Genomic DNA, 51,992 nt, shown 5'->3' on the forward strand with positions numbered 1-51,992 from the left:
GGACACACGTCCCGTTATCTGACCGTTACACAAAACCACAACGTCCTGACGGTGTCACGCCAATCCACCAAAAGGTTCCGTTATGTTCCCGTAATGTTCACCCAAGTGGCCTATCTCAGGGATTGTGTGCACAATGGCTCTCGCATATTGACCGCTGACGCGCTCAGCAGGGGGTTTGGACTGCGTGTACACCTATGATGACCAGCTTCTCGACGCCGTTAAGGTGCGCCGGAAACGGCTTGCCCAGGCGCTTTTGCACCGGTCGGAGAGGCTGCGTCGGACGTGGACGGACGGCCTCGGCACGATGCTCGCCAGTATTTTCTTCGCCGTCCTCGCGTGTGCTGTATGCGTAGCCGTGTCATTCGTTATGCATCTCCTCGCGACCGACACGACCTTTAAACGACAGCCCATGCAGGGCACGTCGATTACCACTCCCGCCACACCTCCCACTACGCCGGCTTCCACGCCGAACACTGCTGATGAGGACAAGCAATGACCCAAAGCCCTTACGTTCGCCTCACTATTCGCGGAAGTGAGCGCGCTGCGGACGTGATCGTCCCCGGCTCGCTCACGCCCGCCGATGTGATCCCCGAGTTCATTGAGCTCGTAGGCGAAACCACGAAAGTTTCAAGCCTCGGCCTTTTCACGGTCCTCGGCGCGCGACTTGAACACACGGTTCCCGTTGGTGAGCAAGAGCTTCTTGACGGCCAGGTTGTGCAGGTTCTGCCTCTCGCCGATGCTCCCTTGGAACCGGTCGTCCACGACGTCGTCGATCGCCTCACGTCCATCGATGTCCGGGGTTTATGGAACGACACCAGCCGCCCGTGGGTGCTTGGGATTCTTTCCACTGTCCTTCTCCTTCTTTCCCTGTGGTTCATCCCCGGTGCGTTTTCCCGCCCGTGGTGGCCCGTCGCGGGAATGTACGCGCTCACCATCGTCACCGCGGCGCTGAAGGTCCACACCCTTGCGTGGCCGCTGTACGCGGGCTCGCTCCTGCTCACTTTCCTCGGAGGGATCAACTTCGAATTCGGGAGCAAGGAGAGTGCGATTTGGTGGCTTAGCGCGTTCGCGGCAAACCTTGCAGTGTTTGGAGTTCTCCGCCGACGCTTCCTTGCGCTCGGCACTGCCCTCGCCACCCTTGCCGCAGGCATCGGTATCTTCATCCTGTCGACAACGCTCGGTGCAACGGCCGAGCAGGCTGGTGCGATTGTTGCAGTGATCGCTCTCGCGGCGCTCGGCCTGGTGCCGCGCTTCGCGATGCAGGGGGCAGGTCTCTACAAGGTCCAGGATGCCCTCGCCGAGGACGAGGACGTGAAAGTCAAGCGCGTCGATGTCGCTATTTCAGAGGCGTACGAGGCTCTCTCCATGTCGGTCGTCGTTCTCGCGGTGATCTTGGCTATCTCCCTCGGTCTTGCGTCGGCCCTCGTCGTGGAGAACATCTTCGCGGCAATCACCGTGGCAGCCGTCGCCATTGCCATGGTGTTCCGCACTCGTCACTTCCCGTTCGCGCTCCACCGGGCCGTTCTGTGGGGCGCCGCAATCGTGACTGGTGTGTGTTGCGCCCAGGCGATTGTCGCGTCGAAACCCGACCTTTCAGTTTGGCTCGGCGTGGGCGTCATCGTTGTGGCGATCGCTGTGTACACGGTCCCGCGTTTCGCCTTCCGTAGCTCCGTGAACTCAGCCCTTGGACGTCGCATCTCCGGCGTAATTGAACGCATTTGCACGCTCGTGACCGTGCCTGCGCTCGTCGGTATTTTCGGTGTGTATAGCGAATTGTTGAGGACTTTCCAGTGAACCAAAAAGACCGCGCACTCAAGATCAGTAAACGCAAGGGCGAAGGCGGGGCGCGTCGTGCGCTGCGCCGAGTGACCGGATGGATCGGCAACGACGAGACCCCGACTCGCATCGCACAGGCACAACGCGATGAGCAACTGCCCATCACGACCGGGCGCCGCATCGCTTTTCTCGGTGCCCACGGCGGCGCAGGCGCGACCTCGCTCCTCGTCGCGAGCGCAGGCTACCTCGCGCAGGCGCGCGGCGGTTCGGTGACCGTCGCCGGACTGCGCTCGACGAGCGACCTTGCGTGGTTCCTCGGTGAGAACTACCACCAGCGAGGTCTTCGTCTTCAGCAGACCCCTCTCCTGCAGGCGCGTGAATCGATCGGCGAGATCTCGCGATCGCAGCAGGTGCTTCTCGTTGACTGCGACTCACACGTGAATGACGACGAGCTTTCGATGCTCATGCCGCACGTGATTGTCATCGTGGGCCGCCGTACCGTGCAGGGCATCGAGAAGGTCGAGAACATTCGTGAGGCTCTCGGTGACAAGCACGGCGCTACTATTCGTTTGCTTCGCGAGACCCCGGAAAGCGGCCTTGGAAAGCCCCGCGGCGGCATTCAGCTCGGCGACCTCGTGGTCATCCCGCAGGATCAGCATCTCGCGGGCGACTCCCACGTTCGTATCGCCAACATTTCGGAACCCTCCCGCGTCGCAATAGAGGAGCTGGGTGCGCTCATGATGCAGTTGGCGGTCAGTCGGTGAGTACACGAATCGTCCACCGTCCCGCCCGAACCTCGCCTTCGGCCCCGGGGATCACACGCCACGAGATCGAGCTGCCGCCGGCGCTGCCCGAGAACGATGGCACGGCGAACTTCCTCATGCTGATCCCCATGCTCGGTGCCGCGACGAGTATGACCCTCATGATGCTGTTCAGGGGCTCCGCCCTCGCCGCAATCGGTGCCCTCATGATGATCGTGACGGTCATCGCGTTCGTCATCATGTTTATGAGCAACCGTGGTCGCACAATCAGGCGTCGGCAATCCCTCCGCGACCGGTACCTGACCTACCTCGACCGTCAATCGAGCGAGCTCTTTGAAGCCGAGCAGCATCGGGCCGAGCTTGCGCGCGCAGCTGAACCCCACCCCGGGGCTCTTCTGTCACTCGCGCGCTCCACCTCCAGGCTGTGGGAGCGCCGCCGCGACGACCAGGACTTCATGCGCTTGCGGCTCGGTACGGGCTTCGCGCCGGCGGTCGAATTCGAACGCGTCGGCGAAGATAACGCGATGAGCCTCGACGATGAGTTCATGTCGAGCGAGCTGGATCGCGTCGAAGCTCGTTTTTCGACGATGCCCGATGCGCCCGTGACCATCCCGTTCGATTCCGTGGGCAACGTGAGTATCGTGGGCGATCAGCCGTTCTGCCGTCGCATTGCCGTACTGCTCACGAGTCATGCGGCAGCGCTATCCTCGCCCGAGGACATCCAAATGGCTCTCACCTACCCCGAGGGCGAAGCGCGCGAATTTTGGTCGTGGATGACGTGGCTTCCGCACATGGCTGACCAGTCTCGTGCGACTCAGCACGGTCCCATTCGCCGCATCGCGAAGGATGAGCGACAGCTCGGAGAGGTGCTGCGCCCCGAGCTTCACCGACGCCTCACGGAGGCCGCGCAGCTTCGACGCAATCTCGGTGGTGGCAACATCTCGAGCACCATGGCGCGCATGTGGATCGTCTCGGACCATCACGGAGAAGATGCGCTCGATCTTCCCATCGGCGACCGCGAGGTGCGCCCGTCGGACGTCGGCCTTACGATGCTGCACCTGCTTGCGAGTCGCGAACACGAGCCCGACGACATCACGCTTCGCATCAGCCCCTCATCGGTCAAGTCCGATGAGGCGATCATCGAGCGCTACACGTCGCGAGATCAAGAGCCGGAGCGCCTCACGGTGAAGCTCGACGAATTCACGCACGAAGAGGCGAGGGCGCTCGCGCGCTATCTCTCCGGCGTTCGCCTCGCACCCGACTCGCTTGAACACGACGAAACGCAGCAAGCACTGCGCGCCTCGGACCTTCTTGGCGTCGGCGAACTCACGAACATCAACCTTGAGGAAGCGTGGGCCCCGCGCCCCCGCTCGAGCTTCCTGCGCGTACAGATCGGTACCGACGACCAGGGCGCTCCGGTCATGCTCGACCTCAAGGAGTCGGCACAGTACGGCATGGGGCCTCACGGTCTCGCGATCGGTGCGACCGGTTCCGGTAAGTCTGAGCTCCTGCGCACCTTGGTGCTCGGCCTCGTCACGGGACACTCGCCGGCGGACGTCAACATGGTGCTCATCGACTACAAGGGCGGTGCAGCCTTCGCGCCGTTCGAGAATCTCCCGCACGTTGCGGGCGTCATCACGAACCTTGGCGACGACGCGAACCTCGTGGAGAGGGTGTACGCGAGCCTCGAGGGCGAAGTCAAACGCCGCCAGCAACTCCTGAAGGACGCTGGAAGCCTCTCGGATATTACGACGTACCGGCGTCGTCAGGCGGCCGACGGTGGCGAACACATGGAGCCGCTTCCGCATCTGCTCGTGATCATTGACGAGTTCGGCGAGCTTCTGACCGCCCGCCCGGACTTCATCGATCTGTTCCTGTCGATTGGCCGTATCGGTCGTTCGATCGGTGTGCACTTGCTTCTGTCGAGCCAGCGCATCGAGGGCGGCAAGCTTCGCGGCCTCGAAACCTACCTGTCGTACCGCATCGGTCTTCGTACCCTGTCGGCGGCCGAGTCGCGCACCGTGATCGACACGGTTGATGCGTTCTCACTTCCGCCGTTGCCCGGTTACGGCTATCTCAAGGTCGACACGACGACCTACACGAAGTTCCGTTCGGGCTACGTGTCGGGCCTCTTGCCGGCGCAAGAGGATGAGATGGAGGTTGCGGACCTCCCTCACGTCTCCCTTATCGATGAGTTTGCCGTCCTCGATACCGATTCGGAGCCCGATAAGAAAGCTGCCCCGGGCGGCGCCGATGATGAGGACGAAGAGGGGGACACGATTCTCTCGACCGTCGTTGCCCAGCTCGAGAAGCAGCCTCGCGTCACGCGCCCCATCTGGCTCGACCCGATCGACAAGGTCATTACGCTCGACCAGGCTGCCGGCAAGCCCATGGCTACGAGGCGTGGTCTGCGTCTGCCGAAGGACAAGCTCCTCTCGGTGCCGATTGGCATGATTGACGATCCGGCGCGTCAGTGGCAGGGCAAACTCAACCTCGATCTTGCTGGCCCAGGCGGTCACGTCTTTATCGTGGGTGCTCCCCGTTCAGGCAAAACGACGGCACTCCACACGATCGCGGCGTCGCTCGCGCTCACGCATCCTTCCGCGGAGGCGATAGTGTACGGAATTGACCTTCTCGGCTCTGGTCTCATGGCAATCGAGAAGCTTCCGAACGTTGCGGGCATCGCGACTCGCCAGCAGCGCGAGGCCGTGCGCCGCACGGTCGAAGAGGTTCAGGCGGCTATGCAGGCGCGCGAGCTTTTGCTCCACCAAAGCCAGCTTCCCGACCTCGAATCGGTACGGCGTGCGGCGGGCCTCGACGTTGATCCGAAGCTCATGAGCGAGATCGTGCTGCTCGTTGACGGGTTCGGCCAGTTCAACGAGGAGTTCAACGACCTCGAGGAGAACATCAAGGACATCGTCCGCCGCGGTGCTGGCCTCGGTGTTCACGTGGTCGCGACCGGTTCGCGCCTCAATGACGCGCGACTGACGATGCAGACCTACTTCGGTAACCGCCTCGAACTGCGCCTCACCGACCCGGGTGAGTCGAGCGTTGCGCGTAAGCTCTCGGCGACGATTGCCGCTGACCGACCTGGTCAGTGCTTGACCTCGAAGAGCCTGTTCGGCCAGATCGCGCTCCCGCGCATCGACTCGAAGGCGGACCGCGAAACGACCGTCGAGGGGCTTTCCAACCTCGTCGAAGCGGTTTCGGCATCGACCACGGACCGCGCGCCCAAGGTGCGCCTGCTTCCGACGGTTGTCACGCCCGATCTGCTCGAGCAGAGCGAATCGAAGAATCTCATCCCGATCGGCCTTTACGAGGGCGACCTCGGCACGGCGCAACTCGACGTGGAAGGCACCGACTGGAACATGGTGCTCCTCGGCTCCAACAAGATGGGCCGCACAAGCATGCTCAAGTACATCGCGCGCGAGATGATGAAGCGGTGGAGCGAGGAGGAGCTGGTCTTTGCCGTATTCGATCCCCGCAGGAACCTCGCGGATGCCATCCCCGAGCCCTATCTCGGCGGGTATGCGGCTTCCGCGACCCTGGCTGAGCAGCTCGTGGCCGCCATTATTCCCGAGCTTAAGAAGCGCGTTCCCGGCTCACCCGAAGCGGCGGAGGCCGAGGGTGAAACGCAGCCGCGCATCGTTCTGCTTATCGATGACTATGACGTGCTCACGGCCGGAAGCATGAGCCCACTTCAAGCTCTTCAGCCGTTCCTCGCGATGGGGCCGGAGATCAACCTCTCCGCGATCATTGCTCGCCGTGTCGCGGGTGCTTCGCGCGGTCTATACGAGCCGGTGTTCAACACGGTGCGTGAGAGTGGTGCGACGGGCTTCATGTTCTCGGGCGACCGTACTGAGGGCCTCCTCCTCGGTGGCGAGCGCGCCCGATCCCTCCCGACGGGCCGGGCTCGCATGTTCCGCATGGGGCAGCCGGGTGAAACTGTTCAGATCGTGTACGAGGGTGGAGATGAGGAAGTGACGCACTCGCGTGGCTTCGGCAGTCCACATGCAAACAACTGAGAGGTGAAGGCATGAACCAGCAGGCCATTGTGCGGCTTCACAGCCCGCGCGAGTGGGAGGCCGAGCGCCTCGCCGATGTCGTGAGCGCCGTGTTTTCGCCCGATCACGAGATGTGGTCGACTGACTGTGATGCGGTCGCGATTACTGACGGCACGTCCAACATCCCGCCCATCTGGTTCGTTGACGATGCGGTCATCGCCGCTCCCTACTATGCGGCCGAGATCGTCGGGCCACGCGCCGAGACGATCGCACTCGCGAAAGCATGTGCGCGTGCATTCTCTGCGAGCGCGAGCGACGTGAGCATCGACGTGGACCTCGTGGACGATGCGGGCTGGGCGAACCGGACCCCGCGGGAGCAGATCAGCCGCGGTGAATACTACGAGGACGACACGCCTCTTGTGCCGCGCGTGATCGACATGCCCGTCGAGGTCATCGAGTACAGCCCGTGGATCTCCGCGCTCATCGCGAGTGCGCAGGCCGAGCCCCATTCGCTCATCATTCGCACGCCGGAACGTACGCGCATCACCCCGTACATGCGCCGCATTTTCGAGACGTTCCAGGTGCTGTGGATACGCGAAACCGCCGATGGGCCCGTCGAGGGGATCACGGGCCTCGGGTACGACTGGACGAGTAATGGCGTTCTCGAGCATGCGGAGGGGCGCAGCGTTGCGCACTTTACCCCGCAGAGTTTGCGCATTCGGCTCCAGGTGCTTCACCCCCTTGACGACACGGAGGCGGTGGGCGAAGCAAGCGAGCGCCTTCTCGCGGCAACCGTCGGACTCCCGAGCGTGCGGGTGGGGCGAAGTGAAATTTCTCGTGCGCCGTGGGATCGCGAGGCCGTGGTGGGTATGTCAGCGGAGGCATCGCCCGCGATGATCACGTGGTGTCTGAGCGGGCCGGAGATGCGCGGGACGCTTGATCTTGTGCCGTCTAACCAGGGAGTTCTCGAGGATATTTTCCTTGAGCTTCCCGTGGGGGAGTCGAGGCTGAGCAGCGCCGATGCGCGCGCACTCTGGGATCAGTTCAAGGAATACATGCCGCTCGGCTTCGTGATTGCCGAAGGCATGGAGGCTACGACTCGGCTCGTGCACGAGTCGGCAGAGCACGCGTTGAAGGACGACCTGGAACCGTGGGAGGGCGGCTTCGGCTACCTCGGCTACCTCGGTGGTAACCCGGCTGGGGAGAATGCGGGGGAGGAGTCCGACGCTTCCGTGGCCTCCGGTGAGGCTGCGCCCGAGTAATCCAGGACCGGCACCCGGAAGGGGCCGGAGATGTAGAGAAGCGCCCGTCGGACCCCCTCCGCCGGGCGCTTCTCGTACCGCGGAAATCCCCTCACCGCGGCACCGCCCCACCCGCGCGATGGTGTTAGCGGCGGGTGGCGATGTGAACGCCGCTTGGCGGCGCGGGCCTGAGCCCTCGTTTGTGAAGATGAGGAACGCGGTTCAGTCACGGGAGACCCGCGACACGAACAACATCACGAATATATAACAGTCGCTGGTCAAGTGCTATTCAGAGACATCGTTTTGGGAAATTAGGGCATGTGTGCTCCGCCACTTTGGCGCTAGCTGCCGTGTTTTGGCTGCGCAGAGCCGGGACTATGAGGCTCGCGCCGCGGCGTGCTGGCCACCAGGGACGGCACACAGGTAGGGCAGCGCTCGGGTTGGGCTCCTCGGGTCGCCTTCGGCTTGCGGTTGAGGGCGGGTCCGACGGTTGCCGGTTTAAATGTCTCACCCCCGGGATACCGTTGTGGGCGTAACGGGAAACGGTCGAGAGGGGCCCTCGTGAAGATTCGATTTGGCTGGCTTGCCGATGGCGCCGCGTGGGCGTCGCGCGATGGCGCGGAGCGTACGTGGGACATGGTCGCGGGGCCGCGAGAGCTCGTGGGGGTGCTGCTTACGCGGCTGGGGCTGCGCCATCCGGAAACGTCGCACGCGGTGAGGGTCGCGCGCATGCACCGCCTTCTCGGCGAGGTGGATCACTCGTGGTATCGGCGCTCGCGAGAGCTGGATCCGTGGAACACAGCGCGCGTGCTGCTTCGGCTACGCGATGAGGCGCTCGAATTGGGGTGGCGCGCGCCGGAGCCTCGCCGACTTGATGGAGCACGCCAGCCCCGGCTTCAGGTGCTCGCGTCTCTCGAACAGGCCATTGTCGTGGGCGTCGAAGGGGTTCCCGGTGCGAATTTGCCACCGGGGTTTGCCGATGATCTCGCGAGTGTTCACGCCGAGCTCGAAGAGCTTGCGGCTTCGAGCGAGGTGTGGCCACTCGGGATCGAGGCCATCGAGTGCGCCGAGGACCCTCGCAGTCTCCCCGGCCGCTGGCCGGCGATTTTTACGCTCCTCTCGCGCTGCGGTGTCGAGGTGACGGTCCGCGAGGAAGATGCACGCGTGCCCGATTCACTGTCGATCGTGCGTGCGCCGCAGGAACTTTCGGCCGGAGAAGTCGCCGCGCAGATCCTCGAAGACGCATGCGCGGGCGAGGGCACGGTGACCGTGCTTGCAAGTAGGGGAACACTCCCGCTTGACCTGTCGTTGACGCGGCGCGGCCTTCCGCCCGTCGCGCATGCGCCGTCGGAATTGCCACGGCTTGCCGCACAGATCGTGCCGCTCTTTCTCGAGGCGAGTAGCGCGCCCGTGAACGTGCAGGCGCTTGTGGAGTTCCTCAGTGTCGAGGTTCCGTGCGAGAAGGGGCGGGAACCTGCGGGGGAGGGGCAAGCGTCGGCCCCCGTGCTGCCGTGGAAGGTGACCCGCGCGCTCCTTCGCGCCCTCGGAGAGGAAGCGGGGATCGACGCGAGCGATCCGCATTCGGCCTTCTCGCGGGCGCTTGTGGAAATAGCTGCGGATCCCGAAGTCGGCACACACAATGTCGCGATCGTGCGTGAGCTGTGCGCGTTCACCGCTGAAACGCCAGGGGAGCGCGTGGCGGTCGGTGCTCTCGACAGGCGCCTCGAGTTTCTCGAGGCACGAGTGGAATCGATGTCGAGAGCGGCCGGGCCCGCGAAGAGCGTTATTCGCCAGCACCTCGCGACCCTTCGCGATCTCGTGGACCTCGTGGGAGGGCCCTCGCTCAGTGAGCGCGAGCTGCGCGACCTCGTCTCGGCATCCGCACCTTCGGCACGGTCGGTGCTTGCACGTCCATCCGTCGCCCCGTGGGAAACGGCGATCAGCGAGGCGCACGTGGATGGAGGGACGGTGGTGTGGTGGGGCGCCGCGGGAGTCCAAGGAAGGCGCAGTGCCACGTGGGACCGTTCGGAAGTTGAACTGCTCGAAGAGGGCGGGGCGCGCGTCATTGAACCGGAGGCACTCGAGGCACTTGAGATGGGCACGAAACTGCGTGCGTTGAGTCGAGCCTCAGCGATCATCGCCGTCGTTGCCGATGTCGTGGACGGCGAGCGTGCGAGCCTCAACCCTGCACTCGCGCCGATCGCGGGAGCATGGCTTGACGCCCACCCCGAGATCAAGGCTCTGGACGCGAAGCAATCGGATCCCACGCAGCACCGGGCGCTCACGATCGATGCGCGTCAATGGGCCGCGCGACGGCTCGAGGCGGGGTTGCTCGACACAGTGCCCGAGCTTCGATTCATGCCGCCATCAACCCTCGCGCGCGACGTGACGCCCGGCATGCACCTCATGCCAGAACGCCTGTCGTTTACGCAGCTCGAAAAGCTTCACCGCGACGCCCTTGAATGGGTGCTCCGCTATCCGTTCGGCATCAAACCGGGCAGCGCCGCAAGTGTCCCGAGCGGCAACCGCGCGATAGGTACGCTCGTGCACGCCGTTATCGAAACTCTCGTCAATGACAAGCGCGTGCCGCCAAGCTACGAGGTTCCCGAAAGCACCGTCGAGGAACTCGTGGAACGGCTCGTCCCCCGGTACGCGAGCCCCCTCGACCTCCCCGGCAACGAGGCTCTGCGCGCGTACGTCCTACGGCGGGCGAAAACAAGCATCGGCATGCTGTTTCGCACGCTCCGCAGCGCGGGCATCAGCGTGCTTCAGATCGAGCACGCACTCGAAGGCGTGCCCCTCGCCCTCACGGTGGAAGCCGCCGGCGCACCCCAGCGGTTCACCGCGCCCCTCTTCGGTTCGATCGACTTCACGGGAATCGACGAGAATGGGAGCCCCGTTCTCCTCGACTTCAAATGGACGAACAGCACGTCGCGATACGCGAACTACGTCGCCACACACGAAGCGCTCCAGCTTGCGACCTACGCGTGGGCGTACGGCGCACAGAGAGGTGAGATGCGCGAGCCGCGCTCCGGATATTTCATGCTGCGCCACGCGGAGTTCGTGACCCTCGACCGGGGCCTCGGCGGGCGAGGGGAAAGCGGCGAAACATCCGACGGAAGCCTCGCCCTTTTCGAGCGGCTTCGCGCCACGATCGAGGATGAACTGAGCGCGATTGCCCAAGGCCGCGTCACGAGTGCGCTGGGGGACATCGCCCTTGCCAGCGGTCTTTCGCCCCTCGACACCGCCCACAAAAAAGCCGCGGCGGAACTTGCCGAGGAACGCGCGCAATCGGGGCGCGTATTCGTCGACGCTAACGCCGCCTACAGCGACTACTGCCTGCTCACGGGACTCACGGGAGACTACTCATGACCTTCACCGTCATCACTGCGTCGGCGGGATCCGGCAAAACCTATACCCTCACCACGCGACTGGCTGATGCGCTCGCGGGCGGCGTGCGCACGAGCGAAATCATCGCGACCACCTTCACGGTGAAGGCCGCGGCCGAGCTCCGCGAGCGTCTCCAAGTACGTCTTCTCGAGCTCGGGCACGTGGAGCAGGCGAACGAGATCGGCTCGGCACTCATTGGCACGGTCAACTCGATCGCGGGAAGCATCGTTCAGGACTACGCGATCGACATGGGGCTTAGCCCCGAGCTGCGAGTGCTGAGCGAAGAGGAAAGCGAACTCATTTTCACGGCGTCGATCAACCACACCATCGCCGAGATCGAGGAGCGCGAGCACAAGCTTCTTGCTCGACTCGGATACGAAGGGGCGCCAGACCAAGGCGCGAACTCGTTTGAGCGCGATGAATCGTGGGCGAGCGCCGTGACGAGCATGACGAGGCTCGCTCGCACGAACGGCATCAAACCCGCCGAACTCGAGCGCAGTGCCGAGGAGTCAATCACCGCTTTCCGCTCGATGATCCATGAGGCGGGCTACGAGAGTGGACCCGATCAGCGCGGAGCCTGGCTGCGAGTTTTCGAAAGTTGCCTCGCAGAACTCACGGCGGATCGCGACGCGGCACGTGCGGCCGAAGCCCAGGGCGAGGAGCTTACGCATTGGCCGAGCGACGGCGAGCCTGCGAAACGGGTCTCGTCGACACTTGGAAACATCGAGGGATCGATCGTGACGCTCGAGTCGCTCTACCGTCGCATGAACCGCGGCATCGAGGACGTGCCGTGGACGCAGTGGATGGCACTCGCAGACGTGACGAAAGTGCGCCCGGCCCACGGAGGCAAAAAACCCGGTGCGCGACCCCAGGCTGTCCTCGCACCGCTTGCCGACCTCATCCTTGGCGCGAGCGACGGCGTGGGGGTTCTCGGTAATAAGGCCTTCCTCGCGGACGTCGAGAAACTGATTCGGCTCGCGTTCTCGACTGCGGCGCACGCGCTCGAAGCGTATGCCGAGCACAAGGCAGCACTGGGCGTCATGGATTTCGCCGATCAAGAGATCCTCGCGCTCGATCTCGTCACGAACAACGAACGCGTGCGCTCCTCACTCAAGAGCCGGTTTCGCTTCCTCGCCGTTGACGAATTTCAGGACACGTCCCCGATTCAGCTCGAGCTCTTCATGCGCCTTGGCGACCTCGTCGAGGATGTCGTGTGGGTGGGGGATCAAAAGCAGTCGATCTACGGCTTTCGCGACGCAGCCCCCGAGCTCATGTCGGGCGTCGTCGATGCCGTGCGTGAGGGCCGCGGAGGGTTCGCTGGCGGAAACGTCGAGGCGCTTACCGATTCCTATCGAAGCTCTGAGCCGCCGCTCGCCCTCACAAACGCCCTGTTCACGGCAATCTTTCGAGACATGAAGCCATCGACTGTCGCGCTTGACGTGCCCGGTGCCCGCGAGAACACGCGGCACGAGGGCCGCGTGGAGCTGTGGAAGGGCCCCGAGAACCTGCCACGCGCGAAGGACGCAGCATTGCGAAGCTCGATCGCGATGGGCATCCACGCGCTCCTTACCTCGGGCGCCACAATCGCCGGAGAGCCCCTGACGCCCGGTGACATTGCCGTGCTCGCGAGAGGCGGGGGAGCGCTTGCCACCGTGACGGACGCGCTTGAAACACTCGGCATACCCACGACTGGCGCGAAGCGTGATCTATGGACCGGGCGCGAAGCGCACATGATGCGTGCCAGCCTTGCGTCCCTCCTCGACCCGAACGACACGCTCGCACTCGCCGAGCTGGTGAGCCTCGTGCCGGAGCATGCGTCGCACGAAAGCTGGTTCCACGAGCTTGGCGCACTCCCCAATCGTGCTGAGCGAGCGCGGCGAATGCGCACCTGGCGGGAGGATTCCGCACTTGCGGGCCTCGAAGCCCTGCGTGCGCGCGCCGCTCAACTCAGTCCGAGCGAAGTCGTCCTTGCCCTCATCGATGCGCTCGAGCTTCCCCGGCGCGTCAAGCAGTGGAGTGCGAGCGAGGAGCGACTCGCTGTTCTCGATGCCCTTCATTCGCTTGCCCGCGAATACGAGGAGGAGTGCGCGGGCAGAGGCCGCGCCATGGGCCTTGCCGGCCTCGGGGCCTTTCTGGCGGAGCACGGCAAGGAGCACAGGCTTGCGCACAACCCGAACGCCGTCACCGTCAGCACCATCCACGGTGCAAAGGGCCTGCAGTGGCCCGTGGTCGTCACGATCGTTCCCGAGAAAGCGAAAAATGTTCGAGACGCGGTCACGGTGCGGCCGAGGCCAGCGTCGGAATTCGATCCCGAACACCCCCTTACCGGTCGAGCGCTGCGCTTTAACCCGATCATCAACGACTCTTTCGTGCCCATGGCAAAGGCACTCGCACACGATAGCGATGTGACGCGCGCGCGCCTCGCCAACCGCGCGGAGGAGGCCCGCATCCACTACGTTGCGCTCACGCGAGCGAAATATCAGCTCGTTCTCGCAGGTCACAAAGACCTTACCGAGACGCTGTACGCGCAGTTTTCGCCCGAGGTTCTCGAGGCGGAAATCGCAGAAGCAGCCTCGTGGACGCCCGAGCGGGACGAATCCATGAAGGCCGTGAAGGAACGCAAGGAGGCTCGGGATCAGAAGGCCACGTATTCGCTCAAGCTCGCGGAGAATTCCGACGGCTCCGCGGCCCTCACCGTGACCGGGGCGCGCGTCCCGGCCGGCCTGCCGGGCCAGAGCGAGCCTCACTGCGCCGCTGATGCTGACGACAATGCCCAGGCGAACGAGTGTGAGTGCGGTCCTCGCGTCTCAACGATCCCCGTGACGGTTCTCCACCACGAGACCCCAGGCGACGCCGATGACCCCGATTCGCCTCTCGAACCGTACCGCCGGGAGCGAAGCCCACTCGCGGCGGAACCCACGGCGGCTCCCACGGGGGCGCCGTCCAGTTTCATCGAGCACGAGGGCGGCCTTCCCGCGCGTTTTGCCGCGAGCGCCGTTGATTCCACTGGCATCGACGCGCGAGTCACGATTCACGCGAAGCTCGGCGCCCCGCTCGTCGGGGAGGGCGGAACGCACCGAGAACTCGTAGGCGAAGCCGTCCACGCCTACCTTGCGACCCCGTACCCGCAGCTACCGCGCGAGCGCCAACTCACCCTCGCCCGGAGGATCACCGAACGATGGCTCGGCACAAATCCTCTGCTCAAAGCGAAGGTCACGCCCGAGGTCATCGTTGAGGCCGGCGAGCGATGGCACGCCTGGATCACGCGTGAGTTCCCGGGGCACACCGCCGGCACCGAGGTTCCGGTGGCGTGGTGGAATGCCGACGGTCAAGCCATGGAAGGCTGGATCGACTCGCTCCTGACCCTCGAGAACGGTCGCAGCATCGTCGTGGATCACAAAACGAATTCGCGGACCGAACCAGCCGACGTCCTCGATTTCATTCGCCGCGAATACGTGGGCCAGCTCGCGACCTACCTGAACGCCCTCGAGGAGCGCACGGGGCTTCGCCCCGATTACGCCCTCGTGCATCTCCCACTCAGCGGGTACGTTGTGAAAGTCGAGGTCAAGGCCTAGTTTCGTACGGGGAGCAGCCCGAGCGCGTCAGCGATCGGAACGGCGCTGGCCGCAGCCCACGCCTGCGGGCGGCACGATGCGGGATAGGGCAGCGGCTGCTGCACGGCAACCGTCGGATCCCCCGCAAACAGTTCGGGCAAGCGCCAGTCGAAGCCCTGCGCCGCCCGCACGAGCGACCGCGCAGTCTGCCGTGCCTCGCTTGTGAATCCCGCGCGCATGGCTTGGCGCATGATGAACGCCGTGTCGTGACTCCACACGCTGCCACCGTGGTAGCGGGTCGGGAAGTACGCGCTGTTGTCGCTCGAGAGGGTGCGGATGCCAAAGCCCGTGAACATCGTCGAGTCCATGAGCCGGTCGATGACGAGGCGCTCTTCGCGCTCATCGAGGAGTCGCGCGGCCACGAGACCGGCTTCATAGGCGTAGCCCTGCACCTCGGCGAGGGCGATCGGGCCCTCAGCAATCGTGCCGTCCGCGAAGCGCACGGAATCGCCCGAGTCCTTCCAGCCCTGGTTCGCAAGGCCGTGGCCGGATTCGTCGATGTATTCGAGGAACAGGTCGCCGTCGGCGTCGGCGTGATCGAGGAGCCAATCGGCGGCGCGCGCAACGTTGTCCGCAAGGGCTGACGGAGTCCCTAACGAAACCAGGAGAATCTGTCCCCAACAATTGTGGCGGAACTCGATCTCATACCGCCACAAACGTGGGGGTTAGTTTCATAGGGCACCAGCTGCGTCGTTGCCCGTGTCGCGCAAGCGCTCGACCCAACGCTCGTGGAGCACGCTCGCGGGGCTTTGGTCTTCCTCAGCAACGCCGGGTTCGAGGGGTTCATAGGTGAGGTCCTCATTCACGTCGTCATCGGCGACGTTGAAGCGCAACACGATACGGGTAGGAACTGGCTCGCCCGCGGCCTCAAGGGCGTCCTGGAAATCGGCCGTGTTTTCGGTGAGCGGTTCGAGGAGATACTCGACCTGCTCCTCGATCGGGCTTTCGAGCTCGGGGATTGCTTTGCCGAGCTCGTGCGACCGGACGATGGCGCCGTCGATCTCGTATACGGCGTTCACCGAGACGGCTCCGCCGAGGTGGGCAACGACCCATACGCGCTGAAGTGAGTCGTGGCAGTCGGCGAAGCTATAGGCGACCTGTAAGCAGTATGCCGACCACTGGTCGAAAGGTGTCTCGCAGTCGGTGGGGTCCGTCGGCTCGAACTCGATAGTGGTGGCGTGAGCGTCCTGTTCGTCGCCGGGTTCCTCGGGGAGTGCGGATGCAGAATCATCGCCGGTCTCGCGTAGTCGCTCTATCCACCGCTCGATGAGTTCGGTGTTGCTCACCTGCTTCTCTTCGGGAACTCCGGGTTCGAGCGAGTCGTAGGTCATGCTCGCTGTCAGTTCCTCTTGCTTGACGTCGTAGCGCAGCACGATGCGAGTGGGCAGCGGCTCGCCCGCTTCGACGACTGTGTTTCGCAGTTCGACCGAGTTCTCGAGGAGGGGATCGAGAAGTTCTCCCTGCGCGTCGGGGGAGCAGTCGAGTTCAGGAATCGCTTCGTCGAGGTTGTGGGGCTCGTAAATGCGACCCGCGACCTCGTAGGCGGCGTGTGGCGTCACGGTTGTACCGAGGTGCGCGATCACCCAGAGTCGGTCGAGTGCCTCGTGGCCGTCGGCGTAGGTGTAAGCGAGTTGCATGCAGGCGGGTGCCCACTCTTCGAATTCGTTCTTGAATGTGCCCTGGTTCACCATGGCTCAAGGCTAAACGGTCGCGCCTGGAGGCTCCTCGAGGTCGCGCGAATCTAAACCCAACGTTTGCGGCGGAACTCAGCCGAATTGCGCCACAAACGTAGGGTTTAGTTTTCTAGGCCGGTACCCGGGGTCCCGGACGCCGGGTCGGGGCAGGGAAACGGGGCCCCGGAACGCGGGATCCCGGGCAGGGGGCGGCGCAGGCTCGCCCCTCGGCTAGGGAGCGGAGGGCTCTTGGTGGTCCGACGGTGCCTTTTCCTGGCCTGTACCCTGGAAGTTATGGCTTCTTCCGCGCGCACCCCTCAGCCGCCCTTTCCCCTCGTGCCGAAGGCCCTCATCGAACCGGTGTTTGGGCGCGTCGTCGTGGAGCGCGCGGCAGATTACGCGAATGACGACCATGTTCGCCTTCCCAACTGGGTAACGACCTCGACCGGGTCGAAGGGCGAACTCATCGGCGTCGTGCACGGTCGCGGCCCGGATCCCTACCGGGCGCGGGTGTCGCTCCACCATGTCGACGATGACGAAAGCGAGACCGAGGGGGCGCTTCCCCTGTGGATTCCCGTGCAGTCGACGTGTTCGTGTCCCGTGGTCATGAACTGCAAGCACGGCGCGGCGCTTGCCCTGTGGTCGGGGCGGCAGGCGGAGGAGTGGGCGGAGGCCCGCGAGGCGGAGCCTGAGGAGCAGGCAGCGTCGTGGCTCGAGACCCTCGCACCGCTCTTGCGGGCGAGCGAGGAGGAGACGGAGGATACGACCCCTCTTGCGCTCGGCTTCGAGCTCAAAGCCGAGCAGCTCACGAAGACGAGGTTTTCGTGGGGGTATGAGCCGTTCACGATGGCTCACCTCGAGGCGGGCAAGAGCGTGTATCTGTCGATCCGCCCGCTGCGTCGCGGCAAGCGCAACAACTGGATCAAGTCGGGGCTGTCGTGGCGGACGTTCGAGTACCGCATGAACGGTCGAGGCTTCGATCCCGCGCATGCTGACGCCTTGACCAGGATCTTTGCGCTGTCGGAGGCGGATCGCAGCCATACGGCCACGGTTGAGCAGCTGTGGATCAACCAGTTCCGCTCGCCGATTCTGTGGGAGGCTCTCGCGCGCGCTCGCGAGGCGGGGGTGGCGTTTGTGGGATTGGAGAACGTTGGCGAGGTCCGGCTTGGTGAGGGGGCCGACGTCGGCCTCGACCTGACCGGCGCCGACGATCTCACGGTGCGGGCCCTCGCCCATATTGACGGCGAACCGAGGCCCGAGGCGCGCATGCTCGGTTCGAACGGCGTCATCGACATCCGCCAGGGCGCTCGCGACTCGTTCGATATTGAATTCGCGGGGACCGGCGCCCCCGTGCCGATGCCCGTGCAGAAACTCCTCGAGGCACGCACTCGCATCGACGTGCCGAAGAGTGAACGCGAGGCGTTCTTTGATAGCGCGCTTCCTCGCCTGAACCGCGTCACGAGCGTCGCAAGCGGCGACGGAAGCGTCACGATGCCCGCGCCGAAAAAGCCGCGGCTGCAGCTCGAGGTCGCCTACAGCGGTGCGAACACGGTTGCACTCGCGTGGTCGTGGTTCTACCCCTCAACTCGGAATCGCTACGGCGTGTACCAGCAGGGTGGTGCTAGCCGCGACCGCGACTACGAGGATGAGCTTCTTGCCGAGGTGCGTGAGCTGTGGCCAACGGTCGGCGGCGCGCGCCCCGATGACCGCGCACCCGAAGGCACCGAAAAGCTGAGCGACGTGGACACCGCCCACTTCACGACGCGTGTTCTGCCCGAGCTCGAAGCGATGGACGGCATCGACGTCACCGTTTCAGGCACGCGCCACACCTATCGTGAACTCGATGGCGATCCTTCCGTGCGCGTGAGGCAGACCGAGAATCCTTCGAAGAATGATTGGTTCGACCTTGGTTTCGAGGTCACGCTCGAGGGCAGAACGATCCCGTTCCCCTCCCTTTTTGTGGCGCTCGCGAAGGGGCAGTCGACGCTTCTGCTCGAGGACCGCACCTATTTTTCGCTTGAGCATCCCGCATTCGATGCCCTGCGCGCCCTCATCGCCGAGGGGGAGGCCCTCGCGGAATGGAACCCCGAACGCCAGCAGATCTCGAAGTATCAGGTGGGGTTCTGGGAGGATCTCGCCGACGCGGCGGATGCGACCGAGGCTGCCGACGGTTGGGAAGAAACCGTCGGGAAACTGAAGAACCTCGAGGCCATCCCCCATACGCCCATTCCAGCCGGGCTGCGCGCGAAGCTGCGCTCCTACCAGCGTGAGGGCTTCGAGTTCCTTGCGCTGCTGTATTCGCTCGGGCTCGGCGGGATTCTCGCCGATGACATGGGCCTCGGCAAAACCCTCCAGGCGCTCACGCTTATCCAGCACGCGCGAGAGACGGCGAGTGTGGGGGAGGGGAACGGCTCGGTGGTGGTGCACGCGGGGGAGACCTCCGCCCAGGCAAGTGCAGGTCCGACGCCTGCCGGCCCCCATCGCCCCTTCCTCGTCCTGGCGCCGAGCAGCGTCATCGGAGTGTGGCAGGCGGAAGCCGAGCGCTTCACGCCCAACCTGAAGGTCGCGCTCGTGGATCGCACGAGGCGCGCCCGAAAAACGGAGCTGCGACGCGAAATCGAGGGCGCCGACATTGTCGTCACGAGCTACACGATTGCCCGCATCGATTCAGAGGATTTTGCACGCGAACAGTTCGCGGGCCTCATCCTCGACGAGGCCCAATTCGTGAAGAACCGCGCCTCGCGCATCCATCAAGCGGTCAAGAGGATCAAGGCGCCGTTCCGCCTCGCGATCACCGGCACGCCCATGGAGAACTCCCTCGGAGACCTGTGGGCGATCATGTCGATCGTCGCGCCGGGCGTTCTTGGCCCGCACGTGCAGTTCCGCACCCACTTCACGCAGCCGATCGAATCGGGCGAGCATCCGGAGAAGATGCCCGTGCTTCGCCGCCGGCTGCGACCGTTCATGCTGCGGCGCACGAAGGAACTCGTGGCGAAGGACCTTCCTCAAAAGCAGGAGCAGGTCGTCAAGGTCGAGCTCGAGGGCGCGCACCGCAGGATCTACGATTCGGTGCTTCAACGCGAACGCAAGAAGGTCCTCGGCCTCATCGACGACATGGACAAGAACCGCTTCATCGTGTTTCGCTCGATCACGCTCTTGCGGATGCTCGCGCTCGACCCCGCGCTCGTGGACGATGGCGGCGATAAGAACGCGCCGTCGACGAAGCTCGCGGTTCTTTTCGAGCGCCTCGACGAGGTCGTCGCCGAGGGCCACAGGGTTCTCGTGTTCTCACAGTTCACGAGCTTTCTCGCGCGTGTCGCGGAGCAGCTTCGGGACCGCCAGATCGCCTACCAGTACCTCGACGGTTCGACCCGCGATCGAGCCGACGTCATCCGAGACTTCCGCGAGGGCGATGACCCGGTCTTCCTCATCTCCCTCAAGGCCGGCGGTTTCGGCCTGACGCTCACCGAAGCCGACTACGTGTTTCTCCTCGATCCGTGGTGGAACCCCGCCGCCGAAAACCAGGCGATTGACCGCACGCACCGCATCGGCCAAACGGAACGCGTCATGGTCTACCGTCTCGTTGCGGCAGACACGATCGAGGACAAGGTCCTCGCGCTCCAGGAGAAGAAACGCGCGCTTTTCGATTCGCTTACCGACGGTGGCGAGGCGTTCAGCGCGCAGATCACCGCCGACGACGTCAAGGAGCTCTTCTCGTGACCGGTCTCGACAACCTCGCCCGCTACTGGCCCGCGCCTACCGAACGCGACCACAAGTACACGCGCGGCGTTGTGTGCATGGCGACGGGCAGCGAGCACTACCCGGGCGCGGCGCTCATCGGCTGTGAAGCGGCGGCCCGCTGCGGCGTCGGCATGGTGCGCTACCTCGGGCCCGAAGCCGTCGCGCGCATGGTGATCGCGCGTACACCCGAGGTCGTCCCCGCCGTCGGCCGTGCACAGGTATTCGTGGCTGGCTCCGGATGGGAAGGGCCGGGCCGTCTTGAGGCCGTGCGCGCGTGCATGACGGAAACCTCGCCGGGTGCCCATCTGGTCGCGGATGCGGGCGCGCTTGGACCCGCCCTGGCGCGTGCGAATTCCCACGGTTTCTCCGCCCGCCTCGTCCTCACCCCTCACGCGGGGGAGGCCGCGGCTCTGCTCGACGGCTGGGACCGTGGCCGCATCGAAGCCTCACCACGCGAGGCGGCCGAAACCCTAGCCGAGCGCACCGGTGCGACGGTGATCCTCAAGGGACACACGACGTGGATTGCCGCGCCGGGGACCGACACTCTCGCGGTCACATCGCCCACGACGCGCCTCGCGACCGCGGGAACGGGCGATGCGCTCGCGGGCATCACCGGGGCGTTGCTGGCGCTCAACCACGCACAGATCGCGCAAGGGCTTGAGCGCGGCGACCGTCGGACGCTCCTTGCGGTGTGCGAAGCCGCTGTGACCCTGCACGCTCACGCCGCGGCCCTCGCAGCGGGTGAGGGCCACGCGCCGATTCTCGCAAGCGACATTGCGCAGGTGATTCCTGACCTCTTCGCTCGACTCTCGTCCAAGGTGAACACGTAGACTAGACACAATCCGAAGACGGGCGCCCCATGATGTGAGGCGCCCTCGTCATTTCCACCGCCCCCAGCCCGAAGGGACCCCGATGGGTGAGATTTCCCTGCAGTTCGAGGTCATTTCGCTGATCGTCCTCGTTGCGATCCTCGTTATCGACCTTCTCCTCGTTCTCAAGCGCCCCCACGTGCCGTCCTTCAAGGAGTGCATCGGCTGGGTCGTGTTCTACGTGGCGCTCGCGCTCATCTTCGCCGTCACGCTCTACTTCCTCGCCGACCACCAGGTCGCGGGACAATTCATCGTGGGCTGGCTCACCGAATACTCGCTCAGTATCGACAACCTCTTCGTGTTCATTGTGATCATGTCGAAGTTTGCTGTGCCGAGGAAATACCAGCAAGAGGTGCTCATGGTGGGCATCATCATCGCGCTCATTGCGCGTGCGATCTTGATTTTGCTCGGCATCGCCGTGATCAATTCCTTCGCGTGGGTGTTTTACATCTTTGCGATCTTCCTGTTCTACACGGCCTATAAGCAGGTCCAGGGCGAGGAAGAGGAGGAGGCCGAGGACGGCTTCGTCATGAAGAAGCTCAAGAAGGCCATCCGCGTTCACGATGAGTACGACGGAAACAAGCTCCGCACGGTGGTGAACGGCAAGAAGGTCTTCACGCCGATGCTGCTCGTGTTCCTCACGATCGGCCTGACCGACGTGATGTTCGCGTTCGACTCGATCCCCGCGATCCTCGGCATTTCGCAGAACCCGTTCATCGTGTTCACGACGAACCTGTTCGCGCTCATGGGCCTTCGCCAGCTGTACTTCCTGCTCGGCGGGCTCGTGGATCGCCTCGTGTACCTCCACTACGGTCTCGCGGCGATCCTCGCCTTCATCGGCCTCAAGCTCGTCATTCACGCAGCCCACGAGGCGCCGCTGTGGCCCGAGAATTCCGGATTCGGACACTTCGTGCACTCGATCCCCGAGATCCCGATCTGGCTGTCGCTCGCCGTCATTGCCGGTTCGATGATCATCGCGATTATCGCCTCGCTTCTGTGGGCGCCGAAGACGAACGACGATAAACCGGCGGCCGCTGTCGAGGGTGGCGAAGGACGCTAAGGGTAGGCTTCCCGGTCTAGCGGGCAAGGTTTTTAGCGACGTAGCGTGAGAGCTATGAGTAGCTCTAGCACCGCCTCAGAAACCTCCTCCGAGGACACCCACGACCGCGCCGCGTCATCGGCGAACCTCAACCGCCTGCGTGCCGGTGTGCTCGGCGCAAACGATGGCATCGTGTCCGTCGCCGGCATGGTCGTTGGCGTCGCCGCCGCAACCCCGACCTTCGGCGCTCTCGCGATCGCGGGTGCCGCCGCGCTCAGTGCCGGCGCGCTCTCGATGGCGATGGGCGAGTACGTGTCCGTTTCGACGCAGCGAGACACCGAACGTTCGCTCCTCGAGCGTGAGCGGCAGCGTCTCGCCGCGGATCCGGAACGTGAACTCGCAGCCCTCGCGGCCTCTCTCGAGGAGACCGGGATCCCCGAAGACCTTGCGCGCGAAGCCGCCGAACGCATGAGCGCGCACGACGCGCTCGACGCTCATGCCCGCGTGCGCTACGGCATTGAAGAAGAGTCGATCGCATCGCCGCTCGGCGCCGCCTTTGCCTCACTCATCGCATTCACGCTCGGCGGCCTCCTCCCGTTGATCGCCGTGCTCGTCACGCCCGTTGCCTTCAAAGTCCCCGCTGTCGTTCTCGCGGTTGTCATCGCGCTCGCCCTCACCGGCTCTATTTCGGCGCGCCTCGGCCAGGCGAAAGCGGGCCGGGCGACGATCCGCACGATTCTCGGCGGCACGGCAGCGATGGCCGTCTCCTACGGCATCGGTACGCTGCTCGGCGTGAGCGTGATTTAGGCGCCGGGTCACTCGCCGGGCGTGTAGATCCATGGCGCTCGCGGCAAGGCGCCAGGGTCGAAGGCCTCGAGGATGTCGCGGGCGCTTCGGCACCCCGGAAGCCCCAGGGAGTCTCCGATGGTTTCGGCGACGGCCTCGGGGCTTTCGCCTTTGGCGAGGCGATCCCTGAGCGTCACGGCCCCGTCTCGCTTGGCGAGCCTCGCCCCATCTGTATTGAGGGCGCGCGGGACGTGAATGTAGGAGAGGCGCGCTGACGGAGGCGGTGGCGAGGCTGTCCCGGCGACCGTCGGGCCCGCGCCGAGGCGATCAGGGTGCGGGAAAAGCCAGGGCGCGGCGTGCGCGAGTAGGTCGGTGAGGTAGGCCTGGCGCGGACTCGAGCTGAGGAGATCATCCCCGCGCACGACCTGATCGACGCCCGTCTCAATATCGTCGACCACCGCCACGAGGTTGTAGGCGAACATCCCATCGCCGCGCACGAGCACGAAGTCGTCGACGTCGCCCAGGGTGTGCCCGGCGTACAGGTCGGTGACCTCGTAGGAGTGCGTATCCGCGCGCAGTCGCAGCGACGGCTCGCGATTCAGCGCGCGCATCTTCGTGCGACCGGCCTCCCGCTCGACTTCGGTGAGGTCCCGGCATGTTCCGGGGTACGCCCCAGGCGGGGCGTGAGGGGCCGACGGCGCCTCGTGAATCTCGCGGCGGGTGCAATAGCACTCGTAGACGAGCCCGCGTTCATCGAGGGCCGCCACGACCCGTCGATACAGGTCAAGTCGCGTCGACTGCCAGGCGACAGGGCCGTCCCAGTCGAGGCCAAGCGCCTCCATGTCCTCGAGCTGCCTCGCGGCGCTTCCTTCCTTCACGCGGTTGAGATCCTCCATGCGCATGAGGAAATGACGGCCGGTGCGGCGCGCAAAAACCCACGCGAGGATGGCCGTACGAAGGTTGCCGAGGTGCAGATCGCCGCTCGGCGAGGGTGCGTAGCGGCCCGCGAAACCGAAGGGCGAGCGGGGATCAGGTGTGGTCATGGAGATCGAGGAGGTAGACGACGTGGGCGCCAGATTCGGTCGGGTCGCTTTCGGAAGAGAGGATGAAGCCGAGGCGCTCGGCGAGGCGGCGCGCGGGAAGGTTGTGCTCCGCGGTAATAAACGCGGCCTCGCGCGGCGCGGTGTCGAGCGCGGCGACCTCGCGAAGACACGTCGTGAGCGCGGCCGTGGCGACCCCGGTTCCCCAGGCCCTCGGCGCTAAACGCACGTAGGTGTTGGCGACCCAGCGCTTCCCGAGCGGCATCGCGGAAAGCCCCGCGACACCGAGGAACTCGCCCGATCCTGCCTCGCGGATGGCGCAGTAACCGAAGCCGTCGCGCTCATGCGAGTCGAGCCACATGCCCAGGACGCGCTGCATCTGGTCGACGGTTTCGAGCGGCCCGATCGTGTCGAGCGTGAACGTGCGCGGATCCGAGTGGAGGAGCCACAGGTGCGGAAGATCCGCCGGCGTGAGAGGCGCGAGGGTGTGCGAGAGAGCCCCGCTCCCACGGCGGGCGTGGGGAACGGGGCTCGTGCTGCTGTGCGGCGGAGTGTCACTCACCCTTGTGGGTGTTTTCCTTCTCGCCATCGGCGAGGGACTCGGAGACGTCGCCGGCCTCGGCTGCAGCTACCGAATCGGAAACTTCGGTCGAATCTTCTTCGCTCACGCCAGCTGCGGGGTAGTGCGAGCGAGCGAAGTCCGCGGGCGGGGCCCACGGATCTTCGACGGGGCGGGTCTTCTGCCAGGCGAGGTAGCCGGCGGTGCCGGCAACCGCGGCAATACCGAGGACGACGAGGACGGTGCCGACCTTCGACTTCTTCTTGTCGGCAACGGGGCTCGTGGTGGCGGCGGTGCGGATCTCGGGCGCGCCCTTCTCCCATTCGGCGCGAGCGGCATCCACAGCGGCGGCAACGACCGCGCTGAGGGTCGTGTTCGCGGCATCCGCCGTGCGGCGAGCGCGGGGGAGGTAGTCAGCCTCGAAATCGCTGCGGAACTTGCGAGCGCGCGGGCCGACGTTGCGATCGAACTCATCAGAAAGGCGGCTCGAAAGCCCGCTCACGCGTGCCTGGCCTGCATCGAGGCCCTTGCGTACGCGCTTTTCAACCTCGGGGGCGTAGTCGCCGTAGAACTTTTCGGCGCGCTTACGCGCCTCCTTCGATGCCTCGTTGAAGAGCGGCCCGGCGTTGTTGAGCGCCTTGTACCACGTGCTCTGCGCGCGCTTTGCCTGCTTTTCGGCCTGCTTCCTCGCGTGCTTTGCGTGCTTCTTCGCGGCCTTCTTGGCCTCGCGCTTGGAATTGGTGAAAGCCATCGCTGACCCTTTCGTTCGTGCGCCGGACTACCCCGGCGGCGGTCTGGAAGTGCGGGTGGTAGCCACGCCGCGATGCCTTAAGCCTACTAGCGGCGCCGCGGTAGATCACAGTTTCTATGCAGAATGACCGAGTGCCACCCGGCGATATTCAGCGAGGGTGTGGGAGGATCGAGTCATGTTTGCAACGCTTCATACGAATCACGGCGATATTCGCCTCGAACTGTTCGCTCACCACGCCCCCAAGACCGTCGCGAACTTCGTTGAGCTCGCGAAGGGCGAGCGCGAATTCACGAACCCGGTCACGGGCGACAAGGAAAAGCGCCCCTACTACGACGGCGTGATCTTCCACCGCATCATCGATGGCTTCATGATCCAGGGCGGCGACCCGACCGGCACCGGCACCGGCGGCCCCGGCTACAACTTCGACGATGAAATCTCGGAAAAGAACTTCAACGAGCCCTACGTTCTCGCGATGGCCAATGCCGGTAAGCGCATGAACGCCATCACGGGCCGCCCCTCGGGCACCAACGGCTCGCAGTTCTTCATCACCGTTGCCCCGACCCAGTACCTGCACGGCAAGCACACCGTGTTTGGTGAGGTTGCCGACGATGCCTCGAAGAAGGTCGTCGACGAGATTGCCAAGGTCGATACCGACATGCGTGATCGCCCGCTCGAAGACGTCGTCATCAACTCGGTGACCATCGAGGACTGACCCGAAGGTTCACTTCGTCGATGTCCCAGAGCTACGGAAAAGGAGCCGATCCGCAGCCGGGCGCGGAAGAGCCGCACTACACGAGTAGTACGGACTCCGTGTGCCCGCGCCACCCGGATCGGCCCTCTCTTATCCGCTGCCAGCGCTGCGATCGCCCCGCGTGTGTCGAATGTCAGCGCCGGGCCGCCGTCGGCGTCCATTGCGTCGACTGTGTGAGCGAGGCCGAACACAGTCAGCGTCAGAGTGCCCCGCGAACCGTTGTGGGAGCCGAGCCCGTGCGCACCCTCCCCGTCGTGACATACGCGATCATGGGGCTGTGCGCCGTGATCTTCGCGCTCCAGTTCATCGGGCTTGACCGCACGCTCTCGCAGTGGTTCATGTTCGCGCCGTTCCGCTCGCTCGCGATGCCGTGGACCTTCCTCACGAGCGGCTTCCTCCACGGGGGAATCGCGCACGTGGGTCTCAACCTGTATGCCCTGTGGGCCGTGGGTCAATTCCTTGAGCGTTCGCTCGGCCACTGGCGCTATCTCGCGGTGTTCCTCGTGAGCGTGTTCGGCGGGCACACCGCCGTGCTGCTTCTGTCAAGCATCGGCACGGATTCGTGGTTCACGGGTACGGTAGGCGCTTCGGGCGGTCTTTTCGGCCTGTTTGGTGCGCTCCTGATCCTCCAACGCCGCCTCGGTGCGGAGAGCACGCAGGTTCTTATCCTTATCGTGCTCAACTTCGTGATCGGTTTTCTCTACCCGGGTATCTCGTGGCAGGGCCACCTTGGAGGCCTCGTTGTGGGGGCAGCAGCCGTCGGCCTTTTCTTCGCAACCCGACCCACCGCCGAACCTGGCGCGGATCGGGTTGCTGTCGCGAAAAAATCGGCGCTCATTCACGGCGGCGTGATCGCGGGAATCGTCGTGTTGCTGATCGCCGCGTGTGCGGTCAAGTGGTGGCTCGCGGCACAGGCGGGCTTCCTGGCCTGACGCCGCTTCGGCTGGACCGGGTCTCACGCTTGTAGGGCTCCGCCTCAACAGAGTTATCCACAATGTTGTCCACGGTTGGGGAGAACTACATGGATGTCATTCACGCGTGAACAGCGCGGATGCCCCGCCCAATCGGGCGGGGCTTTCGCGTATGCGGTTCGCGAGCGCTTAGAGTGCTCGATGCGCCTCGTGTTCCCGAGCAACTTCGGCTTCGGCAGCCGCGACGCGCTCGCTCCACACCTCGCGGAGAGTCTCGAGTGCGTCGTGCGATGGAGCGTTCTCCACATCGAGCTCGAGGACCGTCGCGCCCTCGTCCTCCATGAGGGTCGCTTGCACGATGATGCGAGCGCTCACGAGCGGGCTGTCGTACTCGACGCGGATGCGGTGCCCGAGTGCCGAGCCGAGCACTTTGCCGATGATCTGGCGGTTCTTACCGGGGTTCTTGCCGAGGGGGCCGCCCACCATGAGGGGGATCGACTGAAGGCCGAGCCACGCGGGCAGCCACTGCTGGGTCATGCGGTCCCACGCCTCGTCTTGCGAAAGCGCGAAATGACCGCGTGCGCGGAACGTGTAGTCGGTGCGTGAAAGGGTACGTGCGTCACTCATGCCTCTAAAATAGGAAGGCCCGCGCCCCCGGGGAAGAGGGCGCGGGCAGTTTCCGCACAGTGTTCGTGAACTTGTTACCTTCCGCTTGGCGGAACGAAACTTCGCCGCCGACGGTTTACTTAAAATCCGCCGTAGCCGGATCCGGACCGCCGCGGCCGTCGGCGCGCGAGAGGGCGTTGATCTTCTCGATCTCCTCACCGCTGAGCGTGAGGCCAAGCGACTCCCAGTTCTCGGCGATGCGCGAAGGCGTGACCGACTTCGGGATCGCAATGGTGCCGAGCTGGCGGTGCCACGCGAGGATGACCTGGGCGATGCTCGCGTCATGAGCCTTCGCGATGGCCTCGAGCGCGGGATCGCTCAGGACGTCACCGCCCTGGCCAAGCGGCCCCCACGCCTCGGTTGCTACGCCGTACTTGGTGTTGGTGACACGCAGCTCGGCTTGGTTGAAGTAGGGGTGAAGCTCGATCTGGTTGAGGACGGGCGTCACGCCGCTCGTCTCAATGAGATCCTCGAGGTTTTCCGCGGGGAAGTTGGAGACACCGATCGAGGTGATGCGGCCTTGCTTCTGAAGTTCGATGAAGGCCTTCCACGTGTCGTTGTAGAGGCCGAAGCTCGGGCACGCCCAGTGGATGAGGTAGAGATCGAGCACGTCGAGGCCGAGCTTGCCCATCGACTCGTCGAAGGCACGCATTGTCTCGTCGTAGCCCTGGTTCGCGTTCCACAGCTTCGTCGTGATGAAAAGGTCCTTCGGGTCGACGCCCGCGGCATCGATGCCCTGGCGCACCCCCTCCTCGTTGCCGTAGACGGCGGCGGTGTCGATGTGGCGGTAGCCGGTCTCGATTGCGGCCTTGACGGCGGCGGCGGTTTCATCGTTCGGAACCTTGAACACGCCGAAGCCGAGCTGCGGGATATGCTTCCCGTCGTTCAGGGTTGTGAGTGGGCTTTCGTAGGCCATTGTTGTCTCCTTACGGTTGGCGGTCACGGACTGTCGGGGCTGCGGTGCGTGGTGCCTAGCCTTGGTAGCCGGCTCCTCGCTCCATGGTTTCCGGGTCGAAGCCGGTTCGCCCGGCCTCGCCGCGGTCGAGGGCCGCGATTGCCGCGAGGTCCTCGGGCGTGAGGCGCACATTGAGCGCGCCGAAGTTCTCGCGGATTCGGCTCGGCGTCACCGACTTCGGGATCGCGATCGTGCCGAGCGCGAGGTGCCACGCGAGCACGACCTGCGCGGGGGTTGCCTCGAGGCGCTCGGCGATCTCGCGGATGATCGGTTCGTCGAAGAGGCCCTTGCCGCGATGAAGGGGCGCCCAGGCCTGGCTTAGCACGCCACGTTCGCGATTGGCTTCGCGCAGGTCGTTTTGTGCGAAATAGGGGTTGAGCTCGATCTGGTTCAGCACGGGCACAACCCCCGTCGCCTCCGTCAGCTCGTCGATGCGCTGTGCCGGGAAGTTCGCGACGCCGATCGAGGTCACGAGGTCCTCCTCGCGGAGCCTGATGAGTTCCTCCCAGGTGTCGACCGCGAGGCCGTTCATGGGCATGGGCCAGTGGATGAGGTAGAGGTCGACGTAGTCGAGGCCGAGCCGTTCGAGGCTCTCTTCACATGCGCGGCGCGTCTTCTCGCGCCCGTGATCGTCGTTCCACACCTTCGTCGTGACGAACACGCTCGAGCGCTCGAGGCCCGAGTTTCGCACGGCATGCCCCACGCCCTCTTCGTTGCCGTAGAGCTTCGCGGTATCGATGTGCCGGTAGCCGGCCTCAAACGCACACTCGATCGCGGCCTCCACCTCATCGTTCGGAGTCTTGTACACCCCGAAGCCGAGTTGGGGGATCTTCTTGCCATCATTGAGGGTGAGCAGCGGGCTTGTCGACGCGAACTCGCTCGTAGAGGTCATCGAATCCTTCTTCCTAAAGCCTCACACAAGCCTATAAATCTCCATCGGGCGGTCCCTGAATCATCGGGATCGGGAGGCGTCGCCCGTACAATGAGCGGCATGGAGGCTTACGGGGGGCGTGCACGCGCTGAGGCGAGGCGACCGTCGCAACCGCTCGTTCTCCCGGAGAAACCGCGCGTCGTGCCCCGCCCGCCGCACACGAAACGCACCCGGTTCGCGAAGTGGAAGCGGCCCGTTCCGCTCACGTATCCCGAATATGATCACGCGGCCGGCCATAGCCACGACCGCCCGCGCCTCGAGATCTACCCTCGTCTTGACGCCCTATTCGTGCTGCTCGCGACCGTTCTCTCGCTCGTGCTTGCCTACGTATTTCTGCGGCAGGGCCTCACGACCAACCCGAGGCGCCTCGTCAACCTTCTCGTGTTTTGGCTCGTGTTTACCTACGTCGCTCTCCCGCGCATTCACCAGGCGCTCACGGCCGTGTACGTTCCCGACTACTTCATGGGGCGTACGCGCACGGCCGACGGTTTGCTCGGCGATCCCGTGAACCTCGCGTTCGAGGGCTCGGAGGAGGATATCCACGTCGCGATGCGCAAGGCCGGCTGGGTTCTCGCGGAGGAGAACACCCTGCACAGCGCCCGCCGCAGCGTGGTTGCTTTCCTCCTGAGGCGCTCGTACCCGCAAGCGCCGGTGAGTTCGCTCTTCCTTTTCGGTAGACGTCACGAGTTCGCCTACCAGCAGGAGGTGGGGGGAACGACTCTGAGGCGTCACCACATTCGGTTCTGGCGAGTGCCGCACAATTGGGTCATGCCGGGCGGGCATCGCGTCACGTGGCTTGCTGCAGCGACGTACGACCGGGGCGTGGGCCTCTCGCGGTTCACGTTCCAGATCACGCACAAGATCGACGAAAACACGGACGTCGAACGCAACTACGTCGTCGATACTCTGTTGCACGCCGACCACGCTATTCCCGTGGGTGTTATCAAGGATTATTCGACCTCCTACCACCACAGGAACGGCGGCGGGGATCCGCTTCGCACGGACGGTCACTTGCCCGTCGTTGACGTGACGGGCGCCGAGGCTCGCTCGACCGGGTCCACCGCGGTGATCCAGCCGCGCAACCGTGCCACGGGTATCTTCTACCTGCGTGGACGCTCGCTGCGCCCGCGCGAACTCATGCAGTCGCTCGAGCGCGAATGGCATGGCGCTCGCGAGGATTTTCTGCAGGCACTCCGCAACGTCGGCGACCACCACCTGCCGCCCCCATCGATCGGGTTCGTCGGGCTCATGATCGCGCTTGAGGCGGCAGCGGTGGTGGCTCTGTGGGGGCTCGTGTGGGCGAAGGGATCGGGGGCCGCGCAGGCCGACGGCATCGTGCGCGCCCTCGGCTTCGATCAGCTCGGCGAAGCCCCGCTTCTGCCTTTCACCGTGCTCGTTGCGGGGCAGATCCTGCTGTTCCTGTTCATGCTTGGTCGCAACAGGTGGGCGAGGCTCGGCCTCATGGCCCTTCTCGCCTTCGACTCGCTTGCGCGCATTAGCGTAGCCGCGCTCGAGCCCGCGGGAGCGGCGAGTGCCACCGAGCTGCTCGGTGTTGGGCTGAGCACCCTCGCGCTTCTCACGCTTACCTCGGATGCGGCACGCATTTGGGTGCATACCGACCGCATCGCGTACTACGCGCAGCGCGAGGAGGGCGCCGCCGAGTAGAGGCGGCGGTCTATTCCCCGGCGGCTACTTCGTGCGCGAAGTATCGTCGGCAAACACGTCGGGGATGCCGTCGTGGTTCACATCGACCTTTTCGCGTTCGGCGATCTTCGCATAGCGGGCGTTTCGCGGCGTGAGGATGGCGGCGCCCACGATCGCGGCGAGCACCGAAGCGGTGAGCACGCCGACCTTCGCCCAATCATGCGCGGGGTTGGCAACGTCGAAGCTGAGCTCGGCCACGAGGAGTGACACGGTGAAGCCGATGCCGGCGAGCGCCGCGACACCCGTGAGGTCGATCCACTTAATGTCGGGGTCGAGGTTTGCGCCTCGGATCCGCGTCACGAGGAACGTCGTTCCCACGATGCCGAGCATCTTTCCTGCGACGAGACCGACGGTGATCCCGAGCGCAACGCTTGAGGTCCACGCCTCGGCGAGCCCGCTGAGGCCGCCGACGGCGACGCCCGCGCTAAAGAATGCAAAGATCGGCACGGCGATGCCCGAGGAGAGCGGGCGGAAGCGGTGCTCGAACGTTTCGGCAAGCGAGTAGCGCTCGCCGTACTTCGAAAGCGGATTCACCGGGATCATGAAGGCGAGGGCCACGCCGGCGATCGTCGCGTGGATGCCGGAGTTGTAGAAGAGCGCCCACACGATGAGGCCGAGCGGGAGAAGAACGAACCACGCGGCGCTGTAGTGCTTTTTAAAGAGTGCCTCGGCCTTGTTGGCGACCAGCCAGTAGAGCGCGAGAGGGATGAGCGCGAAGGCAAGGTAGTGGAGCTTGAGGTCGCTCGAGTAGAACACGGCGATGATCGTGATGGCGATCAGGTCATCGACGATCGCGAGGGTCAGGAGGAAGGTGCGCAGCGCCGCGGGGAGCTTTGAGCCGACGATTGCGAGGACTGCGACGGCGAAGGCAATGTCGGTTGCGGCGGGAATCGCCCAGCCACCGAGTGTCTCGGGGTTTGCCGCATTGATGGCCGAGTAGAGCAGGGCCGGCAGCGCGACGCCTCCCGCAGCGGCCGCGACGGGCACGAACGCGCGGCGGGGATCACGCAGGTCTCCTTTCGTGAGCTCCATCTTGAGTTCGAGGCCTACGAGGAAGAAGAAAATCGCGAGGAGTCCGTCGGCCGCCCAATGTGCGAGGGAGAGGTCGAGGTCCAGCCAGCTTGTCGAAAAACCGACGTGCATGTCGCGCAGGGAGAAGTAGGCGTCGGCGGCAGGGGAGTTTGCGAGGAGGAGTGCGAGGATGGTCGCTCCGACGAGGATGAGGCCACCGGTGGTCTCGGTCGTGAGGATTTTTTCGATGCGCGTGAGTTCGCGGTAGGTGCCGCGGGCGAGGATCGCGTCGGTACGGCTCTTGTGCTTGCTCGTCATGGGAGTCCTTGGGGCTCGGCGGGCATTGTCAACGAGCGAAGCATCCGGAGCCTCGCCCGTGCCGACCAGACTTCCCGGCACACCAGCCACCCACACTACAGGCTGAGGTGCGAATGGGGCCCGGGTCGTGTGACCCGAGCCCCATTCATGCGGGCGGTGTGCGAAGCCCTATGGCTGCGACGTGCGCGAGGTGTCGTCGGAGAACACGTCGGGAATGCCGTCCTGGTTCTCGTCTCGCGATTCGAGTTCGGCGATCTTCTTGTAGTGGTTGTTGCGGGGGATAAGAAGAATCGAGCCGACGATCGCGGCGAGGAGCGAAGCGGTCAGCACCCCGACCTTTGCGTCTTCCACGAGCGGGCTCGAGGGATCGAAGCTCAGCTCAGCAACGAGAAGCGACACGGTGAAGCCGATACCGGCGATGGCGGACATGCCGATGAGGTCGATCCACTTGATCTCGTCGTCCAGGTTCGCCTTCGTCAGCTTCGTGACGAGGAAGGTCGTACCCGTGATGCCGAGCATCTTGCCGCACACGAGGCCCACGATGACGCCGAGGGCGACGGTCGTGGTCCAGGCGTCGAGAAGACCGCTCAAGCCGCCCACGGCGACGCCAGCGCTGAAGAATGCGAACACGGGAACGGCAACGCCAGTCGAGAACGGGCGAAGCCTGTGCTCGAGGGTTTCGGCGAGCGAATGCTGGCTGCCGTAGGCGCTGCGGGCATGGACGGGCACGCAGAACGCGAGTACGACGCCCGCGATGGTGGCGTGCACGCCCGAGTTGTAGAACAGGATCCACGTGATGACCGCGAGCGGGAAGAGGATCATCCAGGCCGCAGAGTAGTGCTTCTTGAACAGCCATTCGGCCTTGTAGGCGACGAGCGCGTAGATCGCGATGACGGGGATTGCCGCGAGGAGGTACACGAACTTCGTTTCCTCCGCGTAGAAGATCGCGATGATGAGGATGGCGATGAGGTCGTCGACAACGGCGAGGGTGAGGAGGAAGGTGCGCAAGGCGGCGGGAAGCTTCGAGCCGATCAGGGTGAGCACCGCAACGGCGAACGCAATGTCGGTCGCGGCGGGAATCGCCCATCCGTTGTGGGAAGCTTCGGGACCACCGAGGTTCACGAGCGTGTAGATGATTGCGGGTACCGCGACGCCACCGGCCGCGGCGAGCATCGGCACGAGGGCAAGCTTCGGGTCGCGCAGGTCGCCACGCACGAACTCGTGCTTGAGCTCGAGGCCTACGAGGAAGAAGAACACGGCGAGGAGACCGTCGGCTGCCCAGTGTGCAACCGAGAGGTTGAGGTTCAGCCATCCGAGGTCGAAGCCGAAGTGGGCGTCGCGGATGGTGAAGTAGAGGTCCGCGAGCGGGGAGTTCGCGCAGATGAGCGCGAGGATCGTCGCGATGACGAGAGCAATGCCGCCCGCCGATTCCTTCGTGAGGATTTCTTCGACGCGGCTGTATTCGCGGAAGGTTCCCTGCTCAAGGATTTTTCGTGGGGTGCCCGGTTTGGGCGCGGGCAGGTCGTGTTTCGACGCCGGCTTGCTGTTCACTGCGTGCCTTTCTGATTGGTCGAGTGTGGTGAAGTGGGGTTCTCGCGACGCTTGAGCTACGAGGCGCTCAGGTTCTCGAGGAGGGCGAGGAAGAACGCCTCGCATTTGTCGATTTGTTCGAGGTCAACGTATTCCTTGGCGCCGTGGGCCTGGGCGATGTCGCCGGGGCCGATCACGACGGCACTCATGCCCGCGGCCTCGTAGATGCCTGACTCAGTGCCGTACGTGACCTTCGTGGGGCTGATGGTCATGCCGAGTTCGCGCGCGAGCTGTGCGGCGTCACCGTCGGTCCCGCAATCGAGCGGGTAGAGAAGCGAGCGGATCGTGAGGCTCGCGCCGACGTTTTTCGCTTGCTCGGGATCGGCCGGATCGGCGGGAATTGCCTGCTTCATCTCGTCGTCGAGTTCGGCGATCTTCGCTTGGATGCGGCGGGCGATCGCGATCGCGTCGTCGCTTGGCAGGGCGCGGTATTCGAAGAGCAGGTGGGCGTGCGCCCCGACCGTGTTGATCGCGTTGCCGCCATCGAAGCGGTTCACACCGCCCGTGATGTGGGGGACGAGGAAGGCGGGATCGTTCGGGCCTTCGGCTACGCCGCGGTCGATGATTTCTTCGTGGAACCAGGTCGTGAACTCCGCTGCGTAGCGGTTCGCGTTGAGACCTCGGGGCAGGAGGCTCGAGTGCGCCGCAATCCCGCGGAAGTCCGCTTCGAACGCGTTCATCGACTTGTGGCCGGTGATGACGTCCATCATCGTGGGCTCACCGACGTAGGCGATGCGCGGCGCAATATCGAGGGTTTCGAGTTGCTTGACGAGTTCGCGCGCACCGTTGCAGCTCGTTTCTTCGTCCCACGTCGCCGCGAGGTAGACGGGTTCGGTCAGCTCGGCCGCGAGGAAGCGGTCGGCGAGGGCCGTGAAGGTCGCGAGGTACCCCTTCATGTCGGCGGTGCCGCGACCATAGAGTTTTCCGTCCCGCTCGGTGGGCTCGAAGGGATCGCTGCTCCAGTTCTGCCCCGTGACGGGCACGCAATCGGTGTGGCCAGCGATGAGGATGCCGCGGCGCTCTGCGACCTGCACGTGCACGGGTGTGCTCTCACCATCGAGCCGGTTCACGCCGCCGCGCCCGGTGCCGTAGTCGCGACCGAGTACGTCCTTTGCCGCACGGTCTGTGCTATCACCAGCGGTTTCTCCCGCCGCGGGGAATACGGCCACGAGGTTCGCATCGAGACCGTCCTCTTCGCGGAACACGTGGGTAGTGACGCCCTTGCTCGCGAAGATCCGCTGCAGAAGCATGATCGTGTCGAGGTTCCCCGTGTGGGAGGTGCTGTCGATACGCACGAGAGCTTCGAGAATTTCGCGGGGACTCGAAGGCAGGGTCGACTCGGGGTTCTCAGTTTGCGACATAATTCCACGTTACCCCCTTGACGGTTTCGTCGGGAGGAGCGGTACTTTCTCTGTGAGAGAGCTGTCGAAGAACGCCCAGATTAAAAGGGCAGGAGTAGGGAGGCCCGCGGTGAGGGTTCTGATCGCGCCCGATTCCTTTAAAGAATCGATGAGTGCGCGCGAGGCGGCTGAGACGATCGCGCGAGGAGTGCGCGCGGTTATTCCGGGGGCGGCGTGCACGCTTGCTCCGGTGTCCGACGGTGGCGAGGGTTTCACTGCCTCCCTCGGGACAGCGCTCGGGGCCACCCTCCATTCCGTCACCGTTGCGGATGCCCTCGGCCGCCCCGTGAGCGCAGAGTACGGCCTCGCCCCGAACGCGCAACCGTCCACAGCGGTCCTCGAGATGGCGAGCGCCGCGGGACTCATGCACCTTCAACCGGGGGAGCGCGACCCATTGAGCGCGAGCACGCGCGGCGTCGGCGAACTCATCTCCTCCGCGCTCGATCGGCTTGGCGAGGGCGGCCGGCTCATCATCGGCCTTGGCGGCTCCGCAACGAATGATGGCGGGGTGGGGATGCTCGGTGCGCTCGGCGCGCGGTTTCTTGATTCCGACGGCCGCCCGCTTCCCCCCGTACCCGCCTCTCTAGCCGGGTGCCTTGCCCGCATCGACGTGAGCGGCCTCGATCCTCGGCTCTTTGAGGTCAGCATCGAGGTCGCGTGCGACGTGACGAACCCGCTCCTTGGCACGAGTGGTGCAAGCGCGGTCTTCGGCCCGCAAAAGGGCGCGGATCCCGCCACGGTGGCGAAGCTCGAGGGTTTCCTCGGGGAACTCGTGGAGGCTGCGGAAGCGTCGGACCCTTCCCTTGGCGCCCGGGCTCATGCAACCGAGCCCGGTGCTGGCGCCGCGGGTGGGCTCGGCTGGGCCCTCGCGACGTTCCTCGATGCGCGATTCGAGCCGGGTTTCGATCTCGTCGCGCGTACGGTGAGCCTCGAAAGAACGATTGCGCACGCCGATCTTGTCCTCACCGGCGAGGGATCGATTGACGCGCAGACGCTTAACGGTAAGGCCCCCGCGGGTGTCGCCGCTCTCGCAAGGCGCCACGGCGTGCCGTGCGTGGCCTTCGCGGGACGCATTGGCGAGGGCGCCGAGGTGCTTTACGCTCATGGTGTGAGCGCTCTCGCGCCGATCGTGCAGGGAGTGACGACTCTCGAAGAGGCCCTCAATGACGGTCCGCGCAACCTCGAGCGTGCAGCGGCAACCTCGATGCGACTCATGGAGATCGGGAACATTGCAGTTCACAGCCATAGAGCGGAGTGAACCCGGGTGCGTCCTCGTGCGCGAAGAGGGGAAGCCTAGAGCGAATCCTGCCACGCCTTGTAGAGGGCGGCGAAGCGGCCTCCCTGCTCGATGAGCGCCCTGGGGGCGTCGTCTTCGACCACGACCCCATCGTGGAGCACGAGCACACGGTCCGCGATCATCACGGTCGAGAGGCGGTGAGCGATGATGATCGCCGTGCGGTTGCCGAGGAGCTTCGTGAGGCCCTCCTGCACGAGGCGTTCACTCGGCAAGTCGAGCGAACTCGTCGCTTCGTCGAGGATGAGCACGTTCGGGTTCGCGAGGAACGCACGCGCGAACGAAATGAGCTGACGCTGACCAGCGGAGACGCGCCCGCCGCGCTTGCTCACGTCGGTGTCGTAGCCGTAGGGGAGGGCCTCGATGAACTCGTGCGCGCCGATCGCTTTGGCCGCGCGCACGATCTCTTCGCGGCTTGCGCCGGGCCGCCCTAACTCGATGTTGTCGGCAACGGTGCCGCTGAACAGGTACGCCTCTTGGGTCACCATCACGACATTGCGCGTGAGTTCCTCGCTCGTGAGGTCGCGAAGATCGACACCGTCGAGCTCCACGGAGCCCTGCGTGACGTCGTAAAAACGCGAGACGAGCTTCGCGATGGTCGACTTGCCCGCACCCGTCTGCCCGACGAGTGCGACGGTCTGGCCTGCGGGAATCGTGAGATCGAGGGGCTTGAGCACGAGGGGGCCATCCTCGCTATAGCGAAACTCGGCATCCGTGAACTGAATTGCCCCGCGGCCGCTCGCAATAGATTTTGCGTGCGCGACGGTGGGCTCGGCAACCGTCGGAACCTCCCACAAAAGCGCGCTGATCTTCTCGAGTGCCGCCGTGGCCGACTGGAACGAGTTGTAGAAGTTCGCGATCTCATCGACGGGCTGGAAGAAGCGCCTCGCGTACAGCACGAGGGCGAGGAGCACGCCCACGCTCAAGTCGCCCGCGAGGACGCGGAAGCCGCCCACGACGAGGACCGCCGCGACCGTGACGTTCGCGAGGAGGCGCAGCGCGGGCTGGTAGATGCCGAACACGGAGATCGAGTTGAGGGTCGCGCGCCGATAGTTTTCGGCGAGCGCGCGGTATTCGCGCGAGTTCGATTCCTCCTTGCGGAAGGCCTTGACGGCGCGGATACCGTTCATCGCCTCGACGAACTGCACGATGAGGGCTGCCGAGTGGGTGCGCATGCCGCGATAGGCGATGCGCGAGCGCACCTGGAACCACACGGTGAGGGCGATGCACGGGATGAGCAGCACGAGCATGATGAGCCCGGTTGGCCAGTCCATCGCGACGATCGATGCGGCGGTGAGAACCATCGAGAGGCTCGAGCCGATGAGGATCGGCACGCCGAACTCGAGAAGCTCGCGCAGGGCCTCCATGTCGGACGTTTGGCGAGAGACGATGCGCCCGGAGGTATAGCGTTCGTGGAACTCGAGAGAAAGGCGCTGCGTGTGCCGGAAAACGCGGCGGCGCAGCTCGAGCAGGAGCCTTTGGCCGATCACCGAGGACTGGCGGGTGAAGGCAAACGTGAGGAGCGCGGCGAGAATTGCACACGCCGCGTGGAGCCCGGCCGCGCCGAGTGCGGGCAGCGCGTCGCCGTTGATGAGTGCGGGGAGTCCGTGGTCGATGCCCCACGCGAGAATCGCGGGGCCTGCCACGACAGCGGCCTGCGCGAGAACCACCATGATGGCGACAAGTATGATCGAGCCCTTTTCGGGCGCGAGTAGCTCGCGCAGCAGCGTAAGCGAGCGCTTGCGCGAGGCGCGGTTTTCTTCCCTCGTGAGCTCGTGATCTTCTTCTTCGACCGCTTGGCTCATCGCGCACCTCCCATCTCGTCAACCGCTTTGCGAATCTCGGCGACCTCGAGGCTTCCCGTTTCCGTCGCGACCCGCGTCAGGTTTCGGTTTCCTCGCGCCTCTTCTTCCTGGTTCGCGATCACGTAGCGGTAGCGTTCGCTCGAGGCCATGAGCTGCGTGTGTGTGCCGACAGCCGTGATGCGGCCATCCTCGAGGAGTGCGACGCGGTCCGCGAGCGCCACGGTCGACGTGCGGTGCGCGACGATGAGAGTTGTCGTGTGCGAGAGCACCTCTCGCAGCCGCTCCGTGACGCGCTCCTCGGTTTTCGTATCCAGGGCGGAGAGCGGGTCGTCGAGGAGGAGCACCGTGGGTTTCGCAGCGATTGCTCGCGCGAGGGCGAGGCGCTGGCGCTGGCCGCCCGAAAGGCTCATTCCCTCCTCGCCGATGTGGGTCTCGATGCCCTCGGGCAAGTCGTAGGCGTAGCGCGCGTCGGCGGTGTCGAGGGCGAGTTCGAGGGCCCGGTCGAGCCCGGCGCTTCGCGTGGACGTGCGCGTCACCGGGGGCACGGTTCCGTCGGAACCAAAGAGCCTGTCCGCAAACTCGACGGTTCCGACGGTTCTTTCGTACCCGGGTGCCCCAAGGAGCACGTTGTCGCGAACGGAATCGCTGAAAAGCGTTGCGTCTTCGAACGCGAAGGCCGTGATCCGGTGGAGGGTGTCGAGGGGGATGTCGCGCACATCGTGACCGTCGATCGTGATCGAGCCCGAGGTGACGTCGTAGAGGCGCGGCACGAGCTGGAGCAGGGTGGATTTGCCGGAGCCTGTGATGCCCACCAGTGCCATGGTCTCGCCCGGTTCGATCTCGAGGCTCGCCCCGTCGATGAGATCGGGCATGTGCGCGGGGGAGTCGGAGTAGCGGAAGTGGACGTCGTGGAGGGCGAGTCTCCCTGAGAACGAGTGCCCGGGCTCGAGCGTCGGCGTCTCGGGATCGGCGATGGTGTTCGGGGCGTCCATGACGTCGAAGTAGCGGTCGAGCGCGGTGTTCGTATTGATGAGCATGCCGAACAGCTGGCCGAGCATGCGCACGGGGCCCGTGACAAGCACGGCAGTCACGAAGTAGGCGCTCAATTGGCCGAGGTTCATGTGGCCGTGTGCCGTGAGGTAGATGCCGAGGAGGAGGCTGATGGAGGTGGCAATCTCTGGAAGGCCGTACATGAGCATGTCGAAGCGCGCGATCGCGGTGGCCTTTTTGACCTCGGTGCCGCGAAGCTCGTCCGCCTGGAGGGTGAACTGTTCGAGAGCCGTGGGGCCGCGGCCAAAGGCTTTGAGTACGCGGATGCCCTGGACGGATTGTTCGATTGTGGTGGCGAGGTCGCCGTTTTGGTCCTGCGAGAGACGAGAGAGGGTGGAGAACTGCCGGTTGAAGCGGAACGAGAAGATCCCGATGGGGATGGCCGCTGCAACGAATACGAGAGCGAGGATCCAGCTCGCGCGGATGAGTAGTGCGATGCCCACGATGGTCGTGACGGCCGTGGTCACGCCCATGATGACGCCGAACGCGATCCAGCGGCGGATGAGGTTCGTGTCGCTCATCGCGCGCGAGAGTAGCTGCCCTGAACTCCATTGGTCGTGGAAGGCGACGGGCATGTCCTGGATTTTGTCGTAGAGATCGGTGCGCATGTCGCGTTCGATGGCGGTTGCGGGAACGAGCGCAAAGACGCGGCGGAGGAACAGGAGGAGGGCCTCGAAAATACCGAGCACGAGCACGGTTGCGCCCGCGGTCCACACGGCTGTTGCGGTGCCACCCTGGACGAGGTCGGAATTCACGAGGCGCTCGAGCACCTGAGGAATCATGAGCCCGAGTACCGCGCTGCCGATCGCGCACACGAGACCGAGCATGAGACGGACGCGTATGGGCCGAACGATTCGCCACAGCCGGATCATCGGATGCGGGTGCGAGGTCGCGGAGTTTTTGTGCATGGCCTGCACGATTTTACCGGCGGCTCCCGTTTTATGTGGGCTGTTTCACTAGGTGGGGGCGGTCTGTTTCTCGAGCTGGGCGATGCGCTGATACGAAAGGCCGAGTGCCTCCGCGGTGTCGCGTTGGCTCATGCCGCTTGCGCGCAAGGTGCGGACGGCAGCGCGTGAGAGGCGGGCCGCCTCGGCGGAAGTCTTTCGAGACTCTTCCTCAAGGTCGCGGGCTTTTTGCCATGTCGAGCTCACGTCGCGCGGAAGCTGGATCGAGAGATCGACGGTCACCTTTGATTCGTCGACATCGAGGTAAAGGCCGATGGCCTCGGCTGCGACGGCGCGGGCATCCTTGAGGTTGCGTGTTTGAGTCGCGATATCGAGGGCCGGAATCTCGACAACCCACCATCGACCTTCGCGGCGAGCAAGGACGTGAAATGGCGAAGCCACCATGAGTGCTACCTCCACTCTTTCGGTGCTTGGGAGCCGAGCGTTCGTGCGATGCTTCGAATGACGCCCGGCGAAATTTCTGGATGAGCTGGAAGGATGATCGGGGAAGGGTTCAAGGGGTGCTTCCACTTCTCGTGCGAGCCACGCGTACTGTCATGTCTCCACCCTCGTGCCCGAAGCACCTTGGCAGCGTCGCGGTACTTTATTGGCTTGACCATAGGGTAAATCTAGAGCCCCTTGATGTTCAAGACTAGCGCCCCTAGTCAAATGTGGATGGGTGTGAGTGTGGAGCGGCGACTACGCTGGAGCCATGATTCACTCACGCATGGATTTCCACTCGCCCGCCCTCGGCATGGGAACGAGCGCCGTTGTGCTCTATCCGCAGCAGACCGATGGCCAGATCGGCATGGCGGGAGGGATCGACCTCGACGACAACGGCGAGCCGCACGTTCGGGTCCTGTACCTCCTGCACGGTCTGAGCGATGACTGCACGGGATGGACGCGCCGTACGAGCATCGAGCGCTACGCCTCCGCGAAGGGGATCTGCGTGGTCATGCCCGAGGTGCGCCGTTCGTTCTATGCCGACGAAGTGCTCGGCGAAAAATACTGGACGTACGTAAGCGAGGAGCTTCCCGCCCTCATCAACCAGACCTTCCGCGTCTCGACGGCCCGCGAGGACACGTTCGTTGCCGGCCTCTCAATGGGAGGCTTTGGCGCGATGAAACTCGCGCTCAACCAGCCCGAACGCTTCGCTGCGGCAGGCTCATTCTCGGGCGCGCTCGCGGTCGCCCAGCGCGACTACACCGAGTTCGGGCATGCGATGCCCGCGCGCGTGTGGGGGCAGGGCCTCACGCCCGAGGCCGGCAGCGTGTACGAGCCGTTCTTCGAGGGCGTCGAGCAGGGGAAGTTCCCCGCAATCGATGACGTGAATGCGCTCGCGCGCGCTGCCGAGCCGGGATCGCTCCCGCGGCTCTGGATCGGGTGTGGGACGGAGGATTTCCTGCTCGAAGAGACGCGCACATTCGTGCGGACGCTCGAAGAGCGCGGCCACGCTCACGAGGTGACGTACACGCCCGGCGCCCACGAATGGGCGGTGTGGGACGAGTACGTGCGCCGCTTCCTCGACTGGATCTAGCGCGAGGGCTCTTCGCCGGATTCGCTAGTGCCCGCGGCGGGTGTGCTCTCAAGGGCATCGAAAACTTGGCCCGAGGTCGCACCCTCAAGGATCGTCTCGCCCACGATAGCGATGGGCAGCGCCGCGAAACCGCCGTGCTGCTGCGCGAACGCCCACGCCTCGGTGTCCTGGTGGAAGTTCACCCACGTCGTGCGGGGGTCGGTTGGCTGGAGGCCGATCTGGATTTGAGCACTGTGCCGGCTGACCGGTGACCACACGATGATCGCGTGATCCGGGGCGCGGCGTTGCAGCGCCTCGAGCCACGGCGTGTGTTGGCCTTTGCGAACGGGGGAGACCCACCACGCGAAGAAGAGCGTCGGCACGAGGGTGATCGTCATCGTGATCCACCACCCGTAGTACGCACAGATCGCCGCGGCAATGGCCCCCACGAGCAGAAACATGAATGTGCGGGCCCACAGGCGGATCGCGGATGGGCCGTGCGGGCGATTGCGAGTGGTCATTGTTCGGCTCCTTCCCGCGCACTGGCCTCGATGTCGGCGAGCGCCTCGAGTTCACTGAGATCGCCCGTATCAAGGTGGACGTGGGCGTGGGTGAGCGTGCAGCCGTGGGCGTTCGCGTTGTGCCGGAGGGTATTGACGAACGCTGCGATCGCGGGAATCTTGAGGGCGCCGGGCCGGTTCACGATTCCGATCACGCGATTGTCGAGTTCAGTGACTTCTTTGATCACGACTGTGTCGTTGGGGTAGGCCTCAAGCGCAATTTCGGGGAGGAGCGCCACGACGCCCGTGCCGTGCCCCACGAGGCGCTGCGCGACCGTCGAATCGTCCGTGCAGTACCGAATGTTTGGCGTGAAGCCCGCGACCTGCGCGTGGTGGCGGAGGTTCGCGCTGCAGCGATCGCATCCCGCAACCCACGCCTCGTTCTTGAGGTCCCTCATCGAGATGTCATCGCGCGAAGCGAGGGGATGATCTCGCGGCAGGATGAGGCGCACGGGATCGGCGAGTATGGGCGTCCACTCGAGTGACTCGTTTTCGTCAGCCGGGGTTTGCGCGTAGCGGAAGATCATTGCCACGTCGAAGTTATTGCCGCGCACCCCTTCGAGCGCCTCTGGCGGCTCGCACTCGGTGAAGCCGAGCTCGATGCCGGGGTAGTCCTTGTCCATGCGGGCGAGGGTTGGCGGTAGCAGCATGGCGGCGGCCGAGGGGAAGGCCGCGCAGCGCACGAGCCCCTTCTTCAGGGCGGCGAGGTCGTTCATTTCAGTCTCCGCTGCCTCGAGGTTCGCCGCGATAGCGGCGGCGTGCACGGCGAGACGTGCCCCAGCCTCGGTGGGGGTCACGCCACCCGAACCGCGCACGACGAGCTGCATGCCCGTGTCCTTTTCGAGGGCCGCGATGTGCTGTGAGACCGCGGGTTGAGTCCAGCCGAGCTCACGCGCCGCAGCACCAATCGAGCCTTTGGTGACCACCCTGTTGAAGATCACGAGTCTGCGAGGATCCATGCCTGCAAGTCTACAGGCGCCCAAAGGGATCCTTATGGGGTGGGGGATATGTTTAGGATTGATTCTTGTAACACCTTGGCGGCGGAAGGCAGAGGATGCGGCGAATTAACGGCCATCGCCAGCGCTACGCGTGGGGCTCGCCTACAGTTCTGCCACAGTTCCTTCGAACGGTAGCCGACGGCGAGCCGTGGGCCGAACTGTGGTTCGGTGCCCACCCGCTCGCTCCCGCCACCGTGGCCCCGAGCAATCTCGCGCTCAACGAAGCGGTCAGCGCCGACCCCGAAGGGATGCTTGGCGATTCCGTCGCGCGTGCGTTTGATGGCGCACTGCCGTACCTGATGAAACTCATCGCGCCCGCGGAGCCTCTCTCACTCCAGGTGCACCCCACGCGAGAGCATGCGCGCGAATGCTTCGCAGCGGAGAACGCCGCGGGCCTCCCGCTGGACTCTCCCGAGCGCAACTACCGCGATGCGAACCACAAACCAGAAATGGTCCTCGCCCTCGAACCCTTCGAGGCGCTGTGCGGATTCCGCACCCCGCGCAAGGCCGCCTCGATCCTCGAGGGGCTCGAGGCACCGCTCGCGAAACGCATGCTCGACCTCCTGGTTGCGCAGCCGAGCGCGCACGGGATGCGCGCGGCTTTTCGCATGCTCGTCGCCCCTGCCATGCGCCCGGAGCCGTCCGAAATCACGGTGCTTGCCAACGAATGTGCGGCGCGGCTCGAGTCGCACCGCTCGCCTTCCCCTCGCATTGACCGAGCCGTGGCGCTGCTTAACGAGAAATACCCGGGCGATCCAGGCGTCGCCGCAACGCTTCTGCTCAATCCCGTGTCGCTTAAACCGGGCGAAGCGATGTTTGTTCCCGCTGGCGCTCTGCATTCGTATTTGAGCGGTTTCGCGGTCGAAATCATGGCGTCGAGTGACAACGTGCTGCGCGCGGGCATCACCCCCAAGAAGGTCGACGCCGACGAGCTTCTCCAATGCGTCTCCGTGACCGCCGCCCCGCCGATCCGCATCGCGCCAGAGCGCCTGAGCGATGCCACGAGCGCGTACTTCGCGCCGATCGACGACTTCGAGCTCTCAACCTTCACGAGCGAAGTCCGCGATGATCCGTCGGCCCAAACGCTCGTGGGCACTGGCCCGCGCATCGTGTTGTGCGTCGAGGGGTCACTCACCCTCGAAACCTCGGCGGGAGTGGACACGCTTGAGCGGGGCGAGGCCGTCTTCATCGCCGCGAGCGAAGGACAGCTTACGGTGCGTGGGCACGGCAGGCTCGTGCAGGCGAGCGTCCCGTAGTCCGATTCCGACGGTTGCCTACGCCTCGAGGCCCTCGTGTTCTTCGAGGTGCATCCACGCGTCGGTTCGTCCGCGCCACCAGAGCGTCGCGGCGCGCGAAGCCAGGAACACGAACGTGAAAATGGCCCACAGCAGCGCCAGTGCGAATGGGGAATCGGCGGGAAGCAGGCCGGCGTCGGACACCCACCAGAGTCCCAGGGCAAAAGGGATATACGCACCCATCGTGACGAGCCCGGCGAGCCCGAGGTAGCGGGCGTCGCCAGCACCCATGTAGACCCCGTCGAGCACGAACACGTAGCCCGCGAGCGGCTGCGCGATGAGCAGCACGACAAGCGCCCACGTGAGCGAGCGCTGCACCGCGGGATCGGGCGTAAACACTTGGGGGAGCACGAACGACGCGAGAAGGAGCACGGCGGCGACGGCGATCCCGCCGACGAAAGACCAGCGCACGAGCGTACGCGTCACGGACTCGACGCTCTTGCGGTCGCCCGCCCCGAGATGCTTACCGGTGAGCGCTTGCGCCGCGATCGCGAGGGAATCGAGGGCGAGCGCCGTGAGGGAGAAAACGGAGTTCATGAGCTGATGCGCCGCGAGCGTGACCTCGCCGAGTTTGATCGCGATGGCCGTGGCCGTGAGGAGCACGACGCGCATCGTCACGGAGCGGATGAAGAGCCAACGACCCTCCCGCCACGCCGAGTTCACGCCCGAGAAGTTCGGGGCGAGGCTCACCGAGTGGCGTCGGGCCCCGCGCACGATGATGCCGATGTACCACGCGGCCATAGCCCACTGGCAGATGAGTGTGCCGATCGCCGAACCCGCAATCCCGAGGTTGAGGCCGAAGATGAGCACCCAGTTGATCGGCACGTTGAGCGCCGCACCGACGCCCGCGATGATGAGCGTGATGCGCGTGTCCTGGAGGCCGCGCACGAGCCCGAGCGCCGCTTGGATCATGAGCATCGCTGGCAGGCCTGCGGCGGAGATCTGCAAGTAGGTTGCCGCCTCGTGTGCGACCTCGGGGCGAGGGCCGAACAGGCCGATCACAACATCCGCCCCGAAGCCAAGCACGAGCGCGCACGCGAGGCCGATGAGTGCGGCGAGCCACGTGGCATCGATGCCCTTCGTGAGGGCGCGGGTCATGTTCCCCGCTCCTACGGCGCGCGCAACCGCCGCGGTCGTCGAGTACGCGAGGAAGATCGCGAGGCCCACGACGGTTGTGAGGATCGTCGAGGCGATCGAGAGGCCGGCGAGGGCAGCCGTGGACACGTGCCCCACAAATGCGGAATCCACGAGGATAAAGAGTGGCTCGGCAACGAGCGCGCCGAGCGCGGGAATCGCGAGCGCGAGGATCGCGCGCGCGTCGGTGCGTGGGGCAGCAAGCGGGGCAGAAGAACTCACGGCACGATGCTAAGGGGCCGCTGGCTGCTCCCTCGAGGCGCGGGCGCGGCAAACGTGATGAGGAAGTCACCGCTGCGATTCGGTGCGAGCCTCGCTGTTGCGGTAAAGTGGATCCGGTTCAGGGGCTATAGCTCAGTTGGTAGAGCGTTTCGTTCGCAATGAAAAGGTCAGGGGTTCGATTCCCCTTAGCTCCACTGGAAAGGAAAGACCCCAGGCAGCGCCAGGCGTGTGGCGTGCCTGGGGTTTTCGCATGCGTTGCCATCCCCCGTGCCTCGACCGAGAGTATTCATTGGGTCACTTCCCAGCTATGCGCAGTTACTTTTTGTCGTGTGAGGCCCAAGCGAACTTCGACCGTGCAGCCGTAGGAAGGATCGAACGAATGAGCACTTTTAGAGACCGCAAAGAGACTGCGCTTGTGGTGGTCGATGCCCAGACGGGTGTTCTTTCCTCCTGCCACGACCGGGACGCCGTTGTCGACCGAATCAACGACCTGGTGACTTCGGCGAGGGAGGCTGGGGCCCCTGTGGTCTGGGTGCAGCATTGCAGCGACGAATTTCCAGAGGGCAGCGACGTGTGGCAAGTGACCGCCGAGCTTCAACCCGAACAAAGCGAGCCGCGAGTCCTCAAGCGCTACGGAGACTCATTCGAAGACACGACCCTCGAGGCTGAGCTTGCGAAACTTGACGCCGGCAAAATTATCGTGTGTGGTGCAATGACGGACGCCTGCATCCGTTGCACGATCCACGGGGGTCTCGCTCGTGGCTACGACGTCACCCTCGTCTCGGACGCGCACACGACCGAGGACATGCGACAGTGGGGTTCCCCTATCGGGCCAGAAGAGGCCATTGCTTATCTCAACATGGCGTGGTCGCACACGTCCGCCCCTGATCGTGATGTCGAGGTGATCGCCGCTGCAGCGATCGATTTCGTCTGCCCTGCGGCATAATTGGCGGCCAGCCGCCGCTCAATAACCGCGAGAAAGGGGCGATCCTCAATGTTCGTGGTTCGCTCCCTCGATTCGACCGATAGTGACGAGATTCTTCGCGTTCTCCAGGACGACGGCGGCTACGCGATGCGCGTCAACGGCGAGAAAACCGATTCCCGCACTGTGGCCTCGCTCCTGAACGACAAACCGCCCGAGGTGGGCGCCGATGATCACCATGTTATGGGCCTGTGGGTCGACGACGAACTCGCGGGAGTCGCCTCGTTTGTCGCGGGGTGGCCGTCCCCGGACATCGCGTATCTCGGCCTTCTTCAGCTGCGTACAAGCCATCAAGGTCGTGGGCTCGCCCGTGCCTTTCACCACGCACTTCGCACCGAGTTTCCCGGGCGGTGGCGCCTCACCACGGTCGTCGACACCAACGCCGAGGTCCTCCCGTTTTGGGGGCGCCTTGGGTACGCGCGCACGGGGGAAACGAAAGAGTGGACCAGTGATTCGGGCCTTCGCCACGAAGCTATCGTCATGGAACTTCCGGCTTCACGTGAGCGCTCTGCTCCGCTCCACTCGCTGCCCACATCGTGAACATTTCTCACGATTTTCGTCTCAGTCCCCATGAGTCCCGAGGCTTCTTCAACCGGAGGCGCCACAATAGCTCCATGGATAGTCACAAGACTTCGCACGAACCTGCCCTGAGCCGCCTTGTCACCACCCGCCGCGCCGCGATTTTTGCTGGTGGCGCGACCGCCGCGGCACTCCTTGCCGCCTGCGGAAATTCGGGGAGCAAGGAAGGCGGGAAAGCGTCGGACTCCGGCGGTTCCGACGCCACCCCCGCCCTGCCCGAGCCCACTCAGAGCGCTGCGGTCAGCGTGCCGTTCGACGAATCGAAGCCTTACCTCGAGTTCAACCCCGATTCCAAGGGGCCGGCCGTCGAGTTGCTCGTTGATTACCGCTGCCCTCACTGCAAGCTCTTTGCCGAGGCGCAGGATAAGGACATTCGCGAGCTCGTCGAGAAGGGCTACATCAACTATCGCGTGTACCCGCGCCCGATGCTCGATAAGGTCACGGGCCTCAATTTCTCGAACGATACGGCGAGCGCCGTTGTCGCGTCATGGGCTGAGGATCCGAAGCTGTTCTGGGACATGAACGACGCGATGTTCGCGCTCCAGCCCGAATCGCCGGAGGACCCCACGCCCGATACGGCCGAGGTTGCCGAAGCCGCGGTGAAGGCCGGCGCGAGTGAAGAGGTCAAGAACGCCGTCCTCGACGAGAAATATCGCGACTACGTCGCCACCGTTGAAGAGGTCGGCCAGGAACGCCAGGTGGGTACCCCGACGGTGTACATCGATGGTGAGGAGTGGATGGGCGACGGTGAAAAGCCAGGTACGCTCAAAGCCGACCTTGTGAAAGCGATCATCGCGAAGGCTAAGAAGTAAAATTTCGCGATTGATAGCCTGAGACCATGAAAAAGCGAGCCGAGCGCGAATGTGATGCCGGCTCGCTTTTCACGTGGCACGTGCCGTTTTTTGCGGTTGCCAATCGCCGAGCTTTCGCGCGCGAGCGGCGTGCACGCGTGGAGGCGTGGTGTGCGCGGCAACCGTCGGAATCGTTTGAGCGGCGAGCGGTCGAGATCGTGACTTCGGCTGTGCCGCCGTCGCCTGCGTTATGCAGGGCTGCGCTCGAAAAGCTCGAGGCTGAGCAAGGTCGTCACCAGGCTCTTCGAGCGCTTCTCTTGCAGAGGTTCGCGCTTTCTGTGCTTGATCCTGGGACGGCGCGTTCAGGGCGAAGGGCGCGCGTTTTTGGTCCGACGGATGCCTACGATGCCGCAGCAGAGGCGTTCGCGTGGTGTGAAGCCGCGCGAGGGGGCGGCGGCGTTGCCAGTATTCCCGATGTCGTGGTTGAGCTGGGGCTGACTCTCGTGCGCACGGCGCTTGTCGCGGGCGTGACTGACGCGGTTGAAGCGCCGCTTGCTGCTGTTGCGGAGAACGCCTCCCGCGTCCACGCTGTGCACGTCCGCTTTCACGCGTGGTCGTCGATCGCGATTGCCCGGCTCGCCCTGGGCGATCCCGAAGCAGCGCTCATCCCCGTCAACCGCGCGAAAATTCTTGCCGACCGCGCTCGGGACCTCGCCGGGCAGTGGCACGCCGAGCGGATCCGCGCGCAGACGCTGAGTATTGCGGGGCGCACATGGGCGGAGGCTGCCGCTCACGCTGAGGTCGCCTCACTCGCCGAGCGCGTTGCCGACGATCTCGACAGCACTCCTGATCTGCGCCGCGATGCGACGATTTCGGCACTTCAGGCACGCGCGCACCTGCTTGTGCACATGCGAGAAGACGGCCGAGACCAGGCTGCCTCGCGCGAAGCAGAGGCGATTCTGCGCCGCATTGTCCGGGCTCGGGTAGCGGGCGATGCCGATGAAGCTTCGCTCGCCGAATTCGAGAGCCTCGCGCTCGCGGACTCGCGCTGAGAGGGGCGTTAGGCCATCGTGTCGCGCAAAACCGCGATCACGCGGTCCGCTTCCGTATCGGGGTTCACGAACACAAGTCGCAGCACCGTTTCGCCGCTGTGCTTCGTGGGGATGCACAGGATCACGCCGTCGCGGGCCATGCGCTGCGACCACTCGTGATACTGCTCGTCGGTCCAACCCGGGCGGCGGAACACGAGAACGCTGAGCTCAGGCTCGATCACCATCTCGAGGTGCTCGATATCGTCGATGCCGCGACGCACCGCGCGTGAAGTGGAGAGGCACTTTTCGATCGCCTCGGAATATTTCGCCGTGCCGTGGGTGAGCAGCGAATACCACAGCGGGAGGCCGCGCGTGCGACGCGAAAGATGGGCCGCGAGATCGCTCGGGTTAGCGTCGGACCTCACGATTGAATCCAAGTATTCGGCGTGCTGAGAATGCGCGCGGTAGGCGGGGCTCGGGTCCCGGTACACGAGGGCGCAGCAATCGTATGGGGCGAAGAGCCACTTGTGGGGGTCGACGATGAAGGAATCGGCCTGTTCGATGCCGTCGAAGCGCGGGCGCGCGCTCGGGGCAGCGAGGGCGGCGCCACCGTAAGCGCCGTCGATGTGAACCCACACGCCGCGCGCGTGAGCGACCTCGACCACGGAGCGGATGTCGTCAACGATGCCGGCGTTGGTCGTGCCGCCCGAGGCGACAACTGCGAACACGCCGGGGTTCTCGTCGAGGGCGCGTGCGAGATTCGGGCCGCTCAGGTGTCCGCGCTCATCAACGGGAACGGTCACGACTTCGACGTCGAGGAGGCGCGCCGCGCTGCGGATCGAGGAGTGGGCGCTGCTCGCGCACGCGACCTTGAAGCCGGTTGTGGGGCGGCCGTCCATGAACACGCCGCGGGCGGCCCATTCTTCGCGGGCCTTCTCGCGTGCCGTGGCGAGCGCCGAAAGGTTGCCGCTTGTGCCTCCCGAGACGAAGGCGCCAGCGGACTCTTCGGGCCAGCCGAGCAGATCCATGAGCCACCGCAGCACCTGGTTCTCGGCCCAGATTGCGCCCGCTCCGGCTTCCCACACGCCGCCGAAAACGTTAGCGGCGCTCACGACGTTGTCGAAGGCGACGGCCGCGCGCGTGGGTGCGCCGGGAATGTAGGCGAGGTTCATGGGGTCGTCGGCGGCGCGGGTTGCCGGGATGAGGATGTTCTCGTAGATCTCGAGGGCGCGGTCGGCGCCGATGCCCTCTTCCGTGATCATCTCGCCGGCGAGGGCCTTGACTGCGGCGTCGAGCTCAGCCGCGGGGCGCGCTGTGGCCTTGGGGTCGTGGGCGAGAGCGGTGTGCTCGCGTGCCCACTTTTGCGCGGCTTCGACGGCGTGCTGCTCGTCGCCCCACACGCTCGAGAGCATGCGGCTCGGGCGTTGGGTCGCGTAGGCGGTGGAGGCGGAACTGTTGGTGTTGGGGTCGGTGCCGGTGGCAGCCAGGTTTTCGTTCCGACGCTCGCCCGCGCCCTGTCGAAGGTCATTCTTCTGTTCGTTAGTGCTCACGCTCTCAATCCTAGGTGCGCGGGCCGGGACCCGTGGCAGAACTGAGGCGCCCCATCGCTCCGAAGCAGGGGACGCCTCCCGCCCCCCGGACAATCTCCACGAATGGCTCTGGTGTCTTCTCGCTAATGGCGGCGTGGCCGCTTTTGGCAGCGCGGCCGTTTCCGCAGACTCTTGCGTCTGTCGCGACTCTCGCATCTGTCGCGAGCGTTCTTCCCGTGGCTTTCAGGTTGCTTAGCTGTCGTATGTGGGGGTGGTGCTGGTGTAGGTGCGGCCGTTTGAGGTGGTCCAGGTGGTGGTGTGGGGTGTGGTGCCGGTCGTGGTGGTGACGGTGAGGGCTTCTTTGGCGAGGTTGCATCGTGCGCAGAGGCCTTGGGCGTTGGTGAGGGTGGTGGGTCCATTTTGGGCGTGGCGTTTGATGTGGTCGATGTGGGTGATGGGGGCGTTGCAGTAGGGGCCGCGGCAGGTGCGGTCTCTGAGGCGAACGAGTTCGGCGAGGGCTTTGGGGAAGAGTCTGGAGCGGGAGTCCATGGCGAGGACTTCACCGGTGGTGGCACTGGTGAAGATTCGTTTGTATTTGATGAGGACGTCATTGTCGAGAAGTTCGCTCAGGTAGTCGTAGCCGGCTTTGGCGGTGATGGGGCCGGCCTCGGGAATGTAGGCGCTGGAGACGTCGGGGTTGACGGGGACGAGTAGCCCGATCTCGAACCTTCGGGCACGGCCTGGCCCCCGAACTGGGGTTACCCGCAAATCGTGGACACGT

Annotated in this window: 41 protein-coding genes and 1 tRNA gene; 22 read left to right on the forward strand and 20 right to left on the reverse strand. The window is 64.9% G+C overall.

Annotated features, from left to right (window positions below; all coding sequences use genetic code 11):
• Positions 1–184 precede the first annotated feature (184 nt).
• The 7 genes from HMPREF3157_RS00005 (at position 185) to HMPREF3157_RS00035 (ending at position 14,747) form a co-directional block, all read left to right on the forward strand.
• The gene (locus HMPREF3157_RS00005) at positions 185–496 is read left to right on the forward strand and encodes a hypothetical protein (RefSeq protein WP_034371485.1); all 312 of its coding nucleotides are present in this window, start codon (positions 185–187) and stop codon (positions 494–496) included.
• Positions 493–1,794 carry a ubiquitin family protein gene (locus HMPREF3157_RS00010; protein ID WP_070435164.1) on the forward strand — a complete coding sequence of 434 codons (1,302 nt, stop codon included), beginning with the start codon at positions 493–495 and terminating at the stop codon, positions 1,792–1,794. The genes HMPREF3157_RS00005 and HMPREF3157_RS00010 overlap by 4 nt, the downstream gene beginning before the upstream one ends.
• Positions 1,791–2,540, forward strand: a complete 750-nt coding sequence (locus tag HMPREF3157_RS00015) for a hypothetical protein (protein ID WP_016663640.1) — start codon at positions 1,791–1,793, stop codon at positions 2,538–2,540. Before HMPREF3157_RS00010 ends, HMPREF3157_RS00015 begins: the two co-directional genes overlap by 4 nt.
• The gene (eccCa, locus tag HMPREF3157_RS00020) at positions 2,537–6,562 is read left to right on the forward strand and encodes a type VII secretion protein EccCa (protein ID WP_070435165.1); all 4,026 of its coding nucleotides are present in this window, start codon (positions 2,537–2,539) and stop codon (positions 6,560–6,562) included. The genes HMPREF3157_RS00015 and eccCa overlap by 4 nt, the downstream gene beginning before the upstream one ends.
• 11 nt (positions 6,563–6,573) lie before the next feature.
• Positions 6,574–7,803: a DUF6177 family protein gene (locus HMPREF3157_RS00025; protein WP_070435166.1), complete on the forward strand. Its 1,230-nt coding sequence runs from the start codon at positions 6,574–6,576 to the stop codon at positions 7,801–7,803.
• 540 nt (positions 7,804–8,343) lie between these two features.
• Complete coding sequence (locus HMPREF3157_RS00030; protein ID WP_070435167.1) at positions 8,344–11,154, forward strand: PD-(D/E)XK nuclease family protein; 2,811 nt, start codon at positions 8,344–8,346, stop codon at positions 11,152–11,154.
• A complete protein-coding gene (locus HMPREF3157_RS00035) occupies positions 11,151–14,747 on the forward strand; it encodes a UvrD-helicase domain-containing protein (protein WP_070435168.1) in 3,597 nt (1,198 codons plus the stop codon). Before HMPREF3157_RS00030 ends, HMPREF3157_RS00035 begins: the two co-directional genes overlap by 4 nt.
• Here the strand turns inward: HMPREF3157_RS00035 and HMPREF3157_RS00040 are convergent.
• Both HMPREF3157_RS00040 and HMPREF3157_RS00045 read right to left on the reverse strand, forming a co-directional pair.
• Positions 14,744–15,442 carry an amylo-alpha-1,6-glucosidase gene (locus HMPREF3157_RS00040; RefSeq protein ID WP_070435169.1) on the reverse strand — a complete coding sequence of 233 codons (699 nt, stop codon included), beginning with the start codon at positions 15,440–15,442 and terminating at the stop codon, positions 14,744–14,746. The two genes, HMPREF3157_RS00035 and HMPREF3157_RS00040, sit on opposite strands and share 4 nt — an antisense overlap.
• Before the next feature lie 15 nt (positions 15,443–15,457).
• The gene (locus HMPREF3157_RS00045) at positions 15,458–16,477 is read right to left on the reverse strand and encodes a hypothetical protein (protein WP_070435170.1); all 1,020 of its coding nucleotides are present in this window, start codon (positions 16,475–16,477) and stop codon (positions 15,458–15,460) included.
• A gap of 276 nt (positions 16,478–16,753) precedes the next feature.
• Between HMPREF3157_RS00045 and HMPREF3157_RS00050 the strand changes: the two genes are divergently transcribed.
• The 4 genes from HMPREF3157_RS00050 to HMPREF3157_RS00065 all read left to right on the forward strand — a co-directional run bounded on the left by HMPREF3157_RS00050 (position 16,754) and on the right by HMPREF3157_RS00065 (position 22,915).
• Complete coding sequence (locus HMPREF3157_RS00050) at positions 16,754–20,179, forward strand: DEAD/DEAH box helicase (protein WP_246816463.1); 3,426 nt, start codon at positions 16,754–16,756, stop codon at positions 20,177–20,179.
• Positions 20,176–21,030 carry an ADP-dependent NAD(P)H-hydrate dehydratase gene (locus HMPREF3157_RS00055; protein ID WP_070435172.1) on the forward strand — a complete coding sequence of 285 codons (855 nt, stop codon included), beginning with the start codon at positions 20,176–20,178 and terminating at the stop codon, positions 21,028–21,030. The genes HMPREF3157_RS00050 and HMPREF3157_RS00055 overlap by 4 nt, the downstream gene beginning before the upstream one ends.
• Before the next feature lie 82 nt (positions 21,031–21,112).
• Positions 21,113–22,129, forward strand: a complete 1,017-nt coding sequence (locus HMPREF3157_RS00060; protein ID WP_016663649.1) for a TerC/Alx family metal homeostasis membrane protein — start codon at positions 21,113–21,115, stop codon at positions 22,127–22,129.
• Between the two features lie 54 nt (positions 22,130–22,183).
• The gene (locus HMPREF3157_RS00065) at positions 22,184–22,915 is read left to right on the forward strand and encodes a VIT1/CCC1 transporter family protein (RefSeq protein WP_016663650.1); all 732 of its coding nucleotides are present in this window, start codon (positions 22,184–22,186) and stop codon (positions 22,913–22,915) included.
• A gap of 8 nt (positions 22,916–22,923) precedes the next feature.
• Here the strand turns inward: HMPREF3157_RS00065 and gluQRS are convergent, their stop codons facing one another.
• From gluQRS to HMPREF3157_RS00080, 3 genes are read right to left on the reverse strand one after another with little or no spacing between them, the layout of a single operon-like run.
• The gene (gene gluQRS / locus HMPREF3157_RS00070; protein WP_070435173.1) at positions 22,924–23,937 is read right to left on the reverse strand and encodes a tRNA glutamyl-Q(34) synthetase GluQRS; all 1,014 of its coding nucleotides are present in this window, start codon (positions 23,935–23,937) and stop codon (positions 22,924–22,926) included.
• Complete coding sequence (locus tag HMPREF3157_RS00075) at positions 23,924–24,496, reverse strand: GNAT family N-acetyltransferase (protein ID WP_070435174.1); 573 nt, start codon at positions 24,494–24,496, stop codon at positions 23,924–23,926. Before HMPREF3157_RS00075 ends, gluQRS begins: the two co-directional genes overlap by 14 nt.
• Positions 24,489–25,244, reverse strand: coding sequence for a hypothetical protein (locus HMPREF3157_RS00080; protein WP_070435175.1), 756 nt, complete (start codon positions 25,242–25,244; stop codon positions 24,489–24,491). Before HMPREF3157_RS00080 ends, HMPREF3157_RS00075 begins: the two co-directional genes overlap by 8 nt.
• Positions 25,245–25,419: 175 nt before the next feature.
• Here HMPREF3157_RS00080 and HMPREF3157_RS00085 point away from each other — a divergent pair, with 175 nt between their 5' ends.
• Together HMPREF3157_RS00085 and HMPREF3157_RS00090 are read left to right on the forward strand one after the other, a co-directional pair.
• Positions 25,420–25,956 (forward strand): peptidylprolyl isomerase, encoded by a 537-nt coding sequence (locus tag HMPREF3157_RS00085; RefSeq protein ID WP_016663654.1) that lies wholly within the window; start codon positions 25,420–25,422, stop codon positions 25,954–25,956.
• A gap of 20 nt (positions 25,957–25,976) precedes the next feature.
• A complete protein-coding gene (locus HMPREF3157_RS00090) occupies positions 25,977–26,927 on the forward strand; it encodes a rhomboid family intramembrane serine protease (protein WP_070435176.1) in 951 nt (316 codons plus the stop codon).
• Between the two features lie 168 nt (positions 26,928–27,095).
• Here the strand turns inward: HMPREF3157_RS00090 and HMPREF3157_RS00095 are convergent, their stop codons facing one another.
• From HMPREF3157_RS00095 to HMPREF3157_RS00105, 3 genes are all read right to left on the reverse strand, one after another.
• A complete protein-coding gene (locus HMPREF3157_RS00095) occupies positions 27,096–27,533 on the reverse strand; it encodes a hypothetical protein (RefSeq protein ID WP_070435177.1) in 438 nt (145 codons plus the stop codon).
• 115 nt (positions 27,534–27,648) lie between these two features.
• Complete coding sequence (locus HMPREF3157_RS00100; protein WP_070435178.1) at positions 27,649–28,488, reverse strand: aldo/keto reductase; 840 nt, start codon at positions 28,486–28,488, stop codon at positions 27,649–27,651.
• Between the two features lie 55 nt (positions 28,489–28,543).
• Positions 28,544–29,419 (reverse strand): aldo/keto reductase, encoded by an 876-nt coding sequence (locus HMPREF3157_RS00105; protein WP_070435179.1) that lies wholly within the window; start codon positions 29,417–29,419, stop codon positions 28,544–28,546.
• 99 nt (positions 29,420–29,518) lie between these two features.
• Here HMPREF3157_RS00105 and HMPREF3157_RS00110 point away from each other — a divergent pair, with 99 nt between their 5' ends.
• Entirely contained in the window at positions 29,519–31,123 is a 1,605-nt protein-coding gene (locus HMPREF3157_RS00110) for an LssY C-terminal domain-containing protein (protein WP_083287981.1), read from the forward strand.
• Positions 31,124–31,147: 24 nt separating this feature from the next.
• Here the strand turns inward: HMPREF3157_RS00110 and nhaA (HMPREF3157_RS00115) are convergent, their stop codons facing one another.
• The 3 genes from nhaA (HMPREF3157_RS00115) to HMPREF3157_RS00125 form a co-directional block, all read right to left on the reverse strand.
• Entirely contained in the window at positions 31,148–32,491 is a 1,344-nt protein-coding gene (nhaA, locus tag HMPREF3157_RS00115; protein WP_016663660.1) for a Na+/H+ antiporter NhaA, read from the reverse strand.
• Between the two features lie 168 nt (positions 32,492–32,659).
• The gene (nhaA, locus tag HMPREF3157_RS00120) at positions 32,660–34,042 is read right to left on the reverse strand and encodes a Na+/H+ antiporter NhaA (protein ID WP_016663661.1); all 1,383 of its coding nucleotides are present in this window, start codon (positions 34,040–34,042) and stop codon (positions 32,660–32,662) included.
• Positions 34,043–34,098: 56 nt separating this feature from the next.
• Positions 34,099–35,442: a M20/M25/M40 family metallo-hydrolase gene (locus tag HMPREF3157_RS00125; RefSeq protein ID WP_070435180.1), complete on the reverse strand. Its 1,344-nt coding sequence runs from the start codon at positions 35,440–35,442 to the stop codon at positions 34,099–34,101.
• Positions 35,443–35,551: 109 nt separating this feature from the next.
• On the opposite strand from HMPREF3157_RS00125, the gene HMPREF3157_RS00130 reads away from it, so the two are divergent.
• Complete coding sequence (locus HMPREF3157_RS00130) at positions 35,552–36,739, forward strand: glycerate kinase (RefSeq protein WP_070435181.1); 1,188 nt, start codon at positions 35,552–35,554, stop codon at positions 36,737–36,739.
• A 35-nt stretch (positions 36,740–36,774) separates the two neighbouring features.
• Here HMPREF3157_RS00130 and HMPREF3157_RS00135 read toward each other — a convergent pair whose 3' ends face one another.
• From HMPREF3157_RS00135 to HMPREF3157_RS10895, 4 genes are read right to left on the reverse strand one after another with little or no spacing between them, the layout of a single operon-like run.
• Entirely contained in the window at positions 36,775–38,580 is a 1,806-nt protein-coding gene (locus HMPREF3157_RS00135) for an ABC transporter ATP-binding protein (RefSeq protein WP_070435182.1), read from the reverse strand.
• Positions 38,577–40,538, reverse strand: coding sequence for an ABC transporter ATP-binding protein (locus HMPREF3157_RS00140; protein ID WP_083287983.1), 1,962 nt, complete (start codon positions 40,536–40,538; stop codon positions 38,577–38,579). The genes HMPREF3157_RS00135 and HMPREF3157_RS00140 overlap by 4 nt, the downstream gene beginning before the upstream one ends.
• A gap of 48 nt (positions 40,539–40,586) precedes the next feature.
• The gene (locus HMPREF3157_RS00145; protein WP_070435183.1) at positions 40,587–40,979 is read right to left on the reverse strand and encodes a type II toxin-antitoxin system HicB family antitoxin; all 393 of its coding nucleotides are present in this window, start codon (positions 40,977–40,979) and stop codon (positions 40,587–40,589) included.
• A 5-nt stretch (positions 40,980–40,984) separates the two neighbouring features.
• Positions 40,985–41,194: a type II toxin-antitoxin system HicA family toxin gene (locus HMPREF3157_RS10895; RefSeq protein WP_081976409.1), complete on the reverse strand. Its 210-nt coding sequence runs from the start codon at positions 41,192–41,194 to the stop codon at positions 40,985–40,987.
• A 92-nt stretch (positions 41,195–41,286) separates the two neighbouring features.
• Here HMPREF3157_RS10895 and HMPREF3157_RS00150 point away from each other — a divergent pair, with 92 nt between their 5' ends.
• Positions 41,287–42,111, forward strand: coding sequence for an alpha/beta hydrolase (locus tag HMPREF3157_RS00150; RefSeq protein ID WP_070435195.1), 825 nt, complete (start codon positions 41,287–41,289; stop codon positions 42,109–42,111).
• On the opposite strand, the gene HMPREF3157_RS00155 is transcribed toward HMPREF3157_RS00150, so the two are convergent.
• Together HMPREF3157_RS00155 and HMPREF3157_RS00160 are read right to left on the reverse strand one after the other, a co-directional pair.
• On the reverse strand, positions 42,108–42,611 hold the full coding sequence (locus HMPREF3157_RS00155; protein WP_070435184.1) for a hypothetical protein: 504 nt from the start codon (positions 42,609–42,611) through the stop codon (positions 42,108–42,110). The genes HMPREF3157_RS00150 and HMPREF3157_RS00155 overlap by 4 nt on opposite strands.
• A complete protein-coding gene (locus HMPREF3157_RS00160) occupies positions 42,608–43,609 on the reverse strand; it encodes a LysR family transcriptional regulator (protein ID WP_168161664.1) in 1,002 nt (333 codons plus the stop codon). The genes HMPREF3157_RS00155 and HMPREF3157_RS00160 overlap by 4 nt, the downstream gene beginning before the upstream one ends.
• 95 nt (positions 43,610–43,704) lie before the next feature.
• Between HMPREF3157_RS00160 and manA the strand changes: the two genes are divergently transcribed.
• Positions 43,705–44,904 (forward strand): mannose-6-phosphate isomerase, class I, encoded by a 1,200-nt coding sequence (gene manA / locus HMPREF3157_RS00165; protein WP_070435186.1) that lies wholly within the window; start codon positions 43,705–43,707, stop codon positions 44,902–44,904.
• Positions 44,905–44,922: 18 nt separating this feature from the next.
• Here manA and HMPREF3157_RS00170 read toward each other — a convergent pair whose 3' ends face one another.
• The gene (locus HMPREF3157_RS00170) at positions 44,923–46,299 is read right to left on the reverse strand and encodes an MATE family efflux transporter (RefSeq protein ID WP_070435187.1); all 1,377 of its coding nucleotides are present in this window, start codon (positions 46,297–46,299) and stop codon (positions 44,923–44,925) included.
• 121 nt (positions 46,300–46,420) lie between these two features.
• Here HMPREF3157_RS00170 and HMPREF3157_RS00175 point away from each other — a divergent pair.
• The 5 genes from HMPREF3157_RS00175 (at position 46,421) to HMPREF3157_RS00195 (ending at position 49,703) form a co-directional block, all read left to right on the forward strand.
• Positions 46,421–46,493: transfer RNA gene (locus HMPREF3157_RS00175), tRNA-Ala, on the forward strand.
• Positions 46,494–46,678: 185 nt separating this feature from the next.
• The gene (locus HMPREF3157_RS00180; protein ID WP_070435188.1) at positions 46,679–47,245 is read left to right on the forward strand and encodes an isochorismatase family protein; all 567 of its coding nucleotides are present in this window, start codon (positions 46,679–46,681) and stop codon (positions 47,243–47,245) included.
• Between the two features lie 54 nt (positions 47,246–47,299).
• Positions 47,300–47,821, forward strand: a complete 522-nt coding sequence (locus HMPREF3157_RS00185) for a GNAT family N-acetyltransferase (protein WP_168161665.1) — start codon at positions 47,300–47,302, stop codon at positions 47,819–47,821.
• A 74-nt stretch (positions 47,822–47,895) separates the two neighbouring features.
• The gene (locus HMPREF3157_RS00190; RefSeq protein WP_070435190.1) at positions 47,896–48,672 is read left to right on the forward strand and encodes a DsbA family protein; all 777 of its coding nucleotides are present in this window, start codon (positions 47,896–47,898) and stop codon (positions 48,670–48,672) included.
• 26 nt (positions 48,673–48,698) lie between these two features.
• The gene (locus HMPREF3157_RS00195) at positions 48,699–49,703 is read left to right on the forward strand and encodes a hypothetical protein (protein ID WP_070435191.1); all 1,005 of its coding nucleotides are present in this window, start codon (positions 48,699–48,701) and stop codon (positions 49,701–49,703) included.
• Between the two features lie 8 nt (positions 49,704–49,711).
• On the opposite strand, the gene HMPREF3157_RS00200 is transcribed toward HMPREF3157_RS00195, so the two are convergent.
• Together HMPREF3157_RS00200 and HMPREF3157_RS10595 are read right to left on the reverse strand one after the other, a co-directional pair.
• Positions 49,712–51,232 carry a pyridoxal phosphate-dependent decarboxylase family protein gene (locus HMPREF3157_RS00200; protein ID WP_083287985.1) on the reverse strand — a complete coding sequence of 507 codons (1,521 nt, stop codon included), beginning with the start codon at positions 51,230–51,232 and terminating at the stop codon, positions 49,712–49,714.
• 231 nt (positions 51,233–51,463) lie between these two features.
• Positions 51,464–51,992, reverse strand: a 529-nt coding sequence (locus HMPREF3157_RS10595; protein ID WP_210386249.1) for an HNH endonuclease, incomplete at its 5' end; no start/stop codon positions are given.

Source organism: Dermabacter sp. HMSC06F07, from assembly GCF_001807345.1.
Lineage (GTDB): Bacteria > Actinomycetota > Actinomycetes > Actinomycetales > Dermabacteraceae > Dermabacter > Dermabacter hominis.

Coding starts and splice junctions, on each gene's coding strand:
- HMPREF3157_RS00010 (WP_070435164.1), top strand. CDS start 493: ATGACCCAAAGCCCTTACGTTCGCCTCACTATTCGCGGAAGTGAGCGC.
- HMPREF3157_RS00025 (WP_070435166.1), top strand. CDS start 6,574: ATGAACCAGCAGGCCATTGTGCGGCTTCACAGCCCGCGCGAGTGGGAG.
- HMPREF3157_RS00035 (WP_070435168.1), top strand. CDS start 11,151: ATGACCTTCACCGTCATCACTGCGTCGGCGGGATCCGGCAAAACCTAT.
- HMPREF3157_RS00045 (WP_070435170.1), bottom strand. CDS start 16,477: ATGGTGAACCAGGGCACATTCAAGAACGAATTCGAAGAGTGGGCACCC.
- HMPREF3157_RS00050 (WP_246816463.1), top strand. CDS start 16,754: ATGGCTTCTTCCGCGCGCACCCCTCAGCCGCCCTTTCCCCTCGTGCCG.
- HMPREF3157_RS00060 (WP_016663649.1), top strand. CDS start 21,113: ATGGGTGAGATTTCCCTGCAGTTCGAGGTCATTTCGCTGATCGTCCTC.
- HMPREF3157_RS00065 (WP_016663650.1), top strand. CDS start 22,184: ATGAGTAGCTCTAGCACCGCCTCAGAAACCTCCTCCGAGGACACCCAC.
- gluQRS (WP_070435173.1), bottom strand. CDS start 23,937: ATGACCACACCTGATCCCCGCTCGCCCTTCGGTTTCGCGGGCCGCTAC.
- HMPREF3157_RS00080 (WP_070435175.1), bottom strand. CDS start 25,244: ATGGCTTTCACCAATTCCAAGCGCGAGGCCAAGAAGGCCGCGAAGAAG.
- HMPREF3157_RS00085 (WP_016663654.1), top strand. CDS start 25,420: ATGTTTGCAACGCTTCATACGAATCACGGCGATATTCGCCTCGAACTG.
- HMPREF3157_RS00090 (WP_070435176.1), top strand. CDS start 25,977: ATGTCCCAGAGCTACGGAAAAGGAGCCGATCCGCAGCCGGGCGCGGAA.
- HMPREF3157_RS00095 (WP_070435177.1), bottom strand. CDS start 27,533: ATGAGTGACGCACGTACCCTTTCACGCACCGACTACACGTTCCGCGCA.
- HMPREF3157_RS00100 (WP_070435178.1), bottom strand. CDS start 28,488: ATGGCCTACGAAAGCCCACTCACAACCCTGAACGACGGGAAGCATATC.
- HMPREF3157_RS00105 (WP_070435179.1), bottom strand. CDS start 29,419: ATGACCTCTACGAGCGAGTTCGCGTCGACAAGCCCGCTGCTCACCCTC.
- HMPREF3157_RS00110 (WP_083287981.1), top strand. CDS start 29,519: ATGGAGGCTTACGGGGGGCGTGCACGCGCTGAGGCGAGGCGACCGTCG.
- nhaA (WP_016663660.1), bottom strand. CDS start 32,491: ATGACGAGCAAGCACAAGAGCCGTACCGACGCGATCCTCGCCCGCGGC.
- HMPREF3157_RS00125 (WP_070435180.1), bottom strand. CDS start 35,442: ATGTCGCAAACTGAGAACCCCGAGTCGACCCTGCCTTCGAGTCCCCGC.
- HMPREF3157_RS00135 (WP_070435182.1), bottom strand. CDS start 38,580: ATGAGCCAAGCGGTCGAAGAAGAAGATCACGAGCTCACGAGGGAAGAA.
- HMPREF3157_RS00140 (WP_083287983.1), bottom strand. CDS start 40,538: ATGCACAAAAACTCCGCGACCTCGCACCCGCATCCGATGATCCGGCTG.
- HMPREF3157_RS00145 (WP_070435183.1), bottom strand. CDS start 40,979: ATGGTGGCTTCGCCATTTCACGTCCTTGCTCGCCGCGAAGGTCGATGG.
- HMPREF3157_RS10895 (WP_081976409.1), bottom strand. CDS start 41,194: ATGGTCAAGCCAATAAAGTACCGCGACGCTGCCAAGGTGCTTCGGGCA.
- HMPREF3157_RS00150 (WP_070435195.1), top strand. CDS start 41,287: ATGATTCACTCACGCATGGATTTCCACTCGCCCGCCCTCGGCATGGGA.
- HMPREF3157_RS00155 (WP_070435184.1), bottom strand. CDS start 42,611: ATGACCACTCGCAATCGCCCGCACGGCCCATCCGCGATCCGCCTGTGG.
- HMPREF3157_RS00160 (WP_168161664.1), bottom strand. CDS start 43,609: ATGGATCCTCGCAGACTCGTGATCTTCAACAGGGTGGTCACCAAAGGC.
- manA (WP_070435186.1), top strand. CDS start 43,705: ATGCGGCGAATTAACGGCCATCGCCAGCGCTACGCGTGGGGCTCGCCT.
- HMPREF3157_RS00180 (WP_070435188.1), top strand. CDS start 46,679: ATGAGCACTTTTAGAGACCGCAAAGAGACTGCGCTTGTGGTGGTCGAT.
- HMPREF3157_RS00190 (WP_070435190.1), top strand. CDS start 47,896: ATGGATAGTCACAAGACTTCGCACGAACCTGCCCTGAGCCGCCTTGTC.
- HMPREF3157_RS00195 (WP_070435191.1), top strand. CDS start 48,699: ATGAAAAAGCGAGCCGAGCGCGAATGTGATGCCGGCTCGCTTTTCACG.